Source organism: Pseudoalteromonas haloplanktis ATCC 14393 (assembly GCF_000238355.1).
In the GTDB taxonomy this organism is placed as follows: domain Bacteria; phylum Pseudomonadota; class Gammaproteobacteria; order Enterobacterales; family Alteromonadaceae; genus Pseudoalteromonas; species Pseudoalteromonas haloplanktis.
In genome coordinates, this window is the sequence record NZ_AHCA01000002.1 from 1 (window position 1) to 56,160 (window position 56,160).

General features: G+C 40.7%; 62 protein-coding genes. 43 read left to right on the forward strand and 19 right to left on the reverse strand.

Features of this window, described 5'->3' with window-relative positions:
- Positions 1–172: 172 nt before the first annotated feature.
- Entirely contained in the window at positions 173–571 is a 399-nt protein-coding gene (locus PHAL_RS0104125; RefSeq protein WP_016707155.1) for a hypothetical protein, read from the forward strand.
- Positions 572–589: 18 nt separating this feature from the next.
- Here the strand turns inward: PHAL_RS0104125 and PHAL_RS0104130 are convergent, their stop codons facing one another.
- Positions 590–1,453: a hypothetical protein gene (locus PHAL_RS0104130; protein ID WP_016707156.1), complete on the reverse strand. Its 864-nt coding sequence runs from the start codon at positions 1,451–1,453 to the stop codon at positions 590–592.
- Positions 1,453–2,160 carry an XRE family transcriptional regulator gene (locus PHAL_RS23550; RefSeq protein ID WP_016707157.1) on the reverse strand — a complete coding sequence of 236 codons (708 nt, stop codon included), beginning with the start codon at positions 2,158–2,160 and terminating at the stop codon, positions 1,453–1,455. The genes PHAL_RS0104130 and PHAL_RS23550 overlap by 1 nt, the downstream gene beginning before the upstream one ends.
- Before the next feature lie 94 nt (positions 2,161–2,254).
- Between PHAL_RS23550 and PHAL_RS0104140 the strand changes: the two genes are divergently transcribed.
- From PHAL_RS0104140 to PHAL_RS0104185, 10 genes are all read left to right on the forward strand, one after another.
- Positions 2,255–2,521, forward strand: a complete 267-nt coding sequence (locus PHAL_RS0104140; protein ID WP_016707158.1) for a helix-turn-helix domain-containing protein — start codon at positions 2,255–2,257, stop codon at positions 2,519–2,521.
- A 52-nt stretch (positions 2,522–2,573) separates the two neighbouring features.
- Positions 2,574–3,023 (forward strand): hypothetical protein, encoded by a 450-nt coding sequence (locus PHAL_RS0104145; protein ID WP_016707159.1) that lies wholly within the window; start codon positions 2,574–2,576, stop codon positions 3,021–3,023.
- A gap of 118 nt (positions 3,024–3,141) precedes the next feature.
- Entirely contained in the window at positions 3,142–4,050 is a 909-nt protein-coding gene (locus tag PHAL_RS0104150) for a hypothetical protein (RefSeq protein WP_016707160.1), read from the forward strand.
- Positions 4,051–4,059: 9 nt separating this feature from the next.
- A complete protein-coding gene (locus tag PHAL_RS0104155; protein ID WP_016707161.1) occupies positions 4,060–5,724 on the forward strand; it encodes a Mu transposase C-terminal domain-containing protein in 1,665 nt (554 codons plus the stop codon).
- Complete coding sequence (locus PHAL_RS0104160; protein WP_016707162.1) at positions 5,714–6,949, forward strand: AAA family ATPase; 1,236 nt, start codon at positions 5,714–5,716, stop codon at positions 6,947–6,949. The genes PHAL_RS0104155 and PHAL_RS0104160 overlap by 11 nt, the downstream gene beginning before the upstream one ends.
- Positions 6,950–6,985: 36 nt before the next feature.
- Positions 6,986–7,345, forward strand: coding sequence for a hypothetical protein (locus PHAL_RS0104165; RefSeq protein ID WP_016707163.1), 360 nt, complete (start codon positions 6,986–6,988; stop codon positions 7,343–7,345).
- The gene (locus PHAL_RS0104170) at positions 7,342–7,740 is read left to right on the forward strand and encodes a phage protein GemA/Gp16 family protein (RefSeq protein ID WP_016707164.1); all 399 of its coding nucleotides are present in this window, start codon (positions 7,342–7,344) and stop codon (positions 7,738–7,740) included. Before PHAL_RS0104165 ends, PHAL_RS0104170 begins: the two co-directional genes overlap by 4 nt.
- The gene (locus tag PHAL_RS0104175) at positions 7,741–7,938 is read left to right on the forward strand and encodes a PA3496 family putative envelope integrity protein (protein WP_016707165.1); all 198 of its coding nucleotides are present in this window, start codon (positions 7,741–7,743) and stop codon (positions 7,936–7,938) included.
- Positions 7,935–8,342: a Mor transcription activator family protein gene (locus tag PHAL_RS0104180; protein ID WP_016707166.1), complete on the forward strand. Its 408-nt coding sequence runs from the start codon at positions 7,935–7,937 to the stop codon at positions 8,340–8,342. Before PHAL_RS0104175 ends, PHAL_RS0104180 begins: the two co-directional genes overlap by 4 nt.
- An 8-nt stretch (positions 8,343–8,350) precedes the next feature.
- Positions 8,351–8,602 (forward strand): hypothetical protein, encoded by a 252-nt coding sequence (locus tag PHAL_RS0104185; protein ID WP_016707167.1) that lies wholly within the window; start codon positions 8,351–8,353, stop codon positions 8,600–8,602.
- A gap of 168 nt (positions 8,603–8,770) precedes the next feature.
- Here PHAL_RS0104185 and PHAL_RS0104195 read toward each other — a convergent pair whose 3' ends face one another.
- Complete coding sequence (locus PHAL_RS0104195) at positions 8,771–9,709, reverse strand: STM4504/CBY_0614 family protein (RefSeq protein ID WP_016707168.1); 939 nt, start codon at positions 9,707–9,709, stop codon at positions 8,771–8,773.
- A gap of 169 nt (positions 9,710–9,878) precedes the next feature.
- Here PHAL_RS0104195 and PHAL_RS0104200 point away from each other — a divergent pair, with 169 nt between their 5' ends.
- The 15 genes from PHAL_RS0104200 to PHAL_RS0104270 all read left to right on the forward strand — a co-directional run bounded on the left by PHAL_RS0104200 (position 9,879) and on the right by PHAL_RS0104270 (position 23,494).
- A complete protein-coding gene (locus PHAL_RS0104200; RefSeq protein ID WP_016707169.1) occupies positions 9,879–10,130 on the forward strand; it encodes a hypothetical protein in 252 nt (83 codons plus the stop codon).
- Complete coding sequence (locus PHAL_RS0104205; RefSeq protein ID WP_016707170.1) at positions 10,120–10,563, forward strand: hypothetical protein; 444 nt, start codon at positions 10,120–10,122, stop codon at positions 10,561–10,563. The genes PHAL_RS0104200 and PHAL_RS0104205 overlap by 11 nt, the downstream gene beginning before the upstream one ends.
- 9 nt (positions 10,564–10,572) lie before the next feature.
- Entirely contained in the window at positions 10,573–10,821 is a 249-nt protein-coding gene (locus PHAL_RS0104210; protein WP_016707171.1) for a hypothetical protein, read from the forward strand.
- Positions 10,821–11,327 (forward strand): DUF1804 family protein, encoded by a 507-nt coding sequence (locus PHAL_RS0104215; protein ID WP_016707172.1) that lies wholly within the window; start codon positions 10,821–10,823, stop codon positions 11,325–11,327. The genes PHAL_RS0104210 and PHAL_RS0104215 overlap by 1 nt, the downstream gene beginning before the upstream one ends.
- On the forward strand, positions 11,327–13,066 hold the full coding sequence (locus tag PHAL_RS0104220; RefSeq protein WP_016707173.1) for a hypothetical protein: 1,740 nt from the start codon (positions 11,327–11,329) through the stop codon (positions 13,064–13,066). The genes PHAL_RS0104215 and PHAL_RS0104220 overlap by 1 nt, the downstream gene beginning before the upstream one ends.
- A complete protein-coding gene (locus tag PHAL_RS0104225) occupies positions 13,059–14,558 on the forward strand; it encodes a phage portal protein family protein (protein WP_016707174.1) in 1,500 nt (499 codons plus the stop codon). Before PHAL_RS0104220 ends, PHAL_RS0104225 begins: the two co-directional genes overlap by 8 nt.
- The gene (locus PHAL_RS0104230; protein WP_016707175.1) at positions 14,551–15,165 is read left to right on the forward strand and encodes a DUF3164 family protein; all 615 of its coding nucleotides are present in this window, start codon (positions 14,551–14,553) and stop codon (positions 15,163–15,165) included. The genes PHAL_RS0104225 and PHAL_RS0104230 overlap by 8 nt, the downstream gene beginning before the upstream one ends.
- Before the next feature lie 10 nt (positions 15,166–15,175).
- Positions 15,176–15,619, forward strand: coding sequence for a hypothetical protein (locus tag PHAL_RS0104235; protein WP_016707176.1), 444 nt, complete (start codon positions 15,176–15,178; stop codon positions 15,617–15,619).
- A gap of 2 nt (positions 15,620–15,621) precedes the next feature.
- A complete protein-coding gene (locus PHAL_RS0104240; RefSeq protein WP_016707177.1) occupies positions 15,622–16,164 on the forward strand; it encodes a hypothetical protein in 543 nt (180 codons plus the stop codon).
- A 1-nt stretch (position 16,165) separates the two neighbouring features.
- Positions 16,166–17,308, forward strand: coding sequence for a phage head morphogenesis protein (locus PHAL_RS0104245; RefSeq protein ID WP_016707178.1), 1,143 nt, complete (start codon positions 16,166–16,168; stop codon positions 17,306–17,308).
- Between the two features lie 567 nt (positions 17,309–17,875).
- Positions 17,876–18,256 carry a response regulator gene (locus PHAL_RS0104250; protein WP_016707179.1) on the forward strand — a complete coding sequence of 127 codons (381 nt, stop codon included), beginning with the start codon at positions 17,876–17,878 and terminating at the stop codon, positions 18,254–18,256.
- A gap of 25 nt (positions 18,257–18,281) precedes the next feature.
- Entirely contained in the window at positions 18,282–19,187 is a 906-nt protein-coding gene (locus PHAL_RS0104255; RefSeq protein ID WP_016707180.1) for an AAA family ATPase, read from the forward strand.
- A gap of 65 nt (positions 19,188–19,252) precedes the next feature.
- A complete protein-coding gene (locus tag PHAL_RS0104260; RefSeq protein ID WP_158217500.1) occupies positions 19,253–20,179 on the forward strand; it encodes a DUF58 domain-containing protein in 927 nt (308 codons plus the stop codon).
- 1 nt (position 20,180) lies between these two features.
- Complete coding sequence (locus PHAL_RS0104265; RefSeq protein WP_016707182.1) at positions 20,181–22,169, forward strand: transglutaminase TgpA family protein; 1,989 nt, start codon at positions 20,181–20,183, stop codon at positions 22,167–22,169.
- 2 nt (positions 22,170–22,171) lie between these two features.
- Positions 22,172–23,494, forward strand: coding sequence for a Na+/H+ antiporter family protein (locus tag PHAL_RS0104270; protein ID WP_016707183.1), 1,323 nt, complete (start codon positions 22,172–22,174; stop codon positions 23,492–23,494).
- A gap of 148 nt (positions 23,495–23,642) precedes the next feature.
- On the opposite strand, the gene PHAL_RS0104275 is transcribed toward PHAL_RS0104270, so the two are convergent.
- Genes PHAL_RS0104275 through PHAL_RS0104285 form a run of 3 tightly spaced genes read right to left on the reverse strand, consistent with a single transcriptional unit; the run spans position 23,643 to position 25,745 of the window.
- Positions 23,643–24,074 (reverse strand): acyl-CoA thioesterase, encoded by a 432-nt coding sequence (locus tag PHAL_RS0104275; RefSeq protein WP_016707184.1) that lies wholly within the window; start codon positions 24,072–24,074, stop codon positions 23,643–23,645.
- 5 nt (positions 24,075–24,079) lie between these two features.
- Positions 24,080–24,895: a M23 family metallopeptidase gene (locus tag PHAL_RS0104280; RefSeq protein WP_016707185.1), complete on the reverse strand. Its 816-nt coding sequence runs from the start codon at positions 24,893–24,895 to the stop codon at positions 24,080–24,082.
- Entirely contained in the window at positions 24,888–25,745 is an 858-nt protein-coding gene (locus PHAL_RS0104285) for a 6-carboxytetrahydropterin synthase (RefSeq protein ID WP_016707186.1), read from the reverse strand. Before PHAL_RS0104285 ends, PHAL_RS0104280 begins: the two co-directional genes overlap by 8 nt.
- A gap of 204 nt (positions 25,746–25,949) precedes the next feature.
- Here PHAL_RS0104285 and fabA point away from each other — a divergent pair, with 204 nt between their 5' ends.
- Positions 25,950–26,465 (forward strand): bifunctional 3-hydroxydecanoyl-ACP dehydratase/trans-2-decenoyl-ACP isomerase, encoded by a 516-nt coding sequence (gene fabA / locus PHAL_RS0104290; RefSeq protein WP_016707187.1) that lies wholly within the window; start codon positions 25,950–25,952, stop codon positions 26,463–26,465.
- Between the two features lie 69 nt (positions 26,466–26,534).
- Here fabA and rmf read toward each other — a convergent pair whose 3' ends face one another.
- The gene (gene rmf, locus PHAL_RS0104295; protein ID WP_016707188.1) at positions 26,535–26,705 is read right to left on the reverse strand and encodes a ribosome modulation factor; all 171 of its coding nucleotides are present in this window, start codon (positions 26,703–26,705) and stop codon (positions 26,535–26,537) included.
- 466 nt (positions 26,706–27,171) lie between these two features.
- On the opposite strand from rmf, the gene acuR reads away from it, so the two are divergent.
- Positions 27,172–27,807 (forward strand): acrylate utilization transcriptional regulator AcuR, encoded by a 636-nt coding sequence (gene acuR, locus PHAL_RS0104300; RefSeq protein WP_016707189.1) that lies wholly within the window; start codon positions 27,172–27,174, stop codon positions 27,805–27,807.
- Positions 27,808–27,865: 58 nt separating this feature from the next.
- Positions 27,866–28,858, forward strand: a complete 993-nt coding sequence (acuI, locus tag PHAL_RS0104305) for an acrylyl-CoA reductase (NADPH) (RefSeq protein WP_016707190.1) — start codon at positions 27,866–27,868, stop codon at positions 28,856–28,858.
- A 48-nt stretch (positions 28,859–28,906) separates the two neighbouring features.
- Here the strand turns inward: acuI and PHAL_RS0104310 are convergent, their stop codons facing one another.
- Positions 28,907–29,473 (reverse strand): hypothetical protein, encoded by a 567-nt coding sequence (locus PHAL_RS0104310; protein WP_016707191.1) that lies wholly within the window; start codon positions 29,471–29,473, stop codon positions 28,907–28,909.
- Between the two features lie 192 nt (positions 29,474–29,665).
- Between PHAL_RS0104310 and PHAL_RS0104315 the strand changes: the two genes are divergently transcribed.
- Positions 29,666–30,082 (forward strand): VF530 family protein, encoded by a 417-nt coding sequence (locus tag PHAL_RS0104315; RefSeq protein ID WP_016707192.1) that lies wholly within the window; start codon positions 29,666–29,668, stop codon positions 30,080–30,082.
- A 309-nt stretch (positions 30,083–30,391) separates the two neighbouring features.
- Complete coding sequence (locus PHAL_RS0104320; RefSeq protein ID WP_138973927.1) at positions 30,392–32,530, forward strand: methyl-accepting chemotaxis protein; 2,139 nt, start codon at positions 30,392–30,394, stop codon at positions 32,528–32,530.
- A 66-nt stretch (positions 32,531–32,596) separates the two neighbouring features.
- On the opposite strand, the gene PHAL_RS0104325 is transcribed toward PHAL_RS0104320, so the two are convergent.
- On the reverse strand, positions 32,597–33,406 hold the full coding sequence (locus tag PHAL_RS0104325; RefSeq protein ID WP_016707194.1) for a sulfite exporter TauE/SafE family protein: 810 nt from the start codon (positions 33,404–33,406) through the stop codon (positions 32,597–32,599).
- Between the two features lie 560 nt (positions 33,407–33,966).
- Here PHAL_RS0104325 and PHAL_RS0104330 point away from each other — a divergent pair.
- Both PHAL_RS0104330 and PHAL_RS0104335 read left to right on the forward strand, forming a co-directional pair.
- A complete protein-coding gene (locus tag PHAL_RS0104330) occupies positions 33,967–34,941 on the forward strand; it encodes a DUF1852 domain-containing protein (protein ID WP_016707195.1) in 975 nt (324 codons plus the stop codon).
- 52 nt (positions 34,942–34,993) lie between these two features.
- Complete coding sequence (locus PHAL_RS0104335; protein ID WP_016707196.1) at positions 34,994–36,040, forward strand: methionine synthase; 1,047 nt, start codon at positions 34,994–34,996, stop codon at positions 36,038–36,040.
- Positions 36,041–36,115: 75 nt separating this feature from the next.
- Here the strand turns inward: PHAL_RS0104335 and PHAL_RS0104340 are convergent, their stop codons facing one another.
- The 5 genes from PHAL_RS0104340 to PHAL_RS0104360 form a co-directional block, all read right to left on the reverse strand.
- Complete coding sequence (locus PHAL_RS0104340; RefSeq protein WP_016707197.1) at positions 36,116–36,535, reverse strand: hypothetical protein; 420 nt, start codon at positions 36,533–36,535, stop codon at positions 36,116–36,118.
- A gap of 128 nt (positions 36,536–36,663) precedes the next feature.
- Positions 36,664–37,095 carry a DUF3859 domain-containing protein gene (locus PHAL_RS0104345; RefSeq protein WP_016707198.1) on the reverse strand — a complete coding sequence of 144 codons (432 nt, stop codon included), beginning with the start codon at positions 37,093–37,095 and terminating at the stop codon, positions 36,664–36,666.
- A gap of 30 nt (positions 37,096–37,125) precedes the next feature.
- Positions 37,126–38,949 carry a protein kinase domain-containing protein gene (locus tag PHAL_RS0104350; RefSeq protein ID WP_016707199.1) on the reverse strand — a complete coding sequence of 608 codons (1,824 nt, stop codon included), beginning with the start codon at positions 38,947–38,949 and terminating at the stop codon, positions 37,126–37,128.
- A gap of 204 nt (positions 38,950–39,153) precedes the next feature.
- The gene (locus PHAL_RS0104355; RefSeq protein WP_016707200.1) at positions 39,154–40,080 is read right to left on the reverse strand and encodes an electron transfer flavoprotein subunit alpha/FixB family protein; all 927 of its coding nucleotides are present in this window, start codon (positions 40,078–40,080) and stop codon (positions 39,154–39,156) included.
- Positions 40,081–40,830 carry an electron transfer flavoprotein subunit beta/FixA family protein gene (locus PHAL_RS0104360; protein WP_016707201.1) on the reverse strand — a complete coding sequence of 250 codons (750 nt, stop codon included), beginning with the start codon at positions 40,828–40,830 and terminating at the stop codon, positions 40,081–40,083.
- A 196-nt stretch (positions 40,831–41,026) separates the two neighbouring features.
- Here PHAL_RS0104360 and PHAL_RS0104365 point away from each other — a divergent pair, with 196 nt between their 5' ends.
- From PHAL_RS0104365 to PHAL_RS0104385, 5 genes are all read left to right on the forward strand, one after another.
- Positions 41,027–42,673, forward strand: coding sequence for an electron transfer flavoprotein-ubiquinone oxidoreductase (locus PHAL_RS0104365; protein WP_016707202.1), 1,647 nt, complete (start codon positions 41,027–41,029; stop codon positions 42,671–42,673).
- A 98-nt stretch (positions 42,674–42,771) separates the two neighbouring features.
- Complete coding sequence (locus PHAL_RS0104370) at positions 42,772–43,242, forward strand: acyl-CoA thioesterase (RefSeq protein ID WP_029216019.1); 471 nt, start codon at positions 42,772–42,774, stop codon at positions 43,240–43,242.
- Positions 43,243–43,476: 234 nt separating this feature from the next.
- Complete coding sequence (locus PHAL_RS0104375; protein WP_016707204.1) at positions 43,477–44,049, forward strand: outer membrane beta-barrel protein; 573 nt, start codon at positions 43,477–43,479, stop codon at positions 44,047–44,049.
- A gap of 109 nt (positions 44,050–44,158) precedes the next feature.
- Positions 44,159–44,863 (forward strand): tRNA (N6-threonylcarbamoyladenosine(37)-N6)-methyltransferase TrmO, encoded by a 705-nt coding sequence (tsaA, locus tag PHAL_RS0104380; protein WP_016707205.1) that lies wholly within the window; start codon positions 44,159–44,161, stop codon positions 44,861–44,863.
- Positions 44,864–44,953: 90 nt separating this feature from the next.
- On the forward strand, positions 44,954–46,678 hold the full coding sequence (locus PHAL_RS0104385) for a proline--tRNA ligase (protein ID WP_016707206.1): 1,725 nt from the start codon (positions 44,954–44,956) through the stop codon (positions 46,676–46,678).
- Positions 46,679–46,752: 74 nt separating this feature from the next.
- On the opposite strand, the gene PHAL_RS0104390 is transcribed toward PHAL_RS0104385, so the two are convergent.
- Entirely contained in the window at positions 46,753–47,151 is a 399-nt protein-coding gene (locus PHAL_RS0104390; RefSeq protein ID WP_016707207.1) for a DUF3304 domain-containing protein, read from the reverse strand.
- Between the two features lie 104 nt (positions 47,152–47,255).
- Between PHAL_RS0104390 and PHAL_RS0104395 the strand changes: the two genes are divergently transcribed.
- Complete coding sequence (locus tag PHAL_RS0104395; RefSeq protein WP_016707208.1) at positions 47,256–48,095, forward strand: UDP-2,3-diacylglucosamine diphosphatase; 840 nt, start codon at positions 47,256–47,258, stop codon at positions 48,093–48,095.
- A 333-nt stretch (positions 48,096–48,428) separates the two neighbouring features.
- On the opposite strand, the gene trhO is transcribed toward PHAL_RS0104395, so the two are convergent.
- On the reverse strand, positions 48,429–49,436 hold the full coding sequence (trhO, locus tag PHAL_RS0104400) for an oxygen-dependent tRNA uridine(34) hydroxylase TrhO (RefSeq protein WP_016707209.1): 1,008 nt from the start codon (positions 49,434–49,436) through the stop codon (positions 48,429–48,431).
- A gap of 200 nt (positions 49,437–49,636) precedes the next feature.
- Here trhO and PHAL_RS0104410 point away from each other — a divergent pair, with 200 nt between their 5' ends.
- The 4 genes from PHAL_RS0104410 to PHAL_RS0104425 all read left to right on the forward strand — a co-directional run bounded on the left by PHAL_RS0104410 (position 49,637) and on the right by PHAL_RS0104425 (position 53,382).
- Positions 49,637–50,962: a DEAD/DEAH box helicase gene (locus PHAL_RS0104410; protein WP_016707211.1), complete on the forward strand. Its 1,326-nt coding sequence runs from the start codon at positions 49,637–49,639 to the stop codon at positions 50,960–50,962.
- Between the two features lie 2 nt (positions 50,963–50,964).
- A complete protein-coding gene (locus PHAL_RS0104415; protein WP_016707212.1) occupies positions 50,965–51,795 on the forward strand; it encodes a CvfB family protein in 831 nt (276 codons plus the stop codon).
- A gap of 403 nt (positions 51,796–52,198) precedes the next feature.
- Positions 52,199–52,486 (forward strand): hypothetical protein, encoded by a 288-nt coding sequence (locus PHAL_RS0104420; protein WP_016707213.1) that lies wholly within the window; start codon positions 52,199–52,201, stop codon positions 52,484–52,486.
- A 224-nt stretch (positions 52,487–52,710) separates the two neighbouring features.
- On the forward strand, positions 52,711–53,382 hold the full coding sequence (locus tag PHAL_RS0104425; RefSeq protein ID WP_016707214.1) for a hypothetical protein: 672 nt from the start codon (positions 52,711–52,713) through the stop codon (positions 53,380–53,382).
- 602 nt (positions 53,383–53,984) lie between these two features.
- Here the strand turns inward: PHAL_RS0104425 and pyrF are convergent.
- From pyrF to PHAL_RS0104440, 3 genes are read right to left on the reverse strand one after another with little or no spacing between them, the layout of a single operon-like run.
- A complete protein-coding gene (gene pyrF, locus PHAL_RS0104430) occupies positions 53,985–54,689 on the reverse strand; it encodes an orotidine-5'-phosphate decarboxylase (protein ID WP_016707215.1) in 705 nt (234 codons plus the stop codon).
- A 35-nt stretch (positions 54,690–54,724) separates the two neighbouring features.
- Entirely contained in the window at positions 54,725–55,861 is a 1,137-nt protein-coding gene (lapB, locus tag PHAL_RS0104435) for a lipopolysaccharide assembly protein LapB (protein ID WP_016707216.1), read from the reverse strand.
- Positions 55,862–55,863: 2 nt separating this feature from the next.
- Complete coding sequence (locus tag PHAL_RS0104440; protein ID WP_016707217.1) at positions 55,864–56,145, reverse strand: lipopolysaccharide assembly protein LapA domain-containing protein; 282 nt, start codon at positions 56,143–56,145, stop codon at positions 55,864–55,866.
- Between the last annotated feature and the right edge of the window lie 15 nt (positions 56,146–56,160).

The following is a 56,160-nucleotide window of genomic DNA, read 5'->3' on the forward strand; positions in this document are numbered from 1 at the left end:
GATCAAAGCTTAATGAGAATAAGCGATCAAAGTTAATGCCATTGGGTGATCAAAGCTAGGGAGAATATGCAATGAGCAAGTTATTACACAATTATCGACTTTAATTACAACGTCTGCCAAAGGAATTAAAGCATTAGATAATTTAAAAACAATCAAAGAGTCACGTATTCTAATGCAATTAAAAGTTGATTTTTTAGAGAAGTATTTTCCAATCTATGAATCTGAACAAGAAAGGAAGAAAATAGCTAAATTAATGAATTTAAATGATTTCAGAATACTTCAATTTTTACTTGAATATGAAAATATTTTAAAGTTAATTTCACATACCTTAGGAATAAGATTAATGTCACTAAGTTACGAAAAACTCCATGATATCCTGAAGTATTATTTCGAAGTAACACGTTTTTATGCGTCTATACAAGACGAAGAAACATGGCCTAAGGAAAGAGCTAAGTTTGATGTAGATGAAAACGCGCATTTAGCCAGAATTGTTGAGGGCTGGCTAAATGACACAAAAATTCATAAAGAGACTACTATAGAAAAACTTTTAACTTATTGGAGTTTTACTTAATACTACTGAATAAACTGCTCAATACAATCCCTTCCGACTAATATCTTCTTGTATATCAAGAGCTTTCTTAGCTGCAGCTTTTAAACGCTTTGAAGATGATTTTTGTGCTATGAGAAGTTTATCTTCGTCAACATCAAAACCTAACTCTGTACGAGTTGGAGTCACAAATTTAATTAATAACTCTTCTAGTTCTATTTTTTGGTATAAACATAATTTAGTGAACTTGTTATATTTAACAGTAAAATCAGTTACTAATTCTTTATATTCGCCCTCTAACTTGTCAAGGATACCTAGCTCTTCATTCTCTTCATTCAATTTCTGATAATAATTAGCAAGCTCTTTAATTTTCTTTTCTAATTCTGGAAGGCCATTTTTCTCAATAATTAGTTGAATTACTATTTCATTAAATCTAGTAATAATCTCTATGGCTACTTCACAAACTTCACTAGAACCAACAATTTGAACTTTAGAAATAACTTTGCTGTGCTCCTCCAATGTCAATTGAAATTCCTTTGCTGAGTAGTCTAAAGATACGAAGCTTTCAATTGAAAAAATAATTCCTGTAAATGCAACCATAGCATCAGTGTAAATATTAATTTTAAGGTCTAAATGCTTGTCTGCAGTAGAAAGTAAAAGCTGATTTTCTTTTTTTACTTCTTCCAAACCCTTTGCATGTTCTGCTTTTAAATCTTCTAATACACGTGAATTCTCATGCTTTATTTTCTCTACTATATCTGTAATTTCACCAACATCTTCTTTGGTAGCAAGATTTTTGCTTTTTTGCTCTATGTAACCTTTAAAAAATATTCTTGCGAAACCGATTGTCCCCGCTACAGTTAAAGAGGCAAATAAACCAAGTTTTAAAAATTCATCTAAGTCCATCAAACCTTTGTCCTTTGCAGCACTCGTTCTACACGGCCAAGTACTGTGAACCTGCCAGATTCAATATCTTCAGCCTCAACAAAAAAACCAGAGTAAGCGTTGTTGTCACTAGTGACTTTATAACCCTTAGTTTTAAAATCATACTGAATACGTTTTACAAAAATCTCATCATCAAAGCGTAGAACACAAACACCTTCACGTGCTTCTGATAAATCATCAACCAACGAAACAAGCGTTAAATCACCATCATGAAGTGTATGTTCCATGCTATCACCGCGAACGGGAACAACGGTTAACTTCTTATTATGTAAGTTGTGCTGCTCTAACCAACGCTTTGAAAGTTCAAAACGAGCAATAGGGTGCTCAGCTACCACTAATGCGCCACCACCAGCACTGGCTGATAAATCATATTGAGGTACGACAGATAAGTCCGTATGACTTGGGCTTAAATAATTATTCTGCGTAATTGAAGTTGGCGCAGAAGCAAAGCTATTTCCGGTGAGAATATAGTGAACATCGAAGCCTAAACCAGAAAGTAAAGACAATTTATCTGATGGTATCGCTATTTGAGACTCCCATCGGCTTACTTGTTTCGATGACATACCTAAAAAATCTGCAATATCTTTTTGGCTTAAATTCAGTCTCTTACGTTCTTCTTTAAATAACTCGCAGACATTTATGTCTTTTAAGGGTTGATATGTAGACATATATGTCCTATCCTCACCACACATTAACAAAAACATTCTCTTTAAATCTCGCCAAAGAACTGAAAAGAGAATGTAAACCAAAAGGTACTTTACAATGAAACCTGAGCAAATTAAACAAGCCCTTGAAGAAAAAGGCTATTCACTGTCAATTGTTGCTACTGCGCTGGGTTTAAACCTATCGCATGTTAGTAGTGTTGTTTATCAACATACCACCTCATACAAAGTGGCTGCTGCCATTGCCAAGATTATCGGTAAACCGGTAGACGTTATCTTCCCCGATGTACCTGCCTACATTAAAAACAAAGATTGTCGCGCTAAAAAAGTACAAGCGTTACGCGAGTTACTAGCCAGTGAGCAATAGCATCGGCAATCACGCGTATTAAATCAATGTAATTTTGCAAGAGATTTTTACCATGGAAAATTTAACAATGGCACAGCAAAAACAACTCACTAAAAGCATACTAGATGCTGATGTAGCGCCAGATTGCGATATATATCACTTGTTTATACACAGTGTATGTTCAGCCATGAAGCGTTCAGGCTTTAGCCGCCCAGTAATAGCTGACCGCATGAACGATGCACTACGCGCTCAAAATAACGATGTTGACCAAGCAAAACTAAATAAATGGCTTGCGCCTAGTCAAACCAATTATATGCCAATGCATTACCTACCAGCGTTGTGTTATGCCGTGCGCTCAACTGAGCCAGCAAATGTACTACTCAAACCAATTTTGTTTAAAGCAGTCGATCAGCGCTCACAGCTACTGCAGCAACATGCCGAGCTACAAATGGAGATTGAAGAGCGAACAGCCATGCAGCGCTACATAACAGAGTCGTTATTGAACAGCGACGACCAAGACTGAAAGCACCATTACACCACCCGATATAAAACCCATATAAGGCTAAAAACAATGACAATCAAAGACCAAAAACCGTCTGCATTTTGTAAAACAAGCCGAATTAACGCAGTTGGAGGCTGTTATGAGCACTGAGTTAACAGATCAAATATTCACTGCAGAAGAGCAACAGCAGCTTAGTGAAAAAATCGAGAAGATGGCAGGGCACATACAACTTGTAATGCCAGATTCTGTTGACCAAGCATGGCAACTGGTTGTGCGCATGGAAGAACAAGCACTGGTAGAGACCGCTAAGCGTGGGCTGTTGTATATGTCGATCAAAATGCACCTAGGCCACGGCGAGTTTGAAACCAAGCTACGTGAACACAATATTGCACCACGCACAGCACAAGAAGCTGTAACGGTTGCAAAAATGTTTTTAGCACTGCCTGAGGCAAAAGCGCGGACGTCTGCGCTTTTAAATATGAACAAAAGCAAGCTGATTGAAATGGCGCGTTTGCCAGTTGAAACCGTTGAATCGCTTGATGACGACGACCTAGACACGCTAAATGATTTATCAGTACGTGAGTTCCGCAAGGAAATTCGCAAGCTAAAAGACAAGCACACCGAGCTTGAAGAGCAAACAGCCACGCTTATAAACGCCCTTGAAACCGAGCGCATAACCAAAGCCCCTAAACAAATGTACGAGCTACCTATGTTAGTTGCACAGGTTCGTCGTGATGCATTTGCGCACAGTGCCGTTGTTAACGAGTCGCTCGAAGAGTTTATAGCCATGGCAGAGCAGCTATGTAACACCCGTGACCTTGACCTAAACCACCGCATAGGTGCAGCGCAAACAACCTGGCATTTATGGCTAGGCATACAGCAGCGCATAACCCACATGTTAAACCGCTTAAGCGGTGAGTTTGGCCTAGAGCATTTAGCCGGCGCTGAGTGCATACCGCAATTTGCCGAAGACGAATGGCAAGACGCCCAAGCAAACCGTGAATACATGCTCGCCATGTTTAACGACCGCATTAAAACCCGCGAGTAGGAGAGAGCAATGCATCCTGCAGTTCAAAAATACAATAAGTTACCAAGCACAGGTAACGAGCTGAGTTGGCAAAATGCCAGCGAAACAGCCCGTAAAAAAGCCCAAAGTAGGGCAGTGCTAGTTCGCCATTTACTTACCCAAGAATGCGGCATACCTAAAGCATTTGAGGCACTAGTAAAAAACTACCGTGCCAACACGGCGCTTAGCACATTAGCAAGCGCGATTGACGCACTAGGTAAGTTACCAGGGCGTGCAACCATTTATAACTGGTGCAATGCGTATAAAGACAACGGCATTAACAGCCTATTGCCTAACCATAAAGGCAAAGCCCAAACACAATACAGCTGGCTTGCCCGTTGCCTTGAGCTTTACCACAGCCCAAACAGCCCAAGCTTTGCACAAGTGGCAGATCAGTTAAACAAAGAGGGCTACAAGGCAGAGCATCACCAAGTGCGCCGTTTTATAAATGCACTGCCGCATGAGTTAGGCCCACAAAGCCCGTACCGCATGGGCGCAAAACTGTACCGTGAAAAACATAAAGATCACCTACTGCGCTCAACCGACAATATTAAGCCTGGCGTTATGTATAACGGCGATGGCCACACACTCGACGTATACCTAGCTCACCCTAAAACGGGCAAACCTTACCGCGCCGAGTTAACCGCGTTTCAAGACGTTGCAAGCCGCTGCATTGTGGGCTGGGAACTCGGCTACGCCGAAAGCACGTTAGACACGCTAGCAGCAATAAGCCGCGCTATTAAAGTGCATAACAACGTGCCTGCCATGTTCTATCTCGATAACGGCTCAGGCTACAAAAACAAACTGATGAACGACGACACAACCGGTTTTTATGCGCAGTTTGAAATAGACGTAATATTTGCCATACCAGGCAACGCCCGGGTTAAGTGGATTGAGCGGTTCTTTTTACACATGGAAGACCGTGTAGGTAAACGCTTTAGCACGTATTGCGGGCGCGACCACGACGATCGCCATAAGCAGCTGGTACTTAAAGAGGCCAAGCAAGGCAAACGCAAACTGCCTACGGTAGACGAGTGGATAGCCGAGTTTAAAGCATTTTTAAACGACTACCACAACAGCGAACACCCTGAGATCAAGGGCAAAACACGCCAACAAGTATGGGACGAAAACATAGAGCGTGTACCACCGGTTGAGGGCGATTTTGTCATGCTGCCGCGCGAAACCGTCAACATTCGTCGTGGCCGCTTCCGCTTGCATCAACGTGATTATTCAGCCGACTTTTTACACCAGTTTAACGGCCAAGAGCTTGTTGCCGCCTACGACCTACACGACGACAGCTACACCAAGCTTTATAAGCTCAACGGTGAGTTTTTAATGTTCGCTAATTTAAAAACTAAATCGCATGCCGTGCCTACGTCGCGCATTGAGCAAGCCGAAAGCAAACGCCGCACAGGTCGCTTAAAACGCATTGACACCAAACGCCGCGAAATCGAAGCCCAAGAAACGCAAGACCGCATTATTGACGTTGAGTCAGTGGCTAAGTTTGGCGCGCCAATTAAAGCCATTGCAGCACAACAAGCACCGGTAAACATATTTGATTTTGATGTAACGCCAACGCAGCCACAGCACGAAATCGACCTAAACGAATTACTTGATCAACCTAATTTACACAAGGAACATACTTATGAGCTATAGCCAACCACACCCATACACGCCAGAGCAAACGCTACGTGTTGAGCTAATAAACCAAGAGCTAAGCACCACAGGCATGACAGCCGAAGAGCTTAATTGTGGCTTTGCCCTGCAATCAGTTAAAGAAGTACTGGCAAACAAATGCACCATTAACCCTGAAAAAATCATTGTGGCGATGTGGCAAAAGTTGTTTGGTAACGCCGCGATTACTGAAATTGAAAAACGCAACGGCTTTAATAAGTCATATAACAAATCTGATCGCGAACTCGCAGCCCGTATATGCCTGCGTTTGCAATCACCCGAAATACGCGAGCAAAACATTACCAGCGCCAGCATTGCTGTGAGCATGGGTAAAAGCCCTGCGTCTATTAGCCAACTGATTAACGGTAAATATAACGCAAAGCCAACGGCGCACTTGCACGACATTTGGGCGCTTATTCGCCCAGCAGAGATTGACCAAGGCAAACCATCTAATGAACGCAAAAAAATTGAAATTGTGTACGGTGATGTGCGCTTTATTCCTACCAGTACGTCAAAACTCATTGCCATGGCATGTGACCAAGCGCGAGCACGTAAACGCTTTAGTGTATTTGCAGGCCAAGCAGGATTGGGTAAAACCAAAGGCATTGCGGAATATTGCCGCCACAACAAAGAGGCCATTTTAATTGCCGGCAGTGAGCAAACCAGCAGCACCCAAGTACTTGAGCAACTCACCTTAGCCCTGGGCTTATCGCGCTGCCCAAGCGCGTATAAAAACATGCAAAAGATTATTAGCGCATTGCGTGATACAGACCGCCTAATTATTTTAGACGAAGCCGACAAGTGCAAACCAAACTCGCTTGACCCACTGCGCACCATAAGCGATCAAGCAATAGTAGGCGTAACGCTGGTTGGCAACATTCAACTGGTAGACAAACTGCAAACCCAAGAGCGCTACGAACTGATAGCAAGCCGCGTGTGTTTTTGGCCAAAACCTATCGGCCAAATCACCGTTGAAGATATTCGCACCCTGTTTTTAGAGCTAACCGAGGGCACCGTAAAACTCGCCCAAAACGATGCAAAGTGGTGGCAATGGCTACACAAACGCGTTGAAGGTAACGCCCGTGAGCTGGTTGAAAACTTGCTACCGCACTTGCTTAACCACACCAACAAAAACCCAGACACCGCCGTAGACAGGCTGTTAGTCAATGGCATCTTTTCATCAGTACTTAATAAACCAGCGGTTTAAACGCTGTTTAAACACATTTTAAATAAGGATTTAATCATGGCATTTTCAATTAATTTAAACACTCCACGTTTTACCGCGCGTTTAGCAGTAAACGATACGATCAGCACGCAACACATGCTGGCAGTACTTGCAGATAAACAAGGCTCGGGCGAGTTTATCGACAGCTGCAACGGCAATATAAAAGCCGCGTTCTCAATGCTGATAGCCGAAAAGCTATTCACTATTCAGCATGTTTTAGGCGTTAAATCGGCTGAGCAATTGGCTATTCGCTTTAATCACTTACACCCAAGCCTAGCGCGTATTTTTACCCAAGGCATGGTCGACTGGGGGATTAAAGTGATCACGTTAAAGCCTGCTGTGGCATTTGAGCTAACCCCAATGGAGGAAAGCGCATGAGCAACTTGATCCAACAAATCAAAATGGCACAAAAAGCGGCGGGTATCGAGCAAGATATCCACCAACTTAATGTGTCGTACATTTGTAATGGCCGCACCAATACGTGCGCAGACTTAACCAAGCTTGAGCAACAGCAGCTGCTTGCGCGTTACCGTGCAATGAACCCAAGTGCCGGCAAAAAGCAGTTACCCGCCCAGTTAAAAATGATTTACAGCCTGTGGGGCCAATTAAGCCGCGCAGGCGCGGTAAACATAGATTCAAAAGGGGCGTGTGACGCGTTTTGTGAAAAGCACCTACAAGGCAAAAAGCTTAGCCAAAGCGCCCAGCAATGGCCACATATTATAGAAGTACTTAAGCAATGGCTTATCCGCCACAAAGCTAAGCAGGGGGCGTAAATGGCAAATTACGAAGAGTACCAAAACTTTACCATTAACCCGCGTAAGCCGCCTTACACCGAGGAAGAACGCTATCGCCCAGTTAAAGCCGCAGACCGCGAAAAGTGCCGCATTCGCCGCAATGTAGAGGCCTACCAAGAGCAACGCAGACTAGACCGCGAACACGGCTTAGATTATTTATTTGAGGAGCAATCATGAGCGAATTAACCATAGATTTACGGGCGTTACCCCATGGCCTGCGCCGTATAGTTAAACACTTAGGCGTTGAACAAACCATTGCGGTACTCACCGAGCAGCAAGGGCAAATGTTTTATATCCCTGAAAAGCCAACTGAGGATCACGAAGTAGTCAAGGTATTTGGTAAAGCCCTGGTGCAAGAGCTAATAGATGCCAATGTAGGGTCAAGCTACCAAATACCCATGCTGCACAAAGTGCTTATGCAAATTCGCAATCAACAAATTTGCCAAGCCCTGGACACAAAAAGCAGCAACATTCAGCAGCTGGTTAAGCGTTTTAAGATCACCCGCCAGCAAGTAAGCAGTATTTACAGTGCATACCAAGACGAACGGGCGCACGAAACACAATTAAATTTAAGTTTGTAGGGGGCTTTATGGAGCTTTTAAAAGACATTAAAGCAGAATGCTTAGCCTTTTTTAACGCTGCGACGTTACGCAGCAAACCAGTAATTCATTACAAATGCCCTGAGTGCGATAACACCTTAAGAACCATGCGCCCACCAGAGGGCGAGGTTTATAACGATCACACTATTTGCATTCATTGCTGGTTTGAGTTTATCCGTGTTACCGACGGCACTGAGGTAAGAATCCAAACTTACCCCAGGCACAAACATGCAAAGCAATAACTTTGTACTGCTCACTGCATTGCAACTTAGCGGCGGCGCTAAACCTAAGCGATGGCATTACGAATACGGTTTAAACCTGTTAGCCCGTTACATCAACCAACGTAAAGTTATGGGTTTAGATGTAACGGGTTTAATGGATGAATACAGGGAGGCGTTTAAAAAAATTAATCAAAGCTTTTTTTCACACTCACTTAAAAATAGTATATTGGAAGCGGTTAAGTGAAGTGTATAACTTACAAGATCTGGAGATACATTCTTGATTTCTGAGCCTTGACCATGGCCACTTTCTTTATTTCTGATGGTAGGCACGCCGCTTGATAATAATCCGAGAAATTGATTGAACTGTTCTTGCATGTAACTAGGTACAAGGCCGTTCGTTAAACAAATATTCAACAATCTTTTTGCAGTGTCATTTGCTGAGTGTTCCCAATTATGTTTTTTACAAATTGCTTTTAAAGTACTTTCAAACGCTTTCAGGCATTCATTTAAAGACTCTTTGTATTTTTTATGTCTGTAATGAGAATGTGCTGATAAAAATTCTTGTTTTGCACCTTCTAGGAATTTACTAACCTGAAGAACATTTAATGTAGGTTTGACTACTTCAGAATGTAAGAATTGAGAGTCTACTCTAATAATCTCGCCATCACTAAATTCATACCCTACACCATGTTGTTTAAATCGAATATTTAATTCATCGATTGCATCATTTACTTCTTGAGTTGTTCCTTCCTCTCTTTGAAACCGAATAAAATTCTCTCTTACATATGTATGGATTAAAAGGAAAGTTAACTCAATAATATCTAGGCATTTTTCAACATCACTTTCTTCAAAAAAATATTCATATACCCTATCAAAAATGGGCCCGTCATTTCTATTTGTTAGCGAAAACTGTCCGTACTCTTTGGACAAATCTTTATTAATTTTATGATAAACCTTATCTGACAAGGTCTGGCCGTAACCATTTCCAGACCTGTTCCCAACAGTGTCTTGGATTATATGTATAATCTGAATCTTTAAGGCTTGAGGTATAGTTTCATATTGGTAAACATCAGGAGTTTCTCCTCGTAATGCTTTTTGTCTTTTAGAAAAAATGTTCAATATACCCATCTGATTTCCAATTGATTATTTATTAATTCAACAATATTACTTTAGAAACAACAATTGTTCTATTGCAAAGATCATAGTATTTATTCTAACCTAATAGACTAGCTCGAAAGCCCCAGCCGTAAACAACTTTACAGTGTTACCCAATCCCCTAAATTGATTTACTACCAGCATGACAAATACAGTGCATGCGCCATTTATTGAGTTTTTAGCTCAACAAATTATCAAGGCCAGTTCTAAAGCCGAGCAAATTGCAATATCTCGCCGTTGCCCGCTAAAAGACCTGCCCGCACTGCGTTCCCGCGTTAAAGCGCTGCTAAACCCAGCGAACAAAAAGCCGGCGCGCAGTACTCGCTTACCTGCCTGTTACGTCCTAGTAAAACAACGTTTAACCATAAAGAGGACTCAACAGCATGGCGCTTAAACAACGAGTGGCCGTACCAACAGCACCGAGCTTTATATTTCAGGAGCTGGTACCAAAAGCCACGTTTGAACTATTTAACGACACCCCATTATTTTTAATTCATTTATTTGATGAACGCGCATTGCGTATGCTGCAAAAGCTGCGCGACAAGTTTGGCCCATGCACAGTAAACAACTGGTACTGGGGCGGCGCTAATCAATACCGAGGCTATCGCCCACTTGATTGTGCAATAGGCGCAAAACGCAGCCAACACAAGCTAGGCAAAGCGTTTGATTGCAGCTTTGAAAACTACACAGCCCAGCAAGTACGTGACTACGTATTAGCCCACCCGCAAGAATTCCCCTACATCACCGCCATTGAAGGGCAAGTGAGTTGGTTTCATTTTGATGTACGCACGCCTACATGGACGGGCATTAAAGTATTTAACCCGTAAGGAAAGCCAATGACCCCAGAGCAAGAAAATCAACTATTCCAGTCAATCGGTCAAATACAAGCGAGTCAAACCGCTATTTTGAATCAAATTAGTTCTCTAAAAACCGATATCAACAAGCGAGTAGACAAACTTGAAGACCGCGTTACCAAGGTTGAAACCCATGTAACTAATAATCGGGTAAAAATGGCTGGAATCGGTGGTGCAGCTGGTCTAACGGTTGCACTAATTACTGAGCTACTTAAAAACGGTGGCTTATAATGGCGCACCCTGCAGAAAAGAAAAATGCCGTACGCCACAGCTATGTAAGCGAGCTGCTCGCGTTAAGTGTTGCCGCCATTAAACACAGCGTGGCCGATGGCACTGCACGACGCTGGAAAATGGAAGCCAAAGACAACGGCGACGATTGGGACTTAGCCCGTGCCGCAAGCCGCCGTAGTGAAGGCACAGCAGGGGAGTTTACTACCGACTTTATTGAAGAATTTACCATTCAAGTTAACGAAACCTTTGAGCTTTTAAGATCAGCAGACGGCGCACAGCTGCCCCTTGAACAACGTATAAAAGTACTTAGCTCGCTCACCGATATGATGAGCAAAGTTATGAAGGTATCAGGCGGTAATAAACGCCTTGAAAAGCGCACCATTGCCACCGAAGTACTTAAAATACTCGCTAAGTTTGTATCAACCAAATACCCCGAATTTGCCCCCGAGTTTGTAGAAATACTTACCGCCTTTGGTCCACGGCTCGACAAGGAGTTAGACGACTAATGGCCGATATGAACTCACGCGACTTTTTAGCTGAAATAGAGCAGATCACCGGCTCACTGCGCCGCGATATTGAAGCCAAAGAACGCAACATAGACCCAAGCCCCGCTGCAATTAAAGAACGCCGTAAACGCGTACTTGGCGGCGACTTTGCGTTTTTTGTGTATACGTATTTTCCGCACCACATGTGGCTTGACGACGATCAAGAGGCCTCTGAATTCCAAAGCTATTTTATGAACTGGTTCCCCGAAGCGCTCAAGCTTAAAAACGGCTGGAAAAACTGGTTTGTAGCCCCGCGTGGTGAGGGTAAAAGTACCCTTGCTGTAAAAATTGCGCCTGTTTATGTAGCGGTGTTAGCGCTCTTACAAGACCCTGATATTTGCCAAGATCTGGGCCTTGCAAAAATAAAGCAATTTATCGATTTTGTGATCTTGTTTGGCGCTGAAACCAAAATGCCAACCAAAACACTAGAGGTAGTTAAAACCGAGCTGCTTAACAATAACAACCTCGCGTTAGACTTCCCCGAAGTGTGCCAAAAGTCCCCCGTGTGGAAGTTAGGCGAGTTTGTAACAGCCCAAGGCGTACGCTTTGAAAGCCGTGGTGCTGAGCAATCAGTACGCGGTACGTTCCATGGTGCAAGCCGCCCTAAGTTGCTGCTATCCGATGACATTATAACCGATGCCGAGGCAAAATCGCCCACTGAGCGCGATAACCGCTGGCGCTTCCTAGAAGCTGCTGTGCAATACCTTGGCCCACCAGATGGCACCGTAAAATTTTTAGGTGTAAACACCGTTTTAAATAACGACGACCCAATAAGCCGTGCTGAAGAAGCACCAGGGCACATTGTTCACCGCTTTAAAGCCATTAAACAAATGCCAGAACGCATGGACCTATGGGAAGAATGCCGCGATCTAATGGTGCATGACGACAAACGCTTTGAAAAAAGCGCGGCCGCCAAAGGTGAAGCCGTTTCAACCGAGCAAAAACCGTCATTTAAGTTTTGGCTCAAGCGCAAAAAGCAAATGCTTAAAGGTGCCACTACCAGTTGGCCAAGTGTGCGTTCGCTTTACGATTTAATGTGTATGTGGGCGGCTAATAAGCGCGAGTTTAACCGCGAAATGCAAGGCATAGCCAAAAGCGACGAAGAAGCCATTTTTTATCAGTTTGATTTTTGGGTTGATCGCCTAAACGAGTGGATACCCTACGGCGCATGTGATCCAAGTATGGGCAAAACTGAAAAAGCCGACCCCAGCGCTATACTCGTGGGCTTTTACTCTAATGATTTACAAAAGCTACACGTTGAATACGAAAGCCGCAAAGTCCGTGGTACGAGCCGTTTACTTAACGACTTAATACGCGCACAAAAAGAATATAACTGCCGTGTGTGGGGCTTTGAGAACAACAACGCCTTTGATTTTATGCGCAGCCAGTTTATTACCACAGGCCTAGAGCAAGGCATTGCACTGCCTTTACGTGGTGTTACTGCGGTTATTAGCGCCGAGGAACGCATAGGATCACTTGAAACCTATGTAACCAATACACCAGCGCAAATTGCCTTTCATTCACATTGCCGCTTACTACTCGACGAGCTTGAAAACTGGCCAGAAAAACAAACCGCCCATCACTACGATTTAAGCTGTGCCCTGGCTATTTTGTGGATGGTAGCAAGCACAGGTGCAGGCGGCATGCCGCGTGTTAATAGCCGCAAAGTCACAAAACAAATCAGGGGATATCATGTATAGCAAGCCACGCATTAAATCTACAGCATACACCGCGCTAAACCGTATGTTTGACCAAAACCGCATAGACCCAAATCTTACGTCGCTTATTACTGAGCTACCAAACCCTGATCCAATACTGCGCCGTGCGGGTAAAAACACCGCTATTTACGAAGAAATAGCCCGCGACGCCCACGTTATTGGTGAATTACGCTCACTACGTAGCGGCTTATTTAGCTTTAATACCGAGTTAGTACCAGGCGGTGACGATGCAGCCAGTTTAAAAAGCTATGAACTAGCTAAAGCATTTTTTGCCCGTAAACCATGCCCACATACAGAATGGGCTGATATGGATTGGCACAACTATAGCGCCATTTTAAATGGCTTTAGCGTTACTCACTTGGGCAAGTACATTAAACACGATGGCCACTGGCAACCTGAATATGTAGAGACCTGGCGCAACAGCCGCTTTGCATTTAATAGTGATCACGAGTTGCTTGTTAAGACCAGCGAAAACCCACAAGGCGAGTTAGTCGATCAACGCCGTTGGTCGTGCGTTCGCCACATGCCAAGCGCCGAAAACCCGTATGGTATCGCATTGTTAAGCAGCTGTTTTTGGCCGTGGACCTTTAAACACGGCGGTTTTAAGTTTTTTGTACAGCTGTGCGAACGCTTTGGTATTCCATTTCCTGTGGGTAAATACCCAATTGGCAGTAAAGAAAATGACATCGAAAATTTATTAGATGGCTTAGCACGACTTGTGCAAGATGGCATTGCCGCCATACCGGATGACACGACAATTGAGATCATCGAGAGCAAACTATCTGGCGAGCCAGTGCCAGAGCGCCTAGTTAACTTTTGTAATGCTGAAATAAGCAAAGCGCTAACCAGCCAAACCCTAGCAACCGAGCAAAAAAATGGCGGCGCACGGGCAGCCAGCGAAACCCATGCAAAACGCGCGGGCGATAATCAACGATCAGACAGGGCGCTTGTAGCCTCTTACCGTAACCAGCTTTTAAACGCACTACACACAGTAAATTTTGATGGTGGCGAGCCGCCCAAATTCATCTTTAAAGACAAACGCGAAATTAACACAGACACCGTAACCCGCGTGCGCGAAACAGCCCGTATTGTGCCTGTTGGTGAAGACTGGGCCTATCAAGAACTCGGTGTACCAAAGCCAAAAGACGGCGAAACAATCCTAGATGTGCCCGACGAAGGCCACGGCATAGCCACTGCGGCTAAAACTGAGTTTGCCAAAAAACAAACGAATGCCGTAGAGCTTACCAACGAGTTTGATGAATTTGATCACGCAAGTGACGACACCATTAAACAGATTTTTCAATTTGCTCAGGCCTCTAAAAGCCTGAACGAACTTAAGCAAAAAATAACCTCACAATTTCCTGATATTTCAGACTCTGCACTGGCAGACGTTGCCCAAACAGCAATGGAGTATGAATTTATGGCAGGCATGAACGAGGCTAATTCAAAAACTGTGGAGATAGACGATGAATAATGTTCCTGACGGGTATTTAAAAGACGGTAAAGGCAATTTAGTAGCCATTGCCAACATCAAACAAACTGACTTGATCAAAGACGAGTTTGTAAGAAAAGCCATTGATAAAGCCGTTGAAATGCAAGAAACACTGGCAGAGTTTAAACAAAGTTTAATGGCTGAAGCCGACGACTTTATAGAGCTATTAGCGCAAGAACATGGCGTTAACTTAGGCGGCAAAAAAGGCAATGTGACACTACGCACCTTTGACAGCCAACTAAAAGTAACCCTGCAAACTCAAGAACGAATTGAACTAGGCCCTGAATTGGCGCTTGCTAAGCAATTAATAGATCAATGCCTGGATGAATGGACCGAAGGCGGTAACCAAAACATTAAAGCCATTGTGAGTAAAACGTTTAATACCGATAAGCAAGGCTCGCTTAACCCGCAACGCATTTTAGCCCTGCGTAAACTAGAAATATCAGACGATTCAGGCAAATGGACTAAAGCCATGAACATTATTGCGGAATCCGTTGGCGTGGTTGATTCTTGCCGTTTTATCCGCTTTTACAAGCATGATGATAACGGCATTGAGCAAGCAATTTCACTCGATATAGCAAAACTGTAGCGGGGCGCTTATGGCCATCACAAAAGAGCAGTGGATAGAGGTAGAAAAGCACTTAGCAGGCTTTTTTGGCTCGGTTATTTTCAAATACGGTGAGTTTGAAATAACAGTGACACGCGGGCGCGTATCTGAGTCTAAAACAAGCTTAGTTGTGTATGTAGACGATGTAATTAAGGGTGGCTGGTACTCTAAAGACAACGAACGCCCTTCATGTATTCCTGATGTTTGGCGTAAACGAACCCGCGCCAGATACACGGCTAAATCAATCAAGGATGCAGAAAAAGTATGGGGTAAGCGCGGTGCAAAAAAAGAATTCCCAGAGCTTTACGAAGTAACCGAATACCACACATGCGATTTTACAACCGCTAAAAGCCTCGTTCGTCAGTATAAAAAGCTCGAAGGTTTAGAGCTTATTAAAATTGGCGGCCAATCTTACGACGACTATATAAAGGTATAACTATGGATCCAATTACAATAGCACTTGGCCTTGCAAAGCTCACAGGTTTGGATAAGAAAATAGGCGATTGGATAGGGGGCGACAATGGATCAAAGGTCGCGTCTAAAGTGGTAGATATTGCGCAAACCATCACCAATGGCGGCACGCCTGAGCAAGCATTTAACCTAGTTCAGCAATCTAGCGCATTGCAACAAGAGTTACGGCAAACAATTTTAAACCGTGAAAAAGAGCTTGATGATTTAGCGTTTAAAAACACTCAAAGCGCCCGCAATATGCAGATCCAAGCACTTAATCAAGATGATAAGTTTTCTAAACGCTTCATTTATTATTATGCCTGGTTCTGGTCGGTCGCAACGGTTATATACATAGGCTGTATAACGTTTTTAACCATTCCAGATACCGCAACACGCTTTGCAGACACCATTTTGGGCTTTATTTTAGGCACCGTTGTAGCGTCAATATTGAATTTTTTCTTTGGTAATAGCCGTGATAATTCACGTAGAAACGAAATTCAAGACATTCAACAGTCGTTAAAAGAGCAATAATATGGCCTTACCAGCTCCACAATATGGCGACCTTGTTAAGTTCAAGGAAGCCATTTCTCATTTCAAAGATAAAATTAAGCTTACCAGTGAGTCATATAAAGACTTACAGGGTTTAATTCACGCCAAAGCATTTACCGTTGCCGGTGCAACACAAATCGAGATCATTAACGAACTATATAAAGCAGTTGATAAGGCGATTAGCGATGGCGAGACCATATCGGACTTTAGAAAACGCTTTGACAAAGTAGTTGATGATCACGGTTGGTCATACAATGGCAAACGGGGCTGGCGTACTAAAGTTATTTATCAAAACAATAAAAACACTGCGCGTGCAGCTGGCCGTTGGCAACAACAAGAGCGTTTAAAACAGCGCAGGCCATATTTATTATACTTAACAGCTGGTGATAGCCGCGTAAGACCTGATCACGGTAAGTGGAATTACATTTTATTGCCTGTGGATCATCCGTTTTGGGATACACATTATCCGCCAAATGGTTATAACTGCAGATGTAAGGTGGTATCACTTAATGCGCGTGATATTGCACGAATGGGGTTATCAGTAACCAAGCCAGAAAAAGTTAATAAGTTTATGGAGTCATTCAAAGTTGTAGACCCATCAACAGGCGAAGAACTTAATAAGTTAGCAGGCATTGATCTAGGCTGGGATTATAATCCAGGTAAAGCATGGCTAGGTGCAGACATTGCAGCAGGTAAATCAGTTATGACTTTATCAACTGACATTCAAAAGTTGGCGGTTCCACAATTTAACGAAGCAGTTTTAAAATCTCAGCAGTACTATATAAAACAAGTAAACTTACAAGCAGCAAAGTTAGCGCTTAAAAAGTCAGCACCAGATAGCCAGCAATTTACGTTAGGGCACTTGCCTGTAAATTTACTAAACGAGCTATCACGTAAAAACGCACCTATATATAGTAGCGCTGTTACAGTCAGCAGCGCTCAAATTGAAAAGTTCTTAACTGGCCAGCTAGCAATTGAACAAATACACGACCTAATGAACGCTGTTCAAAATCCAAATACGTTTGCTTATATAGGCAACCAAGTAAAAATATCGTACCAAGGTTTTATGATCACAGTTGAGCTAGGCCCAACGTTCAATACCATCATAGCTGCCGAAAAAGTTTAAATATCGGCAGCTCAAAATATTTAAACAGCGTTTAAAAGGCGTTTAAAGTGTATTTAAAGGAAAGTTAAACGATCAAGAATGATCTAATTCTAAACGTACAATGAGCAGGAATGATCGTGGAATGAGTCAGTTTGAACAGGTTTCGTCTAAAAACAAGCGTAATCCGAATTTAGCTAATTTTGCGCTCAGGGTTAGCCAATCCCAGTAATAATGGGCTTTTCCAAAAGACGAGGGCGAAAATCCTCATATCATCATTATTCTAGAAATGAACAACCCCTTACATTAATAGCGATATAAACAACTTAACATTGAGCGGGGAAATATCGACAATACTAAGTAAATTATTTAATTTAACATAATCTAATTTATAGGCTGTTAATGTTAGTAGGTTTAAAGCAATGTTTCTCGTCATTACCACTCACACTAAGTCCAATACTAGACGGTATCGGACTTAGTGAGGGTTTATGCGAATTATATGATTTTATTCGAGTATCTTTCTTGAGCTTCATTATCGCTTAGCATAGTATTAAAAATACAATTTAAGCTGTATCACAAGAAGTAAACAATATGGAATTTGTGCGCCCGTTAGAACCAATCCTAATAATTGACGATGTTCAAGATATACGTGACTACTTAAATCAAATCTTAACTGAGTTAGGTTTTGAAGATATTCTCGAAAGTAACGATTTTGAATCTGCAAAAAGCCTGATTGATGAAAAATCCCCGAATGTAATTTTCCTTGATATTGAATTACCCGACACCGACGGTACTGAAATTCTTGAGTACCTAAACGATAATTACCCACACACCCATGTTGTCATGTGCTCAGGCCACAATAGCCTTGAGAATGTACAAAATACATGGGAACTTGGCGCTAAAGGCTTTATTGCAAAACCATTTAATGCCAAAAAAGTCGATACGGTTATGAAACGCCTAGAACTTATTTAGCCCACATCAAAACCATAAGGTTATTATGCAACACACTGTACAAGCGATCATTGATGATTTATCTCAGGTTATTTATGGCAAACAACAGCAAATAAAACTCGCGTTAACTTGCTTGTTTAGCCAAGGGCATTTACTCATTGAGGATTTGCCTGGTATGGGAAAAACCACCTTATCGCATGCACTCGCGGCAGTATTAGGTTTAAGCTATCAACGCGTGCAATTTACCAGTGATTTATTACCTTCAGATATACTCGGTTCGAGTATTTTTAATGCCAATGAACATAAATTTACATTTCATAAAGGGCCTGTTTTTAGCCAAGTCGTGCTAGCTGATGAAATTAACCGTGCGGGTCCAAAAACACAAAGTGCATTATTAGAAGCGATGGAAGAATACCAAGTGACTATGGACGGTGATAAATACGCCCTGCCCAGTCCATTCTTTGTGATCGCTACTCAAAATCCATTATACCAATCAGGCACTTACCCTTTACCAGAGTCTCAATTAGACCGTTTTTTTATGCGCATTAGCTTAGGTTTTCCACCGAAAGAAGCTGAAAGGAAATTGATTTTAGGGCAAAACAATCGCGATTATGATCACCTACCCGTACGAATTAACGCCGAACAATTAATTGAAATACAAAAACAAGTAAGCACTATTACTTTAAGTGAGCCGGTTGTTGATTATATCTTGGCGCTTGTTTCATACACGCGTAAGAATAACCAATTTGCTAATGCGCTCTCTCCACGCGCCAGTATTGCTTTAGGTAAAGCAGCACAAGCATGGGCATTTATTGATGGTCGTGATTTTGTCACTCCCGATGATGTTCAAACCATATTTGCTAGCGTAACAGAGCACCGCTTGGGTTTAAATCATGACGTTAGCGCACAACAGCTAAACCAATTATTAAATGATGTTACTGTACCTTTGTAATGCGAAAAAATAACAACCTTGCCCGCTCTATACTATTTTTTCAGCTAAAAGCTAAGCTTTTCAGTTTGTTACTTAAAAATAAACACAATACTGAACAGCTTACATTAACGCATAGCAACATTTATATTTTACCTTCCAAGCTAGGTAGTGGCTTTTTACTCGTAACAATACTTAACTTTATCTTGGCTGTTAACTATCAAAATAATTTGATTTTAGTGATGGCATATTTGATGCTGGTTGTAATGATTTTTTCATTATTGCTCGGTTATAACAATGTTAGAGGTTTAGCGCTTTCTTACAAAAGGCATATTGCTAACTATGCCCCACAGTGTGCCCAATTAGAGTTAGAGCTTTCGACTGATACAATATGCCAATCGCTGCAGTTTATTTACGAAAAAAAAATACTCGCAACGTTTGATGAAACAACCCCTACTTCGCAATTGATACATTTAGATTTACCGATGGATCAACGCGGTGCCTACCCATTGCAGCGCTTAAAAATCATTAGTCACTATCCGTTTGGTTTAGTATCGGCATGGAGCTACATGCAATTAACGCAGACTGTTTTTGTTTACCCGCAACAACGTAAGCCTGTACAACAAGAGAATCATCAGCACAATAAAAACAGTATGGATGATGGCGATCAAAAGAATATGCACGGTAGCGATGAGTTTGATGGCTTGACTCCCCATCAAATTGGTATGAATATGAAACGGGTATCATGGAAACACTACGCTAAAACGCAGCAGTTGATGGTTAAAGAGTTTGTTAATTACTCAGCGCAAAGTGTATTTTTTGATTTTAATCAGTTACAAGGAAGTACTGAATCTCGACTTCAGCAATTGAGCTATTTGATCAGCCAAGCATACTTGCAAGGTACAACGTATGGTTTGCAATTAGAAAGTATCTCATTCGAGGTGAGTGAAGGAAAAGAGCACTGTAAAAATTGCTTAGAAGCACTCAGTCGCTTTTCCAAAATAGCCAAGGATTAACATGAGAATTGTTAATAATTTAACTGCAATTAATTTATCATTATCAATAGTTTATATATTAGTATTGAGCTTTATATTTACTGAGCTCCCGTTGGCATTTAATACACTGTTAGTGGGTTTATGTATTTGGAATCTTGCGGTTACCTTATTAAAGCGTAATAAGCCTAATGCATTATTAGCAAATACATTAGCCGGGTTGAGTTTAATTGTTTTGTTTTATGATGTTGGCTTTAGCGATACCGTTACGTTGTTCGTGGCGATGCTGATTTTATCGAGCTTATTTAAATTACTCCAAGCAACGACAAAAAAACACTATCAAACAATTACTTTACTTAGTTTTTTTAGCCTGTCTACTGTTTATCTGTTTTCTCAAAGTTTATTTGCAACATTGATTATTAGCCTTTTATACATTCTAAATTTTGCTGTTTTGGCTTTAATTGAATCCAAACATAACTTAAAAATAGCCGTTAAAGGGAGTTTAAAATTATTGCTGTTGGCGTTACCTATTTCGATTTTTTTACTGTTATTGCTACCAAAAGTACCTGCATTTTGGCAGCTGCCAGGGCCTAAACTGGCTAAAACAGGATTATCAGAAAGTGTTGACCCATTCGACATTGCGCAATTATCTAACTCAGATGAATTAGTTTTTAGAGCAAAGTTTGATGAACAAAGGCCGTCTCCCCCCTACTACTGGCGTGCCATAATACATGACGAATTTGATGGTAAAACCTGGCTAATATCGGACATTTTGAAAGCCAAACAAGTGATTGGTCAAAACACCACTAAGCTAGGCGCAGAACCTTTATTTAGTTACCAAATATTTGCAGAGCCAGCCGCTAAACCTTGGCTGTATGGTTTACAACTTTCGAGCTCAACACATAAAGACGTCAAAACAACCAGTGATGGATTATTACTTCGTAAACGTTTTTTAGCCAGTAGTATTAGTTATACCACACAAAGTTACCCACTCGAATCAGCGCTTCTATCACGTTCAGTACAGTATCAGAATGCCCAACTAAATTTAGCAAAAGAGACCAATCTTCAGTCACAAACGTTTGCTAAACGTTTATATGAGCAACAAAACAAGGATGACGATGCTTTTTATTCAGCCTTATATGAGTACTTTGCCAACAATGGATTCAGTTACACCTTAACACCCGATCCAATTACTGATAGCAATACTTTAGACCAATTTTTATTTAATAATAAACGTGGTTTTTGCGGACATTATGCCAGTACAGCTGCATTTATGTTTAGAAGCGTTGGCATTCCAGCGCGTGTTGTTTCTGGTTATTTAGGCGGTGAATACAATGAGCAAAATAGTTATCTCAGTGTTTATCAATATGATGCACATGCTTGGGTTGAAGTGTACATAAAAAACAAAGGGTGGCAGATTTTTGATGCAACAGCTGTGGTTTCACCTGAACGATTAAATGGTTCGTTGTCACAGCATACACAACTTAATAATGAATTTACCAGTAACTTAAGTTTTGGCCTATTGAGGTTAAGCAATATAGCTGGCTTTAATTGGCTCAGACTCAAACTTGAAAACCTTGATTACCAATGGACTAGCTGGGTGTTAGGGTTTAATCAGCAAAAACAGGCCTCCTTGTTAAACAAGTTGTTTGGCAACAAGCAACTGTGGCAGATTTCACTGATTGTGATTGCAACAGTGTGCATGACATTTATTTGTTATTTTGTGTACTTATCGTGGCCAAAAAAATCCTCGGAGCCCAAACATGCTCTGACCAAAGACTATCTTAAACTAGTTAATTGGTGTGAAAAACAAGGCATTGTTGCTAAGCAAAACCAAACACCATTGCAGTTTTTAGACTATGCGGCACATAAACAGCCAGAGAAACGAATATATATTGAACAATTTGCACAGTTATACTCCGATGTGCGTTATCGACAGTTAGTATTTAATAGTTATCGTAAAAAACACAGTAAAGATCTGATAAAATCAATTAAAACAAAGATGAAGAGATAATTATGAATGCAGTTGTGATCGGTGTGTTATTAATGCTGGGACTCACTTTAGCGCGGGTTAATGTCATTGTAGCCATGACGCTCAGTGCTTTAGTCGCTGGTTTAACTGCGGGTTTAAGTTTAACTGATACTCTTGATGCATTTAATGCTGGCCTGTCTGGTGGGGCAGAAATTGCCCTAAGCTATGCGATGTTAGGCGCGTTTGCAGTTGCAATCTCAAAGTCTGGACTGACCCGGATACTCGCGGCAAAATTATTAGCAAAAGTTAATAATAACAGTGCAAATAGCGAAACTAGCCTCAGTTACTTCATCTTGTTTATTATTTTAGCTTGTGCAATCTCATCCCAAAATTTAGTGCCTGTGCATATTGCCTTTATTCCTATTTTGATCCCGCCGTTACTAATTGTATTTAATAAATTAAAATTAGATCGCCGCGCCATTGCATGTATTTTAACCTTTGGCTTAGCAACATCTTATATGGTATTGCCCTATGGCTTTGGTGGGATATATTTATACTCAATTTTACATAAAAACCTTGTTGATAATGGCCTTGATATTATTAATAGCCAAGTACCATTAGCGATGGTCATCCCTGCTTTTGGTATGTTAGCTGGCTTACTTATTGCGGTATTTATTAGCTATAGAAAACGTCGGGAGTATCACCAAGACGAACTAGATGAACAGGCTACAAGTATTGCAGTTGAACAACCCAAAAAAGTACTAATTGTTGGAGTCACTGCAGTACTAGCCTCCTTAGTCGCTCAAAATGTTAGTGGCTCTATGATATTAGGCGGCTTAGTTGGGGTTATGATCTTTAGTTTATTTGGTGTAGTTAAGTGGGAGCAAAATAGCGACGTATTCAGTAAAGGCGTGGCTATGATGGCGATGATTGGTTTTATTATGATCTCAGCCCAAGGTTTTGCTGCCGTGATGAAAGCAACAGGCGATGTAACTAGCTTAGTACACAGCGCTGCATTAGTGATTGATGGTAATAAACCTTTAGCCGCTGCACTTATTCTATTAGTGGGTTTAATGATCACTATGGGCATTGGTAGTTCTTTTTCTACCGTGCCAATTATCGCAACTTTGTTTGTCCCCTTGTGTTTAGAGCTGAACTTTTCAATTATGGCAACTGCTGCGTTGGTTGGCACTGCTGGTGCATTAGGGGATGCTGGCTCTCCTGCGTCTGATTCAACACTTGGCCCAACCTCTGGATTAAATGCAGACGGTCAACATGACCACATTTGGGATTCGGTAGTGCCTACTTTTATCCATTTTAATATTCCACTGCTCATATTTGGCTGGATTGCAGCCATGGTGCTGTAACTCACTAAGCAAACGCCCTACTACTTGGTGAATAATTATTAGTTTTCCACGTTAGCTAAGTATTAAGTTTGATTAAATATAGTATGATGTGTTCTTATTAATTACAAAAGAAAGCACATTGCTGTGCTTTCTTTTCTATAATTGTTAATTAAAAACCATAGATCATTTTATCGCAAACAACAGGCGTTGGTCTGTGGTTATCATCAACCGCAACAAACGTAAAACTGCCTGTGATTGCTGAGTGCTTATCATCTGTGTGCATGGTTTCTAAAAATATTTCTACATCTACTCTTAAGCTGGTATTGCCTACGTGAACAACTTTTGAAATCAACTCTGCAAAAGTACCAGCAGGAATGGCTTCTTTAAAATCAACTCTATCTGATGAAATAGTTACCAATGGTTTACGACAAAAACGGGTTGCTGCAATGAATGCAACTTCATCCATCCATGCTAAAGCATCGCCACCAAATAAGGTGTTGTGATGATTTGTACGTCCAGGAAAAACAGTTTTAGTCACCGAGGTGGTTGAATCTTTAATACGTTGAGCAATTATTTCTTCACGGTTTACTTGTGTTGTCATGTTCTCTACTTTTTGTTCGCTAATGTGTCTAACATCATAAGTGCAGGATCGAGCCGTTCGCCTTTCCAGTTAAAACGCCAATCTAAATGCGGCCCTGTTACACGGCCTGTGGCACCAATCTCGGCAATTTTATCACCACGCTTTATGGTATCCCCTACTTTTACATCGAGTTTACTTAAATGTATATATGTAGACGTTACACTGTGCCCGTGGTCTAAAATTAGTGTGCCGCCAGAGTAATAAAGATCACTATCGGCAAATACTACTGTGCCACTTACTGGCGCATACACAGGGCTGCCGGTTTTGTTCGCAATATCTAAGCCGAAGTGTGGACGACGTGGTTCACCGTTAAAGTAGCGTTGGCTGCCATATACGCCAGAGATACGACCTTCAGCCGGTTTATAGACAGGGTCTAAAAAGTATCGAAGGTCAGAATCAATTTTTCGTGCATTTTTTACAGCAACAGCTTCGCGACTAATTCGCTCACTGACCTCTTTAGGGGGCGATACATACTTACTTGCTACACCGGTAATTTTATCAATTTTATAATCACGTTTTGTGATTACAATCGCTTGCTGGTGCTCAGTGCCAGATGCATCTACCCACGTTAACTTATGTGTTAACTCAGCATCACGACCAAAACCAAAAACAAATTCGCCTTGCTCTGTGGTTTTTAATGCTTGGCCATTAAAGCTGATTGATTTAACACCTTCAATCTTGCCAGTAACTAAGCCACCTTGCGTTAAATGACCTTGCAATTCAACTGCATCAGTAAAAAAACTCACTGTGGCAAAGAACGACAGTGCTAATAACTTACGCATAACAAATCGATCCTTTTGCAACCCCTTCATAGGCTGTAATTTTGACATCACTATCAGGGTGCTGAGCTTTAACCTGCTCTGCTAAATAACCTGCAATACATTCTACCGTTGTATCAACCGGTAAAATATCACAACGGGCTTTACTTATCGCCATCTCAAAATAACCTTGCGCCGCAGTATACGCAAAACAAAAGTCATTTTCAGTTGCAGTAATATGTTGCAGCTGGCTTGTTGAAACTTGATCTTCAGCGGTTGCTAAATAGATATCTTGCCACTTATCAGCCCACTGTTTTTGTAAGCGCGGCATTGCCATGCCATCAAGTGCAATACCAATTTGCGAACGATGACCATGAATGATGCGTTGGCAATTCCCATCGTGTTTTTTAAGACCATGACTATAGTGATAATAAAAGCTCTTACTGTGTTCAGGCTTTAATTCAATCTCAATTTTATCAATGTTGCTTGGTAACTGCGGCATAATCGTCGCGATTAAAAATTCAATCACTGATTGCTCATTTACAACCTCGGCATCAATTAAACAATACGCTTGATTAGGTGCACTCATTGCTAAATGGTGGTCATCACCAAACGTACAATCTAGTGTTGTATAATCACCATGGTTTTCGATAGAGCCATTAATTTTATTACCAATAGCCAATTTGTGATCTATGCATTGGTCAATAATCCCTTTAATTTGCTTTTTAACTAAGCCAAAATCGAGCACCATAGACTCTTCATTTAACTTGCCATGCAAGGTTAAATCAACAATCCAGCTTTCACCTACTGCGCCTCGTTTGTTACAAAGATAAGAAAAATCAATTACGGTAAGTGCGTTAACAAAAAGGATCATAAACTTCCTTTATACTGGTTAAAAAATCACGGTAATTATAATGATTTTTGCTCCTAATTGCGCGATTAAATCGTGTAATTAGCATGTTCTTCACCTAAGCGGTGTAATTTCATGCAAAAAAATTATTTTTTTAACTGCTCCGAGTTGTTTAGCGTACAAGTGTACGCTAAAGTACGGGGCAATTTCTAAGCGATGATAAGTGTTATGGAACCTAAAAATAGCTATACAAAAGAAGATTTGATCCTGTGTGGTCAAGGTGAAATGTTTGGTGAAGGCAATTGTCGTCTACCAAGTGACAATATGTTAATGATGGATCGTATCATCTCAATCACTGATGACGGTGGTGAGCATGGTAAAGGTGAAATCATTGCTGAATTAGATATCAACCCAGATCTATGGTTTTTTGACTGTCACTTTAAAGGTGATCCGGTAATGCCTGGCTGTCTTGGTTTAGATGCAATGTGGCAATTAGTTGGCTTTTTCCTTGGTTGGTCAGGTGGCCCCGGTCTTGGTCGTGCATTAGGGGTGGGTGAAGTTAAATTTACCGGTCAAATTCTACCAACAGCTAAAAAAGTGACCTATCGTTTAACAATGAAACGCGTGATAAAACGTAAATTATTCATGGGTATGGCTGATGGTACGGTTGAAGTAGATGGCCGTGTTATCTATGAAGCAAAAGATTTAAAAGTTGGCTTATTCCAAGATACCAGTGCATTTTAATTAAAGTGTAATGTTACAAAAACGCCGCTTCATACAGCGGCGTTTTTGCTTAAATTCGAAACATGAAAATTAGGTTTTATACATATTGCGATTTTCTATCGCTTCGCGCCAACCACCTAACCACTCTGATTTTGGGTCTACTTGTTGATAAGGGCAAAGGTCTTTAGACCGACCCGCCAAACCTGCTTTAAAACCTTGAGAATGAGCTCTTTCTAACCGATCTCTTTTCTGTCTCTTCATAGGTAAATCCTCACCTTTTATATTTATATATTTGTAGCGTTTATTTCATCTACAATTAATGAATAGTTAATAAAACTGTTAAATTCAAATCACAAAAGCAATTAAATAAATTGACTTTAACTAAGCTACTGATGCAAAAATGAATTAACATATAAAAAAGTAAAGTGGTCGTACCAACTGCTGTGCGACCTATTTCTGTACAAAAAAATTACGACTATTTAATCATTAACACGCAGTTTCCTGCCTTAATTGTGACTACCATTTATAGGTGAAGTTCCTATAAAAAATGTAATTATGACAACTTTATTTCAACTCATTAATAGTAAAGCAGTTTAATTTTAGAACTATTTTTTCATTTGATTGCATACATCAACATCGTCTTTTGGACAAAACATGCACTACTTTTTATGCGGTGTATAAAAATTAATCCTTGCATAAATAAATACGATCGGTCTAATATGTGTTTATGCTAAATAATAATCAAAATCCACCACGTCGTGGTCGTCCACCAAAAGTTGCTCGCAGTAATGCCGACACTAAAGCATTACTTATCTCAACTGGGGTCGAAACACTTACAGAATTTGGCTTCAGTGCAACTGGGCTTGATACTATATTAAAAAAAGTAGGCGTGCCAAAAGGCTCTTTTTACCACTACTTTAATAATAAAGATGCCTATGGCTTAGCCGTAATCGATGCCTATAATGATTATTTTATTGCTAAGCTTCGCCGCTACTTAGAACAAGATAATGTTCCTCAGTTAGAGCGACTTATTAATTTTACCCAAAGTGCCGCTCGAGGAATGGACAAATATGATTTTAATCGAGGTTGTCTCATTGGTAATTTAAATCAAGAGCTCAATCACCTCAGCGATGAATTTAAAAATAAGCTACTAAACAGCTATCAAGCATGGCAACAACTTGTCCAAACCTGTTTAGAGCAAGCTCAGCGAGAAGGCGTTATAGCCACCAGCGTCAATACACAGCAAATGAGTGAGTTTTTCTGGATCGGTTGGGAGGGAGCAGTAATGCGAGCTAAGCTGACTAAAAGCACTCAACCCTTGATTTTATATACAGAAATGTTTTTACGCGCATTACTAAGATAATTAAGCAATGCGTTTTTTATTTATCAATTAAAAGACGATCGGTCTAAAAGGAGCCGTAATGAACACACAGTTTAAAGCGCTTGTAATAACCAATAGTGATGATACTTATTCTGCATCATTACAAACACTTAACCACAGCGAATTACCCGAGCATAATGTAACGGTTGATATTTTATATAGCACCTTAAATTATAAAGATGGCCTAGCGATCACCGGGAAAGGACCTGTTGTGCGTTCATTTCCAATGGTGCCAGGCATTGATCTAGTAGGTAAAGTCACAACGAGTCATTCAAGTGAGTTCAACACAGACCAACTCGTACTATTGAACGGTTTTGGTGTCGGCGAAAAACACTGGGGAGGCCTTGCTCAGCAAGCGTCATTAAAAGATGAATGGCTGATCCCCCTCCCTGCCACCTTAACACCTAAACAAGCGATGCAAATTGGCACTGCTGGTTACACAGCAATGCTCAGTATCATTGCCCTTGAAAAACAAGGGATCACACCTGACTCAGGAGATATTTTAGTAACGGGTGCTAACGGTGGTGTCGGAAGCTTTTCGGTGTATTTACTTAATTTATTAGGTTATACCGTTGTTGCTGCCACAGGAAGAGTAGATCAAACTGATCATTTAAAACAACTTGGTGCTTCACAAGTAATTGACCGCTCAGAGTTATCAGCACCAGGTAAACCGCTTGCTAAAGAACGCTTTGCTGCAGCCATCGATTCTGTCGGTAGCCACACGCTTGCCAATGTTTGTGCCTCTTTAAAATATGGCGGTGTTGTTACTGCATGTGGTTTAGCACAAGGTATGGATTTCCCCGCTTCCGTAGCCCCTTTTATTCTGCGTGGTATTTCATTAATAGGCATAGACAGTGTAATACGCCCTAAAATTGACCGAATTCAAGCGTGGCAACGCTTAGGAGAATTGGTTGAACAAAGTTACTTAGATAAAATATCAACTGAAATTAACTTAGAGGATGTGGTTAACGTTGCTAATGAACTCATGGCCGGTAATATTCGTGGCCGTGTAGTGGTTAATTGTCAGCTGTAAAATGAGCAACTAAAGCTTCTTATAGAAGAAGCTTTAGTTGTTATATAACTAAGCACCTAGACTTGTTAGTTTATCTTTCATTTCTTCTTTTGAAATCAAACCCATTTCATGTTGCTTTTTAACTTTGCGGATAGTGTCAAAATTATCAAGTTTTAAGCGTGCTTTAGCTAATTTTTGCTCTTTTTCTTGTTCTGAAATTACATCAAGTTTCACCGCTTTTTCAAGCTTCTCTTTTTCTTGATCATATTCTTTTTGGAAAATAGCTTTCTCTTGAATGATGATTTGATCTTTGAGTTTTTTCTCAATTTCAATTGCTTCATCTTCAAGCTCAATTTTTTTCTCAAGCAAAGGTTCAATACGATTCAGCGCTTCTTGCAAAACTGTTTCGACATTTTGGCCTTGGTTTTCTAGTAAGTTTTCTACGTACTTTTTACCAATATCTTGGTAGCTTATATTCAACTGTCCTTCGATTGAGGTGATTTCCGAGCGGATCGCTGATAACTTTGAATTTTCTTTCATTGAGGTGCTCATATCTGAGCTTAACTTAGATGTTGATTCGCTAATATTTGAACCAATTGTTGTCGCTTGTGTTTTAATTTTATTAAAAAGACCCATGTATATTATTCCTTAAATTCATCATCCAATGCTGTGGCATCATGCCAGCGCTTTATACAAAGCCAAGGTATATTACCGATAAAGAAAACAAATGTAAATTGCATAAACAAACTACTTAGGTATTTTGTTGTATCAAATTAGCGTGATAAAAATTATAATTCTTTTAACAGATTTTAGAAAAAGAGTGTAATCATGAGTAATGAAGATTTATTCAGCAATAACCCATTGCAAGGTGTAAAGCTTGAGCAAGTTGTATCAGAGTTAGTTGATCAATATGGGTGGGAACTGTTACATGCTTATCTACAGCTAAACTGTTTTAAAAATAACCCTGATATTAAATCTGCTGTTAAATTTTTACGTAAAACCCAATGGGCACAAGATAAAGTTGAAAACTTTTACTTATATCGCCTAAAAAATTTACCTAAGCCTGATGATGTTCAATATCAGTTACCACCTCGCGACCGTGTTATTCCTGAAGATCATAAACCTGGCGAGCCTTGTGAACTTAGCTTTAGTGATGCCAAGCGCATTCAAGCAAAAAAAGAAGCGAAAGATCGTGCTCGAACCCGCAAACAGCGCTCAAGTGCGAGTAACCCTTGGGGTAATTAACACACAACGGAGACAATGAACAACTCAGTGCTTACGTTATACATTGTCTCTGCTTTCCTGCAATCCCCTTTAAACTCCCCTTCATTCATACTATTTACTCTGTAACAGTGCAGAAATACACGCGAAGCACCAAAATAGTGCGAGTGTACTTTCATCTTCACCAATTAATTTATAAATCATCTATAAATAACAAGTTTATAAGATAGTAATTGTTGTATTAGCAGCATTTCCTGTAATTTCTACTTAATTTATATACATGGTCAACTTCTTGCTTTACGTCTATTGCACTGATTTATAAAGGAGTAATAGGTGAAGTCTGTATCGATGTTTTTAAGTAATAAAGAACTGTCGTGGTTACCCTACTTTGGCAGCAATGGAAAAATAGCATTAGGTATAGCCTGCTATTTAAATCGTCATAGAACAACATTTATTCGCAATACCTTTGAAGGCATCGCAAATACCCGACTTGAATTGCTACTTGATTGGACAAATAGCCAGTGGCATTTTTTAACCACTATTGCCAACGAAGTTCACTTAACCGAGAATAATTTAGACAGTGCTAGTTTAGTAAATAAACTAAAGCAATCTAATGACATTACAGAACTATTTACTATTGATGAACAAGGGCACGTACTCGCATCAAGCCATAGTGCACATGTCGGACAAAATAACTTATCTAAAGCTGCTATTACAGCTGGATTTAAAGAACGTTTTTTACATGGCCCATACAGCGACCCATTAACTAAAACACTAGGCCCACGCTCATCTAAATTTCATGATGCTGTTACCTTAATGTTTTACTTGCCGATTGAATTAGCCAATAACCATAAAGTTTGTTTATGTGCACGAATTCCAAACGATGTGATCGGGGATTTAATTCAACGTGAGGCAGGCCATATTTATCAAGACTCTGGTGATAACTATTTGTTTATGGTCAAAGCAAATTTTGATAATTCGATCACACCAGGCACAGCACTTTCTCGCTCTCGATTTGAAGACCGAACATTTTCGCTTGGTGATAATTTAAAAGATGGCGTTAAAACAAACTGGGGTGTTATAAAAATAAAGGAACACACAGAATTAGAATTGCGCTTTACCGATCCTGCAACTAAACAATTGCACCCTGGCGTTCGAGAAACAATCCGCCAAGGGCAAAACTTATTTGTAAACTATCCTGGCTACTCTGATTATCGACATATCCCTGTTATTGGCAAAGGCATCACCTTTACTCTTCCAGGCTCTCACGATCACTGGGGAATGATGTGTGAAGGTGATTTAGAAGAAGTTTACCGAGGGCGGTCTATTAGTTTTAACCTTGTTACCCTGCATACTATTATTAATGCAGTTGTCGCTAGTATCGCCCCCCTATGTCATGAAGTGTTCGGACTCAGCTGGTCTACCTCATTAAGTATTGCTGCAGCATCTTTAATTGCATCCAGTGTCTTATTCGCAAAACGAGGACCTAGCCGCTTAGCGCGACGCTTGCAAAAAATGACGGATGTGATCAGGGGGATCGCAGAAGGTGGTGGAAACTTAAAGCAGCGTTTAGACATTACCCGTTTGCCAAATGATGAAACCGGTGAATTAGGACGTTGGACAAATAGTTTTATAGACAGTTTAGATAGGACGGTCGGTAAAGTGATCAAGGTCTCGCAAGAAGTACGCGAAGCCAAAACTGTGCTTGTGACTAAACAAGATGAATTTAGTAACAATGCCAACATCGTACTTGCTGAAACGCAAAAACTACTAAAACGATTAGAGATCCAACTTGCAAATATCCAAGGAGCTACCAATGAAGTTGAAGATATTCGTGATAATTTAGAGGCCGCTGCAAAGCAAAGTGTTGAGCGTTTTCAAACCATCAGGCAACAAACTCAAGGGATACACACATCAATAGATAGCTCAGCAAAAACAATTAATGGCTTACATAGTCATGTGAATAATGTTGGCTCTGTGGTTGGCATGATAAGCCAAGTGGCCGATCAAACAAATTTATTAGCATTAAACGCGGCTATTGAAGCAGCCCGAGCAGGTGAACAAGGTCGAGGTTTTGCTGTCGTTGCCGATGAAGTGCGAAATCTTGCTGGCAGAACTGCAGAAGCAACCACTGAAATTAGCCAATTGATTAGTAAAATTCAAGACAGTGCCAAACAGTCAGTGGAAATAATGCAAGCCAGTATGCAAAGTGTTGAACAAGATATGTTGTCTACGCAAGATATAGTACATGATGATAAACAGCTTAATGTTACTTTAAATCATATGTTAGCGACCTTAAGTGATATAAACCTAAAAGGCACCGAACAATTGCAAAGTGCGCGTCAAGTTAATCAAATAAGTTCTCTATTACAAACCTCTTTAGATGATGTCCGCTTAGGCACAAGTTCGGTAGATAGAAGTGCAACTGAACTCGAGCGCCTTATTGCACGCTTTGAGGTAACCACTAAATGATAAAACTTCTATCGTTACCAGTTTTATCATCAAAACTGGTAACAAGCATAAAATAGAAATTTGTTATTAATACAGGATCATTTTCACAGCGGTTGCTAACAGTAAAGTAGCGAAGATTTTTTTTATCAATGACACTGGTAGGTAATGAGTGGCTTTGGCCCCTAATGGCGCGGTAAACCAAGATGTGCAAATAATTCCAAACAATGCAGGTAGATAGACAAAGCCAGCGAAACCATCAGCAAGTGTGTACGTCGTGATGCCTGAGCTGATGTAACCTACTGAACCAAATAACGCAATCACGATACCGCAAGCAGAAGCGCAGCCAATGGCTTTTTTCATATTTACGCTGAAGAAGGTTAATAAAGGCACGAGCAACGCGCCACCGCCAATACCTATCATTGCAGATACACCACCCGTAAGGGTTGTTAAAATAGTTAATAAGCCTTTATTAGGCAGTGTACGCTCTTGTGTTGTATTCCCTTTACTACTGAAAAACATTTTAATCGCAATCAGCACCACAGTAACTGCAAACACAATTCGAACAGTTTTTTCCGGTAATAATGCTGCCAAAAAACCGCTAATTAGTGCACCAAGCGCGACTCCTGTCATTACCCAAGGGGCAAGCTCCCAAGGTACATTGCCGTTTTTATGATGCGCAATTGCCGATGACGTTGAGGTGAAAAGTATTGACGCTAATGAAGTAGCAATTGCAACAAGAACAACATGCTCTGGGGGTAACACATTAAAGTGAAGTAAAATAATGCTCAATACAGGCACAATAACCAAGCCACCACCAATACCTAGTAAACCAGCTAAAAACCCCACTCCGCTGCCTAATAACGCACAGCACACAACTAACACGAGCAATTCATTCATTCCGTTATTCTCTTTTTTTCAGGGCAATCATCCTAGATGAAAGCAGTTATAAAGCGGCTAAGTGAGCTTTCACAGAAGCTATCACCCTACTGCTGAACAATAATAACAAGCTGTCAGGCGATTGCGGCTAACTCACTACATAAGTGCCAGTATATCAATATAAGCCTTGGCCAATTATATTTTTGACTTAGATAAGCCCTGAATAATCTTCATGTTTTAAATGAAATAAATACAAGTTAAACATCTAGAGCTTTAGATGGCTAATTTAGCGTTTATGTTTTTAGATAATATCGATCACAATTTACAACCAAATAGAAGTCACTTTAATGCCCATGAATATGGCTCATGTTTTAGGTGAAATTAAACCGTTTTTCTTCATGTACCGATCAACGTATAAATACCTCAACGCTTACACGTTACACAGAGCAACATAGTGTTATGACGCCTCTAGGAAAATAGTTGTTCTGTTTAACGAGTTACTCATAGTTAGCTTACTAGCTAAAGAATTTGAACATTGAGCAAGGCTCACGTTTTAAACTAAATATGGATACTCGAACACGATGAATACAGATTTTAAATTTACTATTAAAAGCATTTGTCTTGATGAAAACTATCAGCCAGCACAAAGTACACGTATCACCACTAACTTTGCTAATCTAGCTAGAGGCAGCTATCGTCAAGCTAACTTGCGCAACGCTTTAAAAATGATTGATAACCGCTTTAATGCCCTAGCCCATTGGGATAACCCTAAAGGCGACCGTTATTCTGTTGAGCTTGAAATTGTATCTGTGGATATGGATATTGCAGGAAGTGGTGACAGCTTCCCATCAATTGAAGTATTAAAAACCAATATCGTTGATCATCAAACAAATAAACGCATTGAAGGTATTGTTGGCAATAACTTTTCCTCCTACGTGAGAGATTACGATTTTAGCGTACTACTACAAGCCCACAATAAAGGGAAATCTAGCTTTAGTATCCCTGATAACTTTGGTGAGTTGCACGGCAAACTATTTAAATACTTTATTAACTCTGATGTATATAAGCAGCACTTTAAAAAACCACCGGTTATTTGTTTAAGTGTGTCAGATAACAAAACCTATCATCGCACTGAGAATCATCACCCGGCATTAGGCGTTGAATATCAGCCAAATGAAAGCTCTTTAACTGAACAGTACTTTAAAAAGATGGGCTTACAGGTTCGCTATTTTATGCCTGCAAACAGCGTTGCACCGCTTGCATTTTATTTTGTTGGCGATTTATTGAATGATTACACTCATCTTGAGTTAGTCAGCACCATCAGTACGATGGAAACGTTTCAAAAAATCTATCGTCCAGAAATTTATAATGCCAATGCAGTGGCGGGTAAATACTATCAACCCAATTTAAAGAACTTAGATCACTCATTAACACAAATTGTGTATGACCGTGAAGAGCGAAGCAAACTAGCAAGTGAACAAGGTAAATTTGCAGAGCAGCATTTTATAAAACCATACCAAACTGTGCTTGAGCAATTCTCAGCAAGCTACGCCTAAGCATAAAGCTTGATCGCGATTAAATTAAATTATAAAGACGGCATGACTAATTATGAAAACCAGTACAAACAAAATTCTATTACCGACATCCACTGCAGGCAGTTTGCCAAAACCAACATGGCTTGCAGAGCCAGAGACGCTTTGGTCACCTTGGAAACTTCAAGGTGATGAATTAACTGACGGTAAGCACGATGCACTACGCATCTCTTTACAAGAGCAACAACATGCAGGTATTGATATTGTTAGTGATGGTGAGCAAACCCGCCAACACTTTGTCACCACCTTTATTGAGCACCTCAATGGCGTAGATTTTGAAAACCGTAAAACAGTGAGAATTCGTAACCGCTATGATGCTAGCGTGCCTACAGTGGTTGGCCCTGTTAGTCGTATAAAACCGGTTTTTGTCGATGATGCTAAGTTTTTACGCAGCCAAACCAAACAGCCAATAAAATGGGCACTACCAGGCCCTATGACCATGATTGATACACTTTATGATGACCACTATAAAAGCCGTGAAAAACTTGCTTGGGAATTTGCCAAAATTCTGAATCAAGAAGCCAAAGAGTTAGAAGCCGCCGGTGTTGATATAATCCAATTTGATGAGCCCGCGTTTAATGTATTTTTTGATGAAGTAAATGACTGGGGCATTGCCTGTTTAGAAAGAGCCATTGAAGGTCTAAAATGCGAGACAGCCGTGCATATTTGCTACGGTTACGGTATCAAAGCCAATACAGATTGGAAAAAAACCTTAGGCTCAGAGTGGCGCCAGTACGAAGAAGCGTTTCCAAAGTTGCAGCAATCTAATATCGATATAATTTCATTAGAGTGCCATAACTCGCATGTGCCAATGGAATTACTTGAGCTTATTCGTGGTAAAAAAGTAATGGTAGGCGCCATTGATGTTGCAACCAACAGCATAGAAACGCCAGAAGAAGTCGCCAACACGCTCCGTAAAGCCCTGCAATATGTAGATGCAGACAAACTCTATCCTTGCACTAACTGTGGTATGGCACCGCTTCCTCGCGCAGTTGCTAGAGGCAAGCTCAATGCATTAACAGCAGGCGCAGAGATCATCCGCAAAGAGTTAGCAGCCGGTTAAGGGGATTACTGACGAGGTATGTTAAACGAGGCATGATTTCTGCCTCGTTTTTTGCAGGAAGCTTTTATTAACCCGTTACAGGCTGTGCCATTGCTGCTTTAGCCCTATCAAATGTATAACACCTAAAGATAAACAAATAACAGAACTCCAACCCCAAAACTCAGGAGAGCGCCCCATTGGTGAGCTAATAAGAACAAAGCCAGCAATCCCTCTAACTAAATATATTGTTGTTATTAGTATCAGCACCAAGCGCACTAAAGGCAGTTTTAAAATAAGCCCTGCCGCAGAAAAGGCATACAATGACCAAGTTGCAAGGACAATAAAAATAGCCAAAGTTATTAGCGTTGGCTGAATATTACCTTGCGCAGCCAGCTGAGCCATTTGCTCACCTGCGCCGAAAAATCGATACCAAGGTGCGCCAAAATAAATACAGCCTAAATGCAGGATTGCAGCAATAGCACTCAATGTGCCCGAAACGATTAAAAAAATATTCATGTAAATAAACCTCCGTGTAAGCGAATGCGATTTATAGTACCATTTAATTAAATTTAGGAGAAAAATAATAACGTACCATATATAAATACGCATTAGCTAAAATCCTAAGCTTGCTTACTATAAAAATATCAATAGCCGCGCTTTTGCCAAAATTCGATTTCTGACATGGATTCTTGCTCAAATACGGTAAATGTTTTATCGGCTATTAACTTACCGTTTAGCTCTATCGTCATACGCCAATCACCAGTTTTATTGGCTATTGGCTCCCACAAGGTATCGCCTAGGTAAAAGTGCCAGTCGTTATCTTTAACATATTCAAAACCATCAAACGGTGGCATCACCTGCCCATCAGTATCAGGTATATCTGGGTGGTAAATGCAATAGTGGAGTTTTTCGCCTTTGGCTTTTTTTATATTAACAATTAAACCAAATTCAATATCGAGTTTAGCGGGTACTTTATTAGTAAAAGATTGAATTTGAGGTAACTCTTTTGACGATGAGTCCCAATGACTATAAATACCATAACTTTGTAAGGTGATCTCAGGCTTATTTTTTGCCATCGCTGTCCTCGTTTAATAATACTTTAACTATTAAGCGTCATAACGCTTAGGATCTTTCGGAAAGAATAATTCGGGTTGTTTATCACATAAACCAAATTCACGGGTGTTTTTGTAAGGTAACTTCATAAACCCAGCAACCCCTACATCGGTAATACTGACCGCATATTGCATGAGCTTATTGAGCAAGCGTTTAAATTCAACTTCTTTACTGGCATCAAGCAGGCGGTAGTAATGGTGAATTTTCATTCTATCAGGTAGAGCTTCAAAAATAATGCAGCCGGTGTGATGAATTTGATTTAGTTCAAATACACACTTTATGACTTTTTTAGGTAGCTGCAGTTGTTCATCGGGATCTTTACCGTCTTCAAAGTATGAATGCGGACGCGTAACATCTGAGCTTGCTAAGTTCATCACTTCGTAATCAAGCTCTGGAAGTTGTTCAAATTTAAATGCGCCAGTGCCATCGCGCTCTAATTGAATCGTTTTTCGAGCATCAAATAAACAGCATTTAAATAAGCCTTTTTGGCTAATACCCTGAGCTAACATTACCGTATTATTAATTGCTTGGGTAAAAGCTGACCCTAAACTTTCGTCATGCATTATCAGTGACGATTCAATAAATAAAGAATCTTCTTTCCAATGGAAACTCAATCCCCCTACTACGGGGTATTTTGCCAAACGACTAATTGAAGCTAAAAAGGCTTTTTCGGTATCGCCGGTATCAAACAAAAACTCTTTATAATAACGGTCAAGTTGCGCATCATTTACATCAAGTAATTGCTGCTTATGATCGGCTTGGCGTAAAAACTGTTTTCGCGAGCTATATACCACCGTATCTGGAAGTTCATCAGCGTTGCCAAACCAAAATGGGATCTGCGCCCTCATATCATCCGCTAAATTTAATTCTGGTAAATACGCTTTTGCCATACTAGGCATATTGCGCATAAAGTAATCGCCGGCGCCATCGCGGATAGTTTTATCCTTTGACAACATGCCGTCAATCACTTTTGCCAGCTCCATAGGTAAACCCAGCGAACTTGCGGGGATCACTTGCGCCCCAAAACGACACGATTGTGCTGAGGCAAGTGCATAAAGAGTCGATGCAACGCCTTGTTCATCAAAACGGGGGGAGGATTTGGCGCCCGACATTTGTTCATCACCAATAAAGTACACATCGCCCATACGGGCATTCGTGGTACTAATATCTCCCGACATTAAATCCATAATATTACTGGCTATTGGATTTGCGTCACTATCTAGTTGTGCGTAAACAGAGCTGCCCCAATCCACCAGCGATAATCCACGGCTTGTTTCATCCCAGACTAAGTTTGAAGGTTTAATATCGCCGTGAACAATTGGCTGCGGATTTAAACCATTTTTATGACTACGTAAATCTATCAGTACATTGCGAAGCTTTAAAGCGAGATCGGTGATCGCTGCTGCGCCAAAGCGGCCCTTCTTGAGCGATATTTTTTCTAAGTCTTCACCCATAGCACGGGCCATCATTAAAATGCCCTGCTTTTTTATTCGCTCAAAAGCATAAAACTTAGGTACTAATGGATTATCAACTTGCGAGAGCATAAATGCTTCATCTTCAAGACGATCACGCACACTTTGTGCAAGAGTAATACGAGAGAACTTAAACACCCAAGGTAGCTTTTGATGATCAAGCCCAGCAAACACAAAACCAAACGCACCAGAGCCGATCATTTCGACCTCTCGATAGCCTAAATTAGTTAGCTGCTTAATACAGATATTAAGCCATTGACGATGTTTCTTTGCATCGTGGTGAGAAAGCAAATAGACCGACTGCTCTTCATTTATATAAAAATTGCGGATCTCTTTGCTTTTCACTGCTGGGTCTCAACGTATTTGAATAAATTTAAGATGCTTATAAGGTAACCCGCTGATTATTCATTTTTTAGCTGTAAATTTCTAGTCATTAACAGCAATAGCTTAGCGTGAGCTGATATTTTGTGCAAAAAAGCCATAAAAAGAAAAAAGCTGCGTGATCAGCGAACCAATCACAACAGCTTTTAACAACCAGAATAAAGTAGATTAGAGTGCTTGTTCAAGCTCTGGTAGTACGTCAAATAAATCTGCGACTAAGCCATAATCTGCTACTTGGAAAATCGGCGCGTCGGGGTCTTTATTGATTGCAACTATCACTTTTGAATCTTTCATGCCCGCTAAATGCTGAATTGCACCACTAATACCAACGGCAATATATAAGTTAGGGGCAACAATTTTACCTGTTTGGCCTACTTGCATATCGTTTGGTACAAAGCCCGCATCCACCGCGGCGCGTGATGCACCAATTGCAGCGCCAAGTTTATCGGCAATGCCATGCAATAATGAGAAATTCTCACCGTTTTGCATACCACGGCCACCTGAGATCACCACTTGTGCAGCGGTTAATTCTGGGCGCTCAGATTCAGTTTGCTCAACACTAACAAAACTGCTTAATTCACTGCTAAATACCGCATCAATCGTGACACATTCAGCCGGTGCTTGCGTACCTTGCAGATCAAAGCTACTTGCACGTACAGTGATGACTTTTTTACTATCAAGTGATTTTACAGTTGCGATGGCATTACCAGCATAAATAGGTCGTTTAAAGGTATCGGCATCAACCACATCAATAATTTCTGAAATTTGTGCAACATCAAGTAAAGCAGCCACTCGCGGCATAAAGTTTTTACCGGTTGTGGTCGCACTGGCAACAATATGAGAGTAGTCAGCAGCCAGTGATACCACTAAATCTGCAATGTTCTCAGCCAATTGCTGGGCATATTCACTGTTATCTGCGATAAGTACACTATTCACACCTTCGATACTGGCAATCTGTTCACTCATCGGTGCAACACTTTCACCAGCGACGAGCACATTCACAGGAAAACCAAGCTTTAGCGCCGCATTAATCGTTTTTGATGTTTCAGGCTTTAAAACGCCATTATCATGATCAGCAATAACTAATGTTTTCATTTAAATCACCTTCGCTTGAGTTTTTAACAAATCAACTAACTGCGCTACGTCGTCAACAATAATACCGCCACTGCGTTTAGCAGGCTCATTCACTGCAACAAGTTGGATGCGTGGTGTTAAATCAACACCTAGACTGTCTGCTGCAATCACCTCAAGCGGTTTACGCTTTGCTTTCATAATATTAGGTAATGACGCATAGCGTGGTTCATTCAAACGTAAATCAGTTGTCACAACGGCTGGCAGTTTTAACGCCACCGTTTGTAAGCCGCCATCTACTTCACGCGTCACATTTACAGTACCATTGCTAACATCTACTTTTGAAGCAAATGTACCTTGCCCACGGCCTGTCAATGCAGCCAGCATTTGCCCGGTTTGGTTGTTGTCAGAATCGATTGACTGCTTACCTAAAATCACCAGCTCAGGACTTTCTTGCTCAACAATTTTTGCAAGCAGTTTAGCAACGTGAAGTGATTCTAGCTTTTCGTCCGTTTCAACATGAATGGCTTTATCTGCGCCGAGTGCCAGCGCAGTACGTAATTGTTCTTGCGATGCTTTAGTGCCAATGGTTACAGCAACGACTTCGGTTGCAGTGCCCGCTTCTTTTAGACGAATAGCTTCTTCAATGGCTATTTCGCAAAATGGGTTGAGTGCCATTTTTACATTGGTTAGATCAACGTCGCTGTTATCTGCCTTAACGCGTGCTTTTACGTTGTAGTCGATGACTCTTTTTATTGGAACGAGAACTTTCATAGGAACTCCATAATTATTTAAACCTACAAGCTAACGTGTACGTCAACCTATTTATTTTATGAATTCAGACTAATTCCTGTTGACGTAAACGTCAACCTAAAATAACCTTAAACTATTCACAGCCTGTAACGTTTCATTTGCAAGTATGAAATGGCCTTAGCCAAAGGTACGGCTCCGTCACACACAAGAGGTTATTATGGTCGAACGCGAAACCATGGAATTTGATGTCGTCATCGTAGGTGCAGGCCCTGCAGGGCTCTCTACTGCGATCCGATTAGCGCAGCAAGCTCAACAACAAGATCAAGAATGCATGATCTGCGTGGTTGAAAAAGGCTCTGAAGTTGGCGCTCATATTTTATCTGGCGCAGTATTTGAAACCACTGCACTTGATGAGTTACTGCCTAATTGGCAAGAATTAGGGGCGCCCGTTACAACTAAAGTAACTAATGATGAAATTTACTGGTTTAATAACAAAAATAAAGCGACGGCAATCCCTCATTTTGCAACCCCGAAAACATTTTATAATGACGGAAATTATATTGTGTCGATGGGTAACGTGTGCCGTTGGCTGGCAGAGCAAGCTGAAAACCTTGGGGTTGAAATTTTTCCTGGCTTTAGCGCGCACTCGCTCATTATTGAAGATGACACCGTCAAAGGCATAGTCACCGGCGACATGGGCCTTGATACCGACGGCAATGAAAAAGACGGCTTTATGCCAGGTATGGAGCTTCGAGCTAAATACACCGTTTTTGCTGAAGGTTGCCGTGGTCATTTAGGGAAGCAATTAATCAACCAGTTTGCCCTTGATAAAGATGTATCAGTTCAACACTATGGTTTAGGTTTTAAAGAAATTTGGCAAATTGATCCTGCAAAACACAAACAAGGCACCGTAGTGCATGGCACGGGTTGGCCATTAACTGGCGATACTAACGGTGGCTCCTTTATGTACCACAGCGAGAATAATCAAGTTGTGGTTGGCTTAATTGTTGATCTTAATTACAGTAATCCACATTTGAGCCCGTTTGATGAGTTTCAACAAATGAAACATCACCCTATCTTTAAAGACGTACTTGAAGGTGGCGAACGGATTGCTTATGGCGCTCGGGCAATCACTAAAGGTGGCTTACATTCATTACCAAAAATGCACTTCCCGGGTGGTTTGCTGGTAGGTTGTGATGCGGGCACACTTAACTTTGCCAAAATAAAAGGTAATCACACAGCGATGAAATCAGGTATGGTTGCTGCTGAGGTTATTTTTACCGCGCTTGCAAACGAGCAACAACATACTGACTTGGTTGAGTACAGTGATGCATTTGCACAATCATGGGCGTATAAAGAACTACACCAATCGCGCAATTTTGGCCCCGTGATGCATAAGCTCGGTAAGTTTTTGGGCGGCGCTTACAATACACTAGATCAAAATTTATTCTCCGGTGCTTTACCGTTTACCTTTAAAGATAACACTCCTGACTATGCAACCTTAGTGGATAAAAACCAAGCACCACGACTTAGTTATCCTAAAGCTGATGGCCAATTAAGCTTTGATAAGTTGTCATCGGTGTTTTTATCTAATACTAATCATGAAGAATCACAACCGTGTCATTTAAAACTTAAGGATCCGGCTATCCCGATTGCCGTCAATTTAGTTAAGTTTGATGAACCAGCCCAGCGCTACTGCCCCGCAGGCGTGTATGAAATTCAGCAAATTGCAGGCAAAGATGAGTTTGTGATCAACTCGCAAAACTGTGTGCACTGTAAAACCTGCGATATTAAAGATCCAAGCCAAAATATTACTTGGCTGACACCAGAAGGCGCTGGTGGACCTAATTACCCGAATATGTAATTACTTTTAATTTTAAACAAATCCTAAATTGCAGGGGGCTTCGGCCCCTTTTTTGCGCTATGCTCAATAATAACTGTTTAATAACTATGAGTAAGTTTATGCCGTCGTCGAGTGTTATATTTCGTTTTTTAGCTGAGCCCACTGATGTTAACTTTGGTGGTAAAGTCCATGGGGGCGTGGTCATGAAATGGATTGACCAAGCAGGTTATGCCTGTGCAGCGGGTTGGAGTGGTCGTTACTGTGTCACCGTCTCTGTTGCGGGTGTTAAGTTCAGGCGCCCTATTCTCGTTGGTCAAATTGTTGAGGTTGAAGCAAAAATTGCTCATACCGGAAAAACCAGTATGCAAATTTTTATTCAGGTACGCTGTGGCGACCCAAAAACCGGTAACCTCGTTGAAACCAATCACTGCGTAATAAGCTTTATTGCCATGGATGAAACCGGTTACCCCGTTGCCGTGCCTGCATACACAGCCGTCAGCGATGAAGATAAGAAAATCGAAAACTATGCAATTAAAATGAAAGAAATTGCTATTGAAACCGAAACACTCTTGCATAAATCAGAACCATAACCCCATAACTTTGCTCGCTGCGTAAAATCTACATAGCAGTGAGAAATCATTTCTCTGACGAAACTGAATGGGTGCTTAGATAGCACCCATTTGTATGAATTCCCGCCTAAAAACAGCACTTTATGCTTATTATTTAAACAAAAACCGACTGGCACGGACAATGCTATATATAAAATGAAATGAACTAAACCAACGCTAAATTGCGTTATTTTTATTTTGTAAAGGAGCTATTAAATGATTAAAGCAATTTCACTTTCTGCAATTTCACTGGCATTACTTGGTTTCAACAATGTAGCCCAAGCAGACACCACGAACATGGATTACCCACGTGTGTACACAGGTATTGGTTACGGCCAATATTCATTTCAGTTTGAAGACTCTGAAAACGACATCGATTTCGACGATGATTCACAAATGCTCAAAGGCTATGTCGGTACGCAATTTAATAAGTACCTGAGCTTAGAGCTTGCCTATCAAAACTTTGATGAAGTAAGCGATATCGACAGTTACGCCGAAGTTGATGGTGTATCATTAGCCGCTCGTTTAGCTGCCCCTATTACAGAAAGCTTTTCTGTATATGCTAAAGGTGGTTGGCTAGAGTGGGATGCTGAAGTTACCAGCGATCTTCCTGCTATTGGCGAGATCTCCGCTGATCAAAGTGGTGGCGACGTTTTCTACGGTGCCGGTATCGAATACGCATTTACCACAAATATGCAAGTGCGTTTAGAGTATGAACGCTACGAACTAGAAGATGACTTTGACCCAGAAATGGATGTAGCCTCTGTATCATTCCAGTATATGTTCTAGATACTGTCCACACTCATATATCAAGTTATTTGACCGTAAAGGCAGCTTCAAGCTGCCTTTTTTGTTGTTAGCGGTTAGAATGACATATCTTTCACTGTAATTGAGTCCCATGAGCGATTATCAACTGACGGCCATCGGCCATATACACTCTCCTTATAAACAAAAATTTGCCATCCCCCGTCAACCTCGCTTAGTGCCACAGGCCAAAGCTAAATTGGTATTCACAGCAGATTTTAATCGTGAAGAGTTTGTGCGTGGGTTAGACGAATTCAGCCATATATGGCTACTTTTTCGTTTTCATGAAACCGCAGACAAAGGCTATTCAGCAATGGTTAGGCCACCACGACTTGGTGGTAACGAGCGCAAAGGCGTATTTGCTACTCGCGCGACTTTTAGACCAAATGCAATCGGTATGAGTGCTGTCAAACTAGAAGGCATTGAATATAAAAATGGTCAGTTAAGTTTATTATTGGCTGGCATAGATTTACTCGACGGCACACCAATTTTAGACATTAAACCTTACTTGCCATATTCAGATGCGATGATTGAAGCTACAGCAGGTTTTGCCGATACTCGCCCAGAAACCGATATGACCGTTGAATTTAGCCAAGCAAGCTTGGATTTTATTGCAAAACAGCACAGCTATCCCGAGCTGCAAGACTTTATCAGTAATGTATTAAAACAAGATCCGCGCCCAGCTTACAAAAAGCAGTATGATGGCGAACAAAGTTATGGCATGACATTGTATGATTTTAATATTCGTTGGCAGGTAAATGACAGCCATAACTACGTCAGCAGTATAGAAAAAAACTAGAAAAATACACTTAGCGCTTTAGTGTAAAAGCAACCGCTGCTAAACTTAGCGCTTATTGAAATAATAACTTTATAACTATCGGAAATAACCATGCGTACCAGTCAATATATACTCGCAACACTGAAAGAAACACCGTCTGATGCTGAAATCGTTTCACATCAATTAATGCTACGAGCGGGTATGATCCGTCGTGTAGCGTCAGGTCTTTATACTTGGTTGCCCTCTGGTTTACGCGTGTTACGAAAAGTAGAAAACATCGTTCGCGAAGAAATGGATAAAACAGGTGCAATTGAAATGCTGATGCCTGTCATTCAACCAGCTGACTTATGGGAAGAATCAGGTCGTTGGGAGCAATTTGGTCCTGAATTAATGCGCTTTACCGATCGTCACAATCGCGAATTTGCACTTGGTCCAACCCATGAAGAAGTGATCACCGACTTTGTGCGTAAAGAGGTCAGCTCTTATAAACAGCTACCACTGACATTATACCAAGTACAAACTAAAGTACGCGATGAACGCCGCCCTCGTTTTGGTGTAATGCGTGCCCGCGAATTTACTATGAAAGATGCCTACTCATTCCACCTGACTGATGAATGTTTAGACGCTACCTATCAAGCAATGCATAAAGCATACTGCAATATTTTTGAGCGTTTAAACTTGGATTACCGCCCAGTTATAGCTGATACAGGTTCAATTGGTGGTAGCGTATCGCATGAGTTCCATGTTCTAGCAGAATCAGGTGAAGATGCCATTGCGTTTAGCGATGGTAGCGATTACGCAGCCAATATTGAAAAAGCTGAAGCATTAGCGCCTAGCGAAGAGCGCCCTGCTGCTGCAAAAGAATTAAAAGCATTCCCAACGCCTGACGCTAAAACCATCGAAGAGCTTAAAAAGCATTATGGTGTAAAACCTCATCGCGGCGTAAAAACCCTGATTGTTTACGGCACGCCAGACGAAAACGGTCAGCGTGGCTTAGTAGCATTAATTATACGCGGCGATCACGAACTCAACGAGTTAAAAGCTGAGAAACACCCATTAGTTGACTCACCACTTGAAATGGCCAGCGAAGCAGACATCGTTGCCGCTATTGGTGCAAAACCTGGTTCATTAGGTCCTGTTGGTTTAACTATGCCAATTATTGTTGATAGAACGGCTAACGTGATGGCCGACTTTGTAGCAGGCGCAAACAAAGATAACGAACACTACAGTGGTATTAACTGGGATCGTGACGTAACAGACTATGAAGTTGCCGATTTACGTAACATTGTTGAAGGTGATCCAAGCCCATGTGGCCAAGGTCACTTACAAATTAAACGTGGTATTGAAGTGGGCCATATATTCCAACTCGGTACTAAGTACTCAGAAGCGATGAAAGCCGGTGTGTTGAGTGAATCAGGCAAAAACCAAATTATGACCATGGGTTGTTATGGTATTGGTGTATCACGCATTGTAGCCGCTGCTATTGAGCAAAATAATGATCAATACGGGATTATTTGGCCACAACCAATCGCACCATTCGATATTGCCATTGTGCCTATGAATATGCATAAATCGCATCGTATTCCTGATATCGCAAACAACCTTTATGATGGTTTGAAAGCGGCAGGTTTAGACGTGTTATTTGACGACCGTAAAGAGCGCCCAGGTGTGATGTTTAACGACATGGAACTACTTGGAGTGCCATTTACCTTAGTGATTGGCGAGCGCAACCTTGACGAAAACAAAGTTGAGCTTAAAAACCGTCGTACCGGTGAAAAGCTAATGATTGATATCGATACAGCAGTTGCAGCTATAAAAGCGGCTATGAACGCTTAATAATGACAGCAATAGCTTAATAAAAGACCGCTTAAATGCGGTTTTTTATTTTATAACACTCAATACCAAGAGCCCTATAGAGTAAACGGTAAAATTTCAGCGTTTATCTTTCCTGCGCTACTAAGTTTTACAATCACACGGTAGTGTTTGGTACTATCATCAAATTGCGCATACTCTAACACTAGCTGCTGAGTATAATTTCGCCCGTCTTGCTGCCAATTAACGGTTAAATCCTCACCACTGTACCATTTTGACGGAAAACCAGTACCGCAGCTATTTTGTGGCTCAATGAGGCTACATGAAACCTGGTTACCTGTTGGGCCAACTTTCAGTTGCACATTTGTCATCGCTGATGTGCCGACATTTTCAAACTCTAAACCATTCACTTGTAGTTTAACGGGGGTAATAAGCTGGCAACCAAGTCCTGTTGTAGCTGCCAATAATGTTAAGCCGATATTTCTTATCATGGTCATTGTCTAGTCCATTTATTCATTGTCATAGATGTTTAGTCAAACAGTCGTATAAACGTCATTTAAGTTGCTTAACTTTGTTGTTATTACACCGTGAGTAAATACCTATGAACGATACCGAAAAAAGCGATAAAAAGCACTATCCCGCCGTTTGGATCTCCGATGTACATTTAGGCTATAAAGATTGTAGAGCTGATTACCTGCTCGATTTTTTAAATAGTATTGAATGTGAAACCCTCTATTTAGTGGGCGATATTGTTGATTTGTGGTCAATGAAGCGAAACTTCTTTTGGCACCCCAGTCACTATCAAGTATTAGCCTGCATTCAAGCTATGGCCGAGCAAGGAACGCGCGTAATTTATATTCCCGGCAATCATGATGAAACATTTAGGCAATACGTCAATAACAGCTTATTTGGTATTGAAGTTCATCAGCAGTTTATTCACACCACCAAAGCCAATAAACGCTTTCTACTCGTTCATGGTGATGATTTTGATTCCGCCACGCGGTATAACAAATTAATTAGTATTGCAGGTGATGCGGGCTATGACTTTTTGTTATTTTTAAATCGTTGGACTAACCGCATACGCCGTTTATATGGTGGTAACTATTGGTCACTAGCATCATGGATCAAAGCGCGTGTTCACAAAGCTCGAGAAGCCATAGAAGCATTTGAAAATGCCGCAATCCATGAAGCCAAAAAACAAGGTGTTGATGGGATAATCTGCGGCCATATCCACCATCCACAATTAAAAGTTGTTGATGGCATTGTTTATTGTAATGATGGTGATTGGATAGAAAATTGCACTGCGTTAGTTGAGCAAGAAAATGGCCGAATTGAGTTACTCCATTGGTCAGAAACTCAAAAAGTAATTAACTCCGCAGATATCGCCTCGATCGATAAACTAACAACCGCCGCAACGGCGAAAGCAAAAACAGCAGCTTAACATAAGCTTCACGGCTGTGGGCTAGAAAACTCCAGCCGTGTTAGTTATTTACAATAGCGCTCAAATACTTAATTTTGTATTTAATTCAAAAATATTAATACCAATCGTGTTAAGTTACTGACCATTTATAGCGACAGGTAAATACAGTGATAACAAGGCAGAAATTTTGACATGTAGTTGTTCTGCATGAAAAATTTATAAAGCAGTTAGCGCTTTATTTAGCCCGCTAGAATGGTTAACTATTTAAGTTGATTGGTATAAGGCGTCTGAGCCTAAAAACAAAAAGCCCCAGACAATGCTGAGGCTTTTACATTTAATGCAGGTAACGCTAAATTACTTTTTACGCTGTGCGTCTTTTTGCGCTTTTTTGGCTTCTTTACGTTTTTGTAAAACAGCTTGCGCTTCGTTGCCAATATGGCCTTCACCGCGAGCTTGCGCTAATTCAATTTGCTTTTGACGTTCAGCAAATCGTGCTCTTTGCTCGTCGGTCACATCATCAATACAGTGATGGCACGAAACGCCTTCCATGTATTCAGCTTTTAACTTTTCGTCTTCAGTGATTGGCATACGACAGGCATGGCACTGATCATATGAGCCTTTTTGTAAGTCGTGATCGACCGCAACGCGGTTATCAAATACAAAGCACTCACCTTCCCACATGGTCTCTTCTTTTGGCACTTCTTCTAAGTATTTTAAAATGCCGCCTTCAAGATGATATACATCCTCAAAACCTTGCTCTTTCATATAAGCGGTGGATTTTTCACAGCGGATCCCGCCAGTACAAAACATGGCTACTTTTTTATGCTTGCTTGGATCAAGGTTTTCTTTCGCCCATTGTGGAAACTCGCGGAACGTTTTAGTATTTGGATCTATCGCGTTTTGAAAAGTACCGATTTCAATTTCATAATCGTTACGAGTATCAACTAAAATAACCTCAGGATCAGAAATAAGCGCATTCCAATCTTTTGGTTTTACATAGCTGCCAACCACTTTTAACGGGTCAACGCCTTCAACACCCATAGTCACGATTTCTTTTTTTAATTTTACTTTAGTGCGGTAAAACGGGCATTCATCATCGTATGATTCTTTAGAGACGATATTGTCTAAGTTTGGTTGCTTATCAAGCCACGCTAATAAGTTGTCAATGCCTTCACGTTTAGCTGCAACAGTGCCATTGATGCCTTCAGCGGCGATCAGCAAAGTACCACGTACTTCATTGGCTTCCATTACATCAAGCAGTGGTTGGCGCAGTGCTTCAAACTCAGGTAAAGCGACAAATTTATACAAAGCACACACAACAAAGTGCGCACTGGTGACATTATCTTTATGAATGGCTGTCATGGGTTTTCCTATTTTGCTTTTTCAAAACCGAATCGTAAATCCGGCGCATTGGGGCGCGTATTTTACGCTTTTTCAAATTAAATGCAAAAAAAGCCGCGATTCATTGGTTTTTACTGTTAGCGCAACACCCTACTACGCTATAATAGGTGCATTATTTTTGGCAAATTGCCAACGACTTGCTCAATTTGGAGAAACACACTTTGCACTTTACTGATCTTGGGATTGATACTCGCCTTGAAACACAGCTTGCGCATCAAGGCATCACTCAGCCCACTGATATTCAAGCTCATGCTGTGCCTACAGCGCTTGCTGGCCACGACATTTTCGCTCAGTCTAAAACGGGCTCAGGTAAAACGTTAGCGTTTTTATTACCCGCTGTTCAACGAGTGATGAAACAAAAGGCCCTCAGTAAACGTGACCCACGTGTATTAATTGTTGCTCCAACGCGAGAACTCGCGACCCAAGTTTTTACCCAACTTAGGTTGCTTATCGCCGGTACCAATATTAAAGCCGTTAAAATTCTTGGCGGTGAAAACTTTAATGATCAAATTAAAGCACTGCGTAATGACCCACATTTTGTTATTGCCACACCAGGGCGATTAGCCGATCACTTAACCCAGCGCTCGTTGCAGTTAAGTGGGTTGGAGCTGTTAATTTTTGATGAAGCCGACCGTATTTTAGATTTAGGTTTTACCGAACAACTTAAAATGATCAACGAATTGGCCGATCACCGCTTGCGCCAGACTCTGTTATTTTCTGCAACCTTAGATCATGCTCAAGTTGATGCGCTCTCTCGCAATTTATTAAAAAATCCAAAGCAAATTATGCTCAGTGCAGCAAACGAGCAGCATTCAGATATCAAGCAAAGCTTATATTTAGCAGATCACTTAGATCATAAAGAAGCCTTGCTTGAACACTTTGTAAAACAGGATAATGTTGGTCAATGTATTATTTTTACGGCCACACGCGCTGATACCACACGTTTAAGTGAATTATTGCTCAGTAAAGGTTTAAAAGCACAAGCGCTCGCCGGTGATCTAACGCAAAGTAAACGTCTCGATATCATGGACGCTTTTAGCCGCGAAAACTTTAAAATTTTAATCACCACTGATGTTGCATCTCGTGGCCTTGATTTATTAAGCGTCACCCATGTAATTAATTTTGATTTACCAAAACATGCTGAAGAATACGTACACCGCATCGGTCGTACCGGTCGCGCAGGCTTTAAAGGAACGGCTATTTCTTTAGTAGGCCCTAAAGATTGGCCAAGCTATAAAGCCATTAAATCCTTTTTAAATGATGAGCTTGAATTTCATACAGTGGCAGGTTTAACGGGCAAATTCAAAGGATTGCGAGAAGCAAAACCAGTCGCAGGAAAAGCAACTTCGCAAAAAGCCAAGCCTAAAGCTAAGTCAGTTACTAAACGTAAAGTGAAACCAAAGCAGCCTCAAGCACCAATAAAAGCGCCGTTAAACATTGATGGTGATGCGCCTATGCGCCGCCGTAAAAAGCCAGAACAGGAATAAAAATGAGTTACCTCGGAACTACCCAAACCTTATTTGTAAACGAAGTAAGTAACGAAGGCGCGTACCTCGACGGCCATGAGCTAGGCGAAGTTTTTCTACCAAGTCATGAAATTAAACATGAACTTGAAGCTGGCGACAGTGTTAGTGTGTTTATCTTTTTAGATAACGCTAATCTCGCCACTGCGACAACGAAAAAGCCGCTAGCTCAAGTGGGTGAATACGCCCTACTTCGTGTTAAAGAAATAAACAGCATTGGTGCTTTCTTAGATTGGGGACTTGAAAAAGACGTACTTGCCCCATTCAACGAACAAAAACCAAGAATGCAGGAAGGTTATTCTTACCTCGTGCGTTTATATTTAGATAATGCCAGCGGCCGTATTTGTGCATCTAATAACTTTAATCGTTTTCTGAATAAAACAGAGCCTGAGTATGCACCACTGCAAGAAGTGCAACTTATTGTGGCAGGAAAAACAGACATTGGTTACAAGGTTATTATTGAAGAAGCTCACTTTGGGGTGATCTTCTATAACATGGTATTTAAAAACATGTTTGTAGGCCAACGTTTAACAGGTTATGTTCAAAAAGTACGTGAAGACGGTAAGATTGACGTTATCCTAGAAAAACCAGGCATGGCTAAAGTAAGCGAGCTTGGCGAAAAGATCATGGATAAGTTAAAACAAGAAGGTGGCGTGCTCGCCATTGGCGATAAATCCGATCCTGAACTTATTAAAAAGGTGTTCTCTACCAGCAAAGCAAACTACAAAAAAGCCATTGGTGGTTTGTTTAAGCAAGGTTTAATTGATATTGAAGCAAAGGCTATTAGGGTTAAGTAAGCGGTCAGCGGTCAGCGGTCAGCGGTCAGCGGTCAGCGGTCAGCGGTCAGCGGTCAGCGGTCAGCGGTAAATTTAATATTGATATAGAAAAGAGTAAAGTGAAAACTTTGCTCTTTTTTGTTTTATAAGCACCAATGACAGCAATGAGCGCGAAGCAGACACTAAAAAGTTAAATTTATTCCTACTTCTTTGAGTAGAAGCCTAATTTTGTCCAATAACATTATTAACCGCCGTTTTGGTGAAAAATAATACCCCTTGTATTTTAGCGATTTTAATTAACTGTTTACAAAAGTAATTTTTGGTGAAATTATCAGGGTATGTAATATACGCCGCTTTGGTGTGTTATAAACCACCACAATGGTGTTCAATATACTATTATGTTTTTATGAGAAAGAGATTTTAATTGAGTTATAGTCGATTATTAGAAGGCGTAAGAGCATTTAGCCCTCTGTTGCAGGCTTATGAGGCTGGTTATACAACAGAAGATATTAGAGGTTCAATAAATGAAGCTCTAATCGGTGAGTTTGAGAATCAAAGCATGCTCAAGCGATATGGATTAGATCTGTTAACTGTCGAATCGGTCAACGTAACAAAAGTAAAAATGAATGACTGGTCGAAATCTGTTTACGAAAAAACGCTTGATATGAGGCGTAACGTCTTAGCAAAAGATGAAACAAAGGTGCTGAAATAGTTGCTCAATGGGAGCAAAGTATCGGCAAAGCATTATCACTTTATTGGAGTGCAGCTAAGTTTGAATATCATAAGTCTGAGTTACCGCTAGACGATTATGCATATGAGCTACTTCGAAATATAGGGGCTGTAATTGAAGGTACCCTTCAAGTATATCTTAAAGAACTTTTCCATCTTGTTTCATCTTTTAATGGTGCTGAAGTATCATACTCGCAAGTTGCATCAATGAGTTTAGGTAAAGTAGTAAACCAACTATCAAGCAAACTAGAAGACGATAACATATTTACGCTTCCACCTTGGATGGTTCCGCTGAATCAATGGCGAAACATCGCACAACACTTCTCTGTCAACACTGATGATAATCATATTGTTTGCAAATATGGCTCAAGAAACCAACATGAGATCACTCTAACTAGAGAAGAACTTTTCGCTGTCGCACAAGCAGTATTCTTATTGTTCTCAGCAGTTAGGACATCACAAACAATCTTCGTGCTAGATAATGCCGATTCATTATCTTCACACTGTAAAGGATTCAAAAGAAAAGAAGATGATGAATCATTTCAATTTTGTGTTGGTGCTGCGTCGCAAGGATTTGAGGTTACTGAGTTAGAAATAACCACTGATAAAGCATTTGCTAAACTGTGTGATGTTACAGATGATTTATCTTTACAGCGAGCGTTACATGCTTCTCAATTTGTATATCAATTATGGGTTTTATCAAAATCTGATAAAGTAATTCTTAAGTATGTGCCAAAGAGTAATGACAAAACTTTAGTTACTAAAGCAAACTCAGAGGATTGTGAAAAAGTTTTTAATGGGGAGCAGCCTTTCTCATACCTGTCGGAGGTTGTGGAGTATATTATTGAAGAGCTTAGCGTAGCGGAAACCAAAGCATAATCGGGTAGCCTGGAAGTCTCTTCCAGCCCCCACACCACCGATCATGCACTTTTTTATTAACAGGAAGTACAATGGGCGGTTTATCTCCCGTAATGAATATTGCTCCAAATATCTCTCAATGACGCTAAACCTTGTGAAGCCAAGTTGTCATTGCCTTGTGCGAGGTTTACGTCAGTAGCAAATTCTTACCCTTCAGCGTATCCAGTGATCTAAATCCACTGTTAGGTGAAAAGCGTTGGCTATTAGGTAGTAGTGTCCTCAGGCGCGCAAATACTTTTGAACCTAGAATCTGTATTACTCTTAAGCGCAGCGCCTCTTAACCTCTTTGTGAATAAATTACTAAGTTTTTTGCACAAAGAGAAGGGAATGAGAAGTAAATGAGGGAAACTTAGCGCTTAGTATTGGCATGGTTAAACCACCAATAAAAATAAATTAAAATCGAGTTATTCTACAGGCTCGTGCCGACCATCTGCAACTGCCAAATTCCAAATTCTAACCTATTCATCGCCAAGTTATTAAGTTTGTATACCCAGAAACAAAAAGAGCAAAGTAAAAACTTTGCTCTTTTTATTAGTAATAGTACTAATAAAAATAACGCTTGTTTATTTTATCGAGTCATTAATTTCTTTAAGAACCGCAACTGGGTCAGCCGATTGGGTGATTGGGCGGCCTACAACTAAATAGTCGCTGCCATCTTCTACAGCTTGTTTTGGTGTCATGATGCGCTTTTGGTCACCTGCATCGCTGCCTGCAGGGCGAATACCTGGGGTCACTAGTTTAAAGTCTGCGCCAAGTTCCGCTTTTAATTTCTTCGCTTCTTGTGCTGAGCACACTACCCCGTCAAGGCCTGATTCTTTTGCAAGTTTTGCTAAATAAATAACCTGCTCTTCTGGGGTTTTATCAACCCCTAAACGAGTAAGCTCTGCAGCATCCATGCTGGTTAAAACAGTAACCGCAATTAACAGTGGCGCTTTATCACCAAATTGCTCAAGCGCTTGTTTGGCTTTAGTCATCATTTCGACACCGCCACTGGCGTGAACATTAACCATCCAAACACCCATTTTGGCCGCTGCAGTAACCGCTTTTGCTACTGTGTTTGGAATGTCATGAAATTTAAGATCTAAGAATACGTCAAAGCCTAAATCAATCAGCTGTTTGACAAACGTAGGTCCAAAATAAGTGAACATTTCTTTTCCGACTTTTAAACGGCAAGTATCAGGGGAAAGTTGTTTAACAAAATTTAATGCTGTTTGCTGATCATCATAATCAAGGGCGATAAGAACTTTTTTAGATTGTTCGAGAGACATAACTTTCCTAAAACGAATTGAAATTATAAGTAAAATTAAAAACCGTCTAAGCCACGGCTTGGGACTATGGTTTCCCAATGTTTACACGACGGGCAAACCCAATAAATGGTGTGGCTAGTAAAACCGCAGTGTTGGCACTGAAAATCTGGCTTTGTTGCAATATAAGAGGTTACCAATTTATCTATTTGATCTAACACTTCTTTAATATCATTATTTTGTTTTGCTAATAGCTGTAATAAAAAACTAAAGCCGCGAATAGTCGGCTGGCGTTTTAAACTATCAGTTAAAAATTTGATTGCTTGCTCGGTATGACCTTGCTCGAGTAATGCTTTACAGTGTTTTATTTTTATTAGTACACCGCCTTTATCAAGCAATTGCAGCAATAATTCATGAAATTGGTGAGTTAAGTTTAATTGCTCGTAACTATGCGCTAAGTCATCAATAAACAAGGGCGCAAAGAAGGTAAAATTGCAGATCAGCTCTCGCCAGTAATAAATCGCTTTTACATAATCTTCTTTTGCAAACGCTGACTTACCAAGTTCATATAATGGGCGAATCGCTTTTTGATTGAGGCTTATTGCTTTGCGCATAATTTGCGGATCATTTTCTATTAAGGCAGCTTCACAATAAAAATTAGCGATGGCCTTAAAGTGTTGCGGTTTAGAAAATAAATCGCTGTGTGCTTCAAACATATTGATACCTTTTTCCCATTCACGTGTTTGTGAATATAGATTAAGGATCGGCTCTAACGCATCACTATGATGTGCTTTAACTAACCAAACAAGGTGTTCTTCTGCGCCATCAAGTAGCCCGGCCATAATATAGTCTTCAGCAAGTTCAAGGCGGCTAGTCGCAGCTTGCTGTTCGTTAAGGCTTGGGTGTTTAAGGAGTAACTCGTGGATTTTTATTGCGCGATCTAATTCACCGCGGCGGCGAAACATTGTGGCCAGTGTTGAATAATGCTCAACAGAATCTGCTGCAACTTCAAGCAAATTGATGAGATGTTCAAGACCTTGGTCTTCTTCTCTGTCGAGTAAAAACTTTAAGCCTTTACTGTATTCAGAGGTGATCTGACGATTAAGTTGATGAGCTTGGTTTTTAGCACTGTTTTTACCCATGATCCAGCCATAACCAGCCGCAACAGGTAAAAGTAAAAACAAAAGCTCAATCATAGTTAGGTGTCTTTATTAGCAACAAGCTTATTATTGTCTTTTTCAGGCGCTAACTTTTTTTTCAAACGATAGTTTTGCCACTTCAATTGCGAAAACAATTTAAAGCTAATAAAACAACCAATTGCGACACCTAAAGCAAAGCAGATACTTATTATCATTGCGAGGGGTAAAGTATTGCTGGCAATAATATAATTGATTTGCACTAACTGCGGATTTTGCGAACCAAGCACAAATGCAAAAATTAAGCATATTGCTACCAGGATAATTTTTAATACCCTAAACAAGTAACTACTCCAACT

What these genes read in the sequence shown, in the direction of transcription:
- PHAL_RS0104160 (WP_016707162.1), top strand. Translation starts at nt 5,714, where the DNA reads ATGAGCTATAGCCAACCACACCCATACACGCCAGAGCAAACGCTACGT.
- PHAL_RS0104315 (WP_016707192.1), top strand. Translation starts at nt 29,666, where the DNA reads ATGAGTAATGAAGATTTATTCAGCAATAACCCATTGCAAGGTGTAAAG.
- PHAL_RS0104130 (WP_016707156.1), bottom strand. Translation starts at nt 1,453, where the DNA reads ATGGACTTAGATGAATTTTTAAAACTTGGTTTATTTGCCTCTTTAACT.
- lapB (WP_016707216.1), bottom strand. Translation starts at nt 55,861, where the DNA reads ATGATTGAGCTTTTGTTTTTACTTTTACCTGTTGCGGCTGGTTATGGC.
- PHAL_RS0104245 (WP_016707178.1), top strand. Translation starts at nt 16,166, where the DNA reads ATGGCCTTACCAGCTCCACAATATGGCGACCTTGTTAAGTTCAAGGAA.
- PHAL_RS0104240 (WP_016707177.1), top strand. Translation starts at nt 15,622, where the DNA reads ATGGATCCAATTACAATAGCACTTGGCCTTGCAAAGCTCACAGGTTTG.
- PHAL_RS0104355 (WP_016707200.1), bottom strand. Translation starts at nt 40,080, where the DNA reads ATGAAAACATTAGTTATTGCTGATCATGATAATGGCGTTTTAAAGCCT.
- acuI (WP_016707190.1), top strand. Translation starts at nt 27,866, where the DNA reads ATGAACACACAGTTTAAAGCGCTTGTAATAACCAATAGTGATGATACT.
- PHAL_RS0104255 (WP_016707180.1), top strand. Translation starts at nt 18,282, where the DNA reads ATGCAACACACTGTACAAGCGATCATTGATGATTTATCTCAGGTTATT.
- PHAL_RS0104335 (WP_016707196.1), top strand. Translation starts at nt 34,994, where the DNA reads ATGAAAACCAGTACAAACAAAATTCTATTACCGACATCCACTGCAGGC.
- PHAL_RS23550 (WP_016707157.1), bottom strand. Translation starts at nt 2,160, where the DNA reads ATGTCTACATATCAACCCTTAAAAGACATAAATGTCTGCGAGTTATTT.
- PHAL_RS0104360 (WP_016707201.1), bottom strand. Translation starts at nt 40,830, where the DNA reads ATGAAAGTTCTCGTTCCAATAAAAAGAGTCATCGACTACAACGTAAAA.
- PHAL_RS0104215 (WP_016707172.1), top strand. Translation starts at nt 10,821, where the DNA reads ATGGCGCACCCTGCAGAAAAGAAAAATGCCGTACGCCACAGCTATGTA.
- PHAL_RS0104200 (WP_016707169.1), top strand. Translation starts at nt 9,879, where the DNA reads ATGACAAATACAGTGCATGCGCCATTTATTGAGTTTTTAGCTCAACAA.
- PHAL_RS0104395 (WP_016707208.1), top strand. Translation starts at nt 47,256, where the DNA reads ATGAACGATACCGAAAAAAGCGATAAAAAGCACTATCCCGCCGTTTGG.
- PHAL_RS0104125 (WP_016707155.1), top strand. Translation starts at nt 173, where the DNA reads ATGCAATTAAAAGTTGATTTTTTAGAGAAGTATTTTCCAATCTATGAA.
- PHAL_RS0104205 (WP_016707170.1), top strand. Translation starts at nt 10,120, where the DNA reads ATGGCGCTTAAACAACGAGTGGCCGTACCAACAGCACCGAGCTTTATA.
- PHAL_RS0104425 (WP_016707214.1), top strand. Translation starts at nt 52,711, where the DNA reads ATGAGTTTAGGTAAAGTAGTAAACCAACTATCAAGCAAACTAGAAGAC.
- PHAL_RS0104220 (WP_016707173.1), top strand. Translation starts at nt 11,327, where the DNA reads ATGGCCGATATGAACTCACGCGACTTTTTAGCTGAAATAGAGCAGATC.
- PHAL_RS0104175 (WP_016707165.1), top strand. Translation starts at nt 7,741, where the DNA reads ATGGCAAATTACGAAGAGTACCAAAACTTTACCATTAACCCGCGTAAG.
- PHAL_RS0104210 (WP_016707171.1), top strand. Translation starts at nt 10,573, where the DNA reads ATGACCCCAGAGCAAGAAAATCAACTATTCCAGTCAATCGGTCAAATA.
- PHAL_RS0104155 (WP_016707161.1), top strand. Translation starts at nt 4,060, where the DNA reads ATGCATCCTGCAGTTCAAAAATACAATAAGTTACCAAGCACAGGTAAC.
- trhO (WP_016707209.1), bottom strand. Translation starts at nt 49,436, where the DNA reads ATGACAGCCATTCATAAAGATAATGTCACCAGTGCGCACTTTGTTGTG.
- PHAL_RS0104165 (WP_016707163.1), top strand. Translation starts at nt 6,986, where the DNA reads ATGGCATTTTCAATTAATTTAAACACTCCACGTTTTACCGCGCGTTTA.
- PHAL_RS0104225 (WP_016707174.1), top strand. Translation starts at nt 13,059, where the DNA reads ATGTATAGCAAGCCACGCATTAAATCTACAGCATACACCGCGCTAAAC.
- PHAL_RS0104310 (WP_016707191.1), bottom strand. Translation starts at nt 29,473, where the DNA reads ATGGGTCTTTTTAATAAAATTAAAACACAAGCGACAACAATTGGTTCA.
- PHAL_RS0104325 (WP_016707194.1), bottom strand. Translation starts at nt 33,406, where the DNA reads ATGAATGAATTGCTCGTGTTAGTTGTGTGCTGTGCGTTATTAGGCAGC.
- PHAL_RS0104250 (WP_016707179.1), top strand. Translation starts at nt 17,876, where the DNA reads ATGGAATTTGTGCGCCCGTTAGAACCAATCCTAATAATTGACGATGTT.
- PHAL_RS0104140 (WP_016707158.1), top strand. Translation starts at nt 2,255, where the DNA reads ATGAAACCTGAGCAAATTAAACAAGCCCTTGAAGAAAAAGGCTATTCA.
- PHAL_RS0104235 (WP_016707176.1), top strand. Translation starts at nt 15,176, where the DNA reads ATGGCCATCACAAAAGAGCAGTGGATAGAGGTAGAAAAGCACTTAGCA.
- PHAL_RS0104275 (WP_016707184.1), bottom strand. Translation starts at nt 24,074, where the DNA reads ATGACAACACAAGTAAACCGTGAAGAAATAATTGCTCAACGTATTAAA.
- PHAL_RS0104145 (WP_016707159.1), top strand. Translation starts at nt 2,574, where the DNA reads ATGGAAAATTTAACAATGGCACAGCAAAAACAACTCACTAAAAGCATA.
- fabA (WP_016707187.1), top strand. Translation starts at nt 25,950, where the DNA reads ATGGAACCTAAAAATAGCTATACAAAAGAAGATTTGATCCTGTGTGGT.
- PHAL_RS0104340 (WP_016707197.1), bottom strand. Translation starts at nt 36,535, where the DNA reads ATGAATATTTTTTTAATCGTTTCGGGCACATTGAGTGCTATTGCTGCA.
- PHAL_RS0104150 (WP_016707160.1), top strand. Translation starts at nt 3,142, where the DNA reads ATGAGCACTGAGTTAACAGATCAAATATTCACTGCAGAAGAGCAACAG.
- tsaA (WP_016707205.1), top strand. Translation starts at nt 44,159, where the DNA reads ATGAGCGATTATCAACTGACGGCCATCGGCCATATACACTCTCCTTAT.
- PHAL_RS0104365 (WP_016707202.1), top strand. Translation starts at nt 41,027, where the DNA reads ATGGTCGAACGCGAAACCATGGAATTTGATGTCGTCATCGTAGGTGCA.
- PHAL_RS0104270 (WP_016707183.1), top strand. Translation starts at nt 22,172, where the DNA reads ATGAATGCAGTTGTGATCGGTGTGTTATTAATGCTGGGACTCACTTTA.
- PHAL_RS0104285 (WP_016707186.1), bottom strand. Translation starts at nt 25,745, where the DNA reads ATGATCCTTTTTGTTAACGCACTTACCGTAATTGATTTTTCTTATCTT.
- rmf (WP_016707188.1), bottom strand. Translation starts at nt 26,705, where the DNA reads ATGAAGAGACAGAAAAGAGATCGGTTAGAAAGAGCTCATTCTCAAGGT.
- PHAL_RS0104385 (WP_016707206.1), top strand. Translation starts at nt 44,954, where the DNA reads ATGCGTACCAGTCAATATATACTCGCAACACTGAAAGAAACACCGTCT.
- PHAL_RS0104370 (WP_029216019.1), top strand. Translation starts at nt 42,772, where the DNA reads ATGCCGTCGTCGAGTGTTATATTTCGTTTTTTAGCTGAGCCCACTGAT.
- PHAL_RS0104170 (WP_016707164.1), top strand. Translation starts at nt 7,342, where the DNA reads ATGAGCAACTTGATCCAACAAATCAAAATGGCACAAAAAGCGGCGGGT.
- acuR (WP_016707189.1), top strand. Translation starts at nt 27,172, where the DNA reads ATGCTAAATAATAATCAAAATCCACCACGTCGTGGTCGTCCACCAAAA.
- PHAL_RS0104390 (WP_016707207.1), bottom strand. Translation starts at nt 47,151, where the DNA reads ATGACCATGATAAGAAATATCGGCTTAACATTATTGGCAGCTACAACA.
- PHAL_RS0104345 (WP_016707198.1), bottom strand. Translation starts at nt 37,095, where the DNA reads ATGGCAAAAAATAAGCCTGAGATCACCTTACAAAGTTATGGTATTTAT.
- PHAL_RS0104180 (WP_016707166.1), top strand. Translation starts at nt 7,935, where the DNA reads ATGAGCGAATTAACCATAGATTTACGGGCGTTACCCCATGGCCTGCGC.
- pyrF (WP_016707215.1), bottom strand. Translation starts at nt 54,689, where the DNA reads ATGTCTCTCGAACAATCTAAAAAAGTTCTTATCGCCCTTGATTATGAT.
- PHAL_RS0104230 (WP_016707175.1), top strand. Translation starts at nt 14,551, where the DNA reads ATGAATAATGTTCCTGACGGGTATTTAAAAGACGGTAAAGGCAATTTA.
- PHAL_RS0104415 (WP_016707212.1), top strand. Translation starts at nt 50,965, where the DNA reads ATGAGTTACCTCGGAACTACCCAAACCTTATTTGTAAACGAAGTAAGT.
- PHAL_RS0104280 (WP_016707185.1), bottom strand. Translation starts at nt 24,895, where the DNA reads ATGCGTAAGTTATTAGCACTGTCGTTCTTTGCCACAGTGAGTTTTTTT.
- PHAL_RS0104375 (WP_016707204.1), top strand. Translation starts at nt 43,477, where the DNA reads ATGATTAAAGCAATTTCACTTTCTGCAATTTCACTGGCATTACTTGGT.
- PHAL_RS0104265 (WP_016707182.1), top strand. Translation starts at nt 20,181, where the DNA reads ATGAGAATTGTTAATAATTTAACTGCAATTAATTTATCATTATCAATA.
- PHAL_RS0104185 (WP_016707167.1), top strand. Translation starts at nt 8,351, where the DNA reads ATGGAGCTTTTAAAAGACATTAAAGCAGAATGCTTAGCCTTTTTTAAC.
- PHAL_RS0104330 (WP_016707195.1), top strand. Translation starts at nt 33,967, where the DNA reads ATGAATACAGATTTTAAATTTACTATTAAAAGCATTTGTCTTGATGAA.
- PHAL_RS0104195 (WP_016707168.1), bottom strand. Translation starts at nt 9,709, where the DNA reads ATGGGTATATTGAACATTTTTTCTAAAAGACAAAAAGCATTACGAGGA.